General features: G+C 63.2%; 51 protein-coding genes and 1 pseudogene (2 of these 52 cut by a window edge). 29 read left to right on the top strand and 23 right to left on the bottom strand.

Annotated elements, in window-relative coordinates; genetic code table 11:
- Positions 1–1,242, top strand: partial view of an NAD(P)/FAD-dependent oxidoreductase gene (locus tag ACU688_RS17535; RefSeq protein WP_448185757.1) — the 3' portion only. 51 nt of this gene lie to the left of the window's left edge; the window shows 1,242 of its 1,293 coding nt (coding positions 52–1,293); its start codon lies off the left edge, out of view; the stop codon is at positions 1,240–1,242.
- Here the strand turns inward: ACU688_RS17535 and ACU688_RS17530 are convergent, their stop codons facing one another.
- Complete coding sequence (locus ACU688_RS17530; protein WP_448186026.1) at positions 1,243–1,467, bottom strand: DUF1127 domain-containing protein; 225 nt, start codon at positions 1,465–1,467, stop codon at positions 1,243–1,245.
- Positions 1,468–1,633: 166 nt separating this feature from the next.
- Here ACU688_RS17530 and ACU688_RS17525 point away from each other — a divergent pair, with 166 nt between their 5' ends.
- Entirely contained in the window at positions 1,634–3,058 is a 1,425-nt protein-coding gene (locus ACU688_RS17525) for an aminotransferase-like domain-containing protein (protein WP_448185756.1), read from the top strand.
- A 62-nt stretch (positions 3,059–3,120) separates the two neighbouring features.
- Entirely contained in the window at positions 3,121–4,680 is a 1,560-nt protein-coding gene (locus ACU688_RS17520; protein ID WP_448185755.1) for a phospholipase D family protein, read from the top strand.
- Between the two features lie 140 nt (positions 4,681–4,820).
- Here ACU688_RS17520 and ACU688_RS17515 read toward each other — a convergent pair whose 3' ends face one another.
- Both ACU688_RS17515 and ACU688_RS17510 read right to left on the bottom strand, forming a co-directional pair.
- Positions 4,821–5,963: an MFS transporter gene (locus tag ACU688_RS17515; protein WP_448185754.1), complete on the bottom strand. Its 1,143-nt coding sequence runs from the start codon at positions 5,961–5,963 to the stop codon at positions 4,821–4,823.
- Between the two features lie 180 nt (positions 5,964–6,143).
- A complete protein-coding gene (locus ACU688_RS17510) occupies positions 6,144–7,637 on the bottom strand; it encodes an aldehyde dehydrogenase (RefSeq protein WP_124526911.1) in 1,494 nt (497 codons plus the stop codon).
- Positions 7,638–7,867: 230 nt separating this feature from the next.
- Here ACU688_RS17510 and ACU688_RS17505 point away from each other — a divergent pair, with 230 nt between their 5' ends.
- The gene (locus tag ACU688_RS17505; protein WP_448185753.1) at positions 7,868–8,230 is read left to right on the top strand and encodes a cupin domain-containing protein; all 363 of its coding nucleotides are present in this window, start codon (positions 7,868–7,870) and stop codon (positions 8,228–8,230) included.
- A gap of 125 nt (positions 8,231–8,355) precedes the next feature.
- Here the strand turns inward: ACU688_RS17505 and rpmG are convergent, their stop codons facing one another.
- Positions 8,356–8,511: a 50S ribosomal protein L33 gene (gene rpmG / locus ACU688_RS17500; protein ID WP_003176906.1), complete on the bottom strand. Its 156-nt coding sequence runs from the start codon at positions 8,509–8,511 to the stop codon at positions 8,356–8,358.
- Positions 8,512–8,522: 11 nt separating this feature from the next.
- Positions 8,523–8,756 (bottom strand): 50S ribosomal protein L28, encoded by a 234-nt coding sequence (rpmB, locus tag ACU688_RS17495; RefSeq protein ID WP_019410280.1) that lies wholly within the window; start codon positions 8,754–8,756, stop codon positions 8,523–8,525.
- A 458-nt stretch (positions 8,757–9,214) separates the two neighbouring features.
- Between rpmB and ACU688_RS17490 the strand changes: the two genes are divergently transcribed.
- On the top strand, positions 9,215–10,807 hold the full coding sequence (locus ACU688_RS17490; RefSeq protein ID WP_448185752.1) for an ABC transporter substrate-binding protein: 1,593 nt from the start codon (positions 9,215–9,217) through the stop codon (positions 10,805–10,807).
- A 57-nt stretch (positions 10,808–10,864) separates the two neighbouring features.
- On the opposite strand, the gene radC is transcribed toward ACU688_RS17490, so the two are convergent.
- The gene (gene radC, locus ACU688_RS17485; protein WP_448185751.1) at positions 10,865–11,539 is read right to left on the bottom strand and encodes a RadC family protein; all 675 of its coding nucleotides are present in this window, start codon (positions 11,537–11,539) and stop codon (positions 10,865–10,867) included.
- Between the two features lie 145 nt (positions 11,540–11,684).
- Between radC and coaBC the strand changes: the two genes are divergently transcribed.
- From coaBC to argB, 4 genes and pseudogenes are all read left to right on the top strand, one after another.
- Positions 11,685–12,893 (top strand): bifunctional phosphopantothenoylcysteine decarboxylase/phosphopantothenate--cysteine ligase CoaBC, encoded by a 1,209-nt coding sequence (gene coaBC / locus ACU688_RS17480; protein WP_448185750.1) that lies wholly within the window; start codon positions 11,685–11,687, stop codon positions 12,891–12,893.
- Positions 12,894–12,898: 5 nt separating this feature from the next.
- Positions 12,899–13,354, top strand: coding sequence for a dUTP diphosphatase (gene dut / locus ACU688_RS17475; RefSeq protein WP_124526915.1), 456 nt, complete (start codon positions 12,899–12,901; stop codon positions 13,352–13,354).
- Between the two features lie 240 nt (positions 13,355–13,594).
- Positions 13,595–15,016, top strand: a pseudogene (locus tag ACU688_RS17470) (phosphomannomutase/phosphoglucomutase); the annotation flags it as partial.
- A 22-nt stretch (positions 15,017–15,038) separates the two neighbouring features.
- Positions 15,039–15,944, top strand: coding sequence for an acetylglutamate kinase (gene argB / locus ACU688_RS17465; RefSeq protein ID WP_017735763.1), 906 nt, complete (start codon positions 15,039–15,041; stop codon positions 15,942–15,944).
- A 178-nt stretch (positions 15,945–16,122) separates the two neighbouring features.
- Here the strand turns inward: argB and pyrE are convergent, their stop codons facing one another.
- Complete coding sequence (gene pyrE, locus ACU688_RS17460) at positions 16,123–16,770, bottom strand: orotate phosphoribosyltransferase (protein WP_017735762.1); 648 nt, start codon at positions 16,768–16,770, stop codon at positions 16,123–16,125.
- Positions 16,771–16,852: 82 nt separating this feature from the next.
- On the opposite strand from pyrE, the gene crc reads away from it, so the two are divergent.
- On the top strand, positions 16,853–17,632 hold the full coding sequence (gene crc, locus ACU688_RS17455) for a catabolite repression control protein Crc (RefSeq protein ID WP_003195493.1): 780 nt from the start codon (positions 16,853–16,855) through the stop codon (positions 17,630–17,632).
- A gap of 58 nt (positions 17,633–17,690) precedes the next feature.
- On the opposite strand, the gene ACU688_RS17450 is transcribed toward crc, so the two are convergent.
- Positions 17,691–18,059, bottom strand: coding sequence for a DUF4870 domain-containing protein (locus ACU688_RS17450; protein ID WP_448185749.1), 369 nt, complete (start codon positions 18,057–18,059; stop codon positions 17,691–17,693).
- 23 nt (positions 18,060–18,082) lie between these two features.
- Positions 18,083–18,805: a ribonuclease PH gene (rph, locus tag ACU688_RS17445; RefSeq protein WP_017735760.1), complete on the bottom strand. Its 723-nt coding sequence runs from the start codon at positions 18,803–18,805 to the stop codon at positions 18,083–18,085.
- Positions 18,806–18,981: 176 nt separating this feature from the next.
- On the opposite strand from rph, the gene ACU688_RS17440 reads away from it, so the two are divergent.
- The 6 genes from ACU688_RS17440 (at position 18,982) to ACU688_RS17415 (ending at position 24,295) form a co-directional block, all read left to right on the top strand.
- Positions 18,982–19,845, top strand: a complete 864-nt coding sequence (locus ACU688_RS17440) for a YicC/YloC family endoribonuclease (protein ID WP_448185748.1) — start codon at positions 18,982–18,984, stop codon at positions 19,843–19,845.
- A gap of 10 nt (positions 19,846–19,855) precedes the next feature.
- A complete protein-coding gene (gmk, locus tag ACU688_RS17435; RefSeq protein WP_092355860.1) occupies positions 19,856–20,476 on the top strand; it encodes a guanylate kinase in 621 nt (206 codons plus the stop codon).
- 167 nt (positions 20,477–20,643) lie between these two features.
- The gene (gene rpoZ / locus ACU688_RS17430; RefSeq protein ID WP_017735757.1) at positions 20,644–20,907 is read left to right on the top strand and encodes a DNA-directed RNA polymerase subunit omega; all 264 of its coding nucleotides are present in this window, start codon (positions 20,644–20,646) and stop codon (positions 20,905–20,907) included.
- Between the two features lie 60 nt (positions 20,908–20,967).
- The gene (gene spoT / locus ACU688_RS17425; RefSeq protein WP_017735756.1) at positions 20,968–23,073 is read left to right on the top strand and encodes a bifunctional GTP diphosphokinase/guanosine-3',5'-bis pyrophosphate 3'-pyrophosphohydrolase; all 2,106 of its coding nucleotides are present in this window, start codon (positions 20,968–20,970) and stop codon (positions 23,071–23,073) included.
- A gap of 39 nt (positions 23,074–23,112) precedes the next feature.
- Positions 23,113–23,493, top strand: a complete 381-nt coding sequence (locus ACU688_RS17420) for a RidA family protein (RefSeq protein ID WP_003176922.1) — start codon at positions 23,113–23,115, stop codon at positions 23,491–23,493.
- A gap of 58 nt (positions 23,494–23,551) precedes the next feature.
- Positions 23,552–24,295, top strand: coding sequence for a hypothetical protein (locus ACU688_RS17415; protein ID WP_448185747.1), 744 nt, complete (start codon positions 23,552–23,554; stop codon positions 24,293–24,295).
- 139 nt (positions 24,296–24,434) lie between these two features.
- Here ACU688_RS17415 and ACU688_RS17410 read toward each other — a convergent pair whose 3' ends face one another.
- Positions 24,435–25,286: an SDR family oxidoreductase gene (locus ACU688_RS17410; protein WP_448185746.1), complete on the bottom strand. Its 852-nt coding sequence runs from the start codon at positions 25,284–25,286 to the stop codon at positions 24,435–24,437.
- Positions 25,287–25,474: 188 nt separating this feature from the next.
- On the opposite strand from ACU688_RS17410, the gene exbB reads away from it, so the two are divergent.
- From exbB to ACU688_RS17380, 6 genes are all read left to right on the top strand, one after another.
- A complete protein-coding gene (gene exbB / locus ACU688_RS17405) occupies positions 25,475–26,446 on the top strand; it encodes a tonB-system energizer ExbB (RefSeq protein ID WP_448185745.1) in 972 nt (323 codons plus the stop codon).
- 6 nt (positions 26,447–26,452) lie between these two features.
- On the top strand, positions 26,453–26,878 hold the full coding sequence (exbD, locus tag ACU688_RS17400; RefSeq protein ID WP_017735752.1) for a TonB system transport protein ExbD: 426 nt from the start codon (positions 26,453–26,455) through the stop codon (positions 26,876–26,878).
- On the top strand, positions 26,875–27,621 hold the full coding sequence (locus ACU688_RS17395) for a TonB family protein (RefSeq protein WP_448185744.1): 747 nt from the start codon (positions 26,875–26,877) through the stop codon (positions 27,619–27,621). The genes exbD and ACU688_RS17395 overlap by 4 nt, the downstream gene beginning before the upstream one ends.
- Positions 27,622–27,791: 170 nt before the next feature.
- Complete coding sequence (locus tag ACU688_RS17390; RefSeq protein ID WP_448185743.1) at positions 27,792–28,712, top strand: hydrogen peroxide-inducible genes activator; 921 nt, start codon at positions 27,792–27,794, stop codon at positions 28,710–28,712.
- An 8-nt stretch (positions 28,713–28,720) separates the two neighbouring features.
- The gene (gene recG, locus ACU688_RS17385; RefSeq protein ID WP_448185742.1) at positions 28,721–30,796 is read left to right on the top strand and encodes an ATP-dependent DNA helicase RecG; all 2,076 of its coding nucleotides are present in this window, start codon (positions 28,721–28,723) and stop codon (positions 30,794–30,796) included.
- Between the two features lie 77 nt (positions 30,797–30,873).
- Positions 30,874–32,274, top strand: coding sequence for an aminoacyl-tRNA deacylase and HDOD domain-containing protein (locus ACU688_RS17380; RefSeq protein ID WP_448185741.1), 1,401 nt, complete (start codon positions 30,874–30,876; stop codon positions 32,272–32,274).
- Positions 32,275–32,388: 114 nt separating this feature from the next.
- Here ACU688_RS17380 and ACU688_RS17375 read toward each other — a convergent pair whose 3' ends face one another.
- The 13 genes from ACU688_RS17375 to tagH all read right to left on the bottom strand — a co-directional run bounded on the left by ACU688_RS17375 (position 32,389) and on the right by tagH (position 49,775).
- Entirely contained in the window at positions 32,389–32,763 is a 375-nt protein-coding gene (locus ACU688_RS17375; RefSeq protein ID WP_017735747.1) for a hypothetical protein, read from the bottom strand.
- 123 nt (positions 32,764–32,886) lie between these two features.
- Positions 32,887–33,822, bottom strand: a complete 936-nt coding sequence (tagQ, locus tag ACU688_RS17370; RefSeq protein WP_448185740.1) for a type VI secretion system-associated lipoprotein TagQ — start codon at positions 33,820–33,822, stop codon at positions 32,887–32,889.
- A gap of 84 nt (positions 33,823–33,906) precedes the next feature.
- Positions 33,907–35,616 (bottom strand): formylglycine-generating enzyme family protein, encoded by a 1,710-nt coding sequence (locus ACU688_RS17365; protein ID WP_448185739.1) that lies wholly within the window; start codon positions 35,614–35,616, stop codon positions 33,907–33,909.
- Positions 35,609–36,787 (bottom strand): ABC transporter permease, encoded by a 1,179-nt coding sequence (locus ACU688_RS17360; protein ID WP_448185738.1) that lies wholly within the window; start codon positions 36,785–36,787, stop codon positions 35,609–35,611. Before ACU688_RS17360 ends, ACU688_RS17365 begins: the two co-directional genes overlap by 8 nt.
- A complete protein-coding gene (locus ACU688_RS17355) occupies positions 36,787–37,491 on the bottom strand; it encodes an ABC transporter ATP-binding protein (protein WP_448186025.1) in 705 nt (234 codons plus the stop codon). The genes ACU688_RS17360 and ACU688_RS17355 overlap by 1 nt, the downstream gene beginning before the upstream one ends.
- Positions 37,491–40,433: a serine/threonine-protein kinase gene (locus ACU688_RS17350; RefSeq protein WP_448185737.1), complete on the bottom strand. Its 2,943-nt coding sequence runs from the start codon at positions 40,431–40,433 to the stop codon at positions 37,491–37,493. Before ACU688_RS17350 ends, ACU688_RS17355 begins: the two co-directional genes overlap by 1 nt.
- Complete coding sequence (locus ACU688_RS17345; RefSeq protein ID WP_448185736.1) at positions 40,430–41,149, bottom strand: PP2C family protein-serine/threonine phosphatase; 720 nt, start codon at positions 41,147–41,149, stop codon at positions 40,430–40,432. Before ACU688_RS17345 ends, ACU688_RS17350 begins: the two co-directional genes overlap by 4 nt.
- Positions 41,150–41,803 carry a type VI secretion system-associated protein TagF gene (tagF, locus tag ACU688_RS17340; protein ID WP_448185735.1) on the bottom strand — a complete coding sequence of 218 codons (654 nt, stop codon included), beginning with the start codon at positions 41,801–41,803 and terminating at the stop codon, positions 41,150–41,152.
- Positions 41,800–45,300, bottom strand: coding sequence for a type VI secretion system membrane subunit TssM (gene tssM, locus ACU688_RS17335; protein WP_448185734.1), 3,501 nt, complete (start codon positions 45,298–45,300; stop codon positions 41,800–41,802). Before tssM ends, tagF begins: the two co-directional genes overlap by 4 nt.
- The gene (locus tag ACU688_RS17330) at positions 45,297–46,586 is read right to left on the bottom strand and encodes a DotU family type VI secretion system protein (RefSeq protein WP_448185733.1); all 1,290 of its coding nucleotides are present in this window, start codon (positions 46,584–46,586) and stop codon (positions 45,297–45,299) included. The genes tssM and ACU688_RS17330 overlap by 4 nt, the downstream gene beginning before the upstream one ends.
- Before the next feature lie 6 nt (positions 46,587–46,592).
- Positions 46,593–47,927, bottom strand: a complete 1,335-nt coding sequence (tssK, locus tag ACU688_RS17325; protein WP_448185732.1) for a type VI secretion system baseplate subunit TssK — start codon at positions 47,925–47,927, stop codon at positions 46,593–46,595.
- 18 nt (positions 47,928–47,945) lie between these two features.
- Positions 47,946–48,455 (bottom strand): type VI secretion system lipoprotein TssJ, encoded by a 510-nt coding sequence (tssJ, locus tag ACU688_RS17320; protein WP_448185731.1) that lies wholly within the window; start codon positions 48,453–48,455, stop codon positions 47,946–47,948.
- Between the two features lie 54 nt (positions 48,456–48,509).
- Positions 48,510–49,775 carry a type VI secretion system-associated FHA domain protein TagH gene (gene tagH, locus ACU688_RS17315; protein ID WP_448185730.1) on the bottom strand — a complete coding sequence of 422 codons (1,266 nt, stop codon included), beginning with the start codon at positions 49,773–49,775 and terminating at the stop codon, positions 48,510–48,512.
- 394 nt (positions 49,776–50,169) lie between these two features.
- On the opposite strand from tagH, the gene tssA reads away from it, so the two are divergent.
- The 7 genes from tssA to tssG all read left to right on the top strand — a co-directional run.
- Positions 50,170–51,180 (top strand): type VI secretion system protein TssA, encoded by a 1,011-nt coding sequence (gene tssA, locus ACU688_RS17310; protein WP_448185729.1) that lies wholly within the window; start codon positions 50,170–50,172, stop codon positions 51,178–51,180.
- Between the two features lie 54 nt (positions 51,181–51,234).
- Complete coding sequence (tssB, locus tag ACU688_RS17305) at positions 51,235–51,741, top strand: type VI secretion system contractile sheath small subunit (RefSeq protein ID WP_003195557.1); 507 nt, start codon at positions 51,235–51,237, stop codon at positions 51,739–51,741.
- Between the two features lie 2 nt (positions 51,742–51,743).
- Entirely contained in the window at positions 51,744–53,240 is a 1,497-nt protein-coding gene (gene tssC / locus ACU688_RS17300) for a type VI secretion system contractile sheath large subunit (RefSeq protein ID WP_448185728.1), read from the top strand.
- 172 nt (positions 53,241–53,412) lie between these two features.
- Positions 53,413–53,901 carry an Hcp family type VI secretion system effector gene (locus tag ACU688_RS17295; protein ID WP_017735732.1) on the top strand — a complete coding sequence of 163 codons (489 nt, stop codon included), beginning with the start codon at positions 53,413–53,415 and terminating at the stop codon, positions 53,899–53,901.
- Between the two features lie 78 nt (positions 53,902–53,979).
- The gene (tssE, locus tag ACU688_RS17290) at positions 53,980–54,495 is read left to right on the top strand and encodes a type VI secretion system baseplate subunit TssE (RefSeq protein WP_005792513.1); all 516 of its coding nucleotides are present in this window, start codon (positions 53,980–53,982) and stop codon (positions 54,493–54,495) included.
- Complete coding sequence (gene tssF, locus ACU688_RS17285; protein ID WP_448185727.1) at positions 54,492–56,351, top strand: type VI secretion system baseplate subunit TssF; 1,860 nt, start codon at positions 54,492–54,494, stop codon at positions 56,349–56,351. The genes tssE and tssF overlap by 4 nt, the downstream gene beginning before the upstream one ends.
- Positions 56,315–56,988, top strand: the 5' portion of a protein-coding gene (gene tssG, locus ACU688_RS17280) for a type VI secretion system baseplate subunit TssG (RefSeq protein ID WP_207040526.1). It continues 370 nt past the right edge of the window; 674 of the gene's 1,044 nt are visible here — the first part of the coding sequence; it begins with the start codon at positions 56,315–56,317; its stop codon lies off the right edge, out of view. The genes tssF and tssG overlap by 37 nt, the downstream gene beginning before the upstream one ends.

Genomic DNA, 56,988 nt, shown 5'->3' with positions numbered 1-56,988 from the left:
CCGCAACCCGATTACCCGGTGTTGGCCGGCGAAATCACGGCCGATGTATGCGTGGTCGGCGGTGGGTTTTCCGGGTTGAACACCGCCCTGGAACTGGCCGAACGGGGCTTCCGCGTGGTGCTGCTGGAAGCACGCAAGATCGCCTGGGGCGCCAGCGGGCGCAACGGTGGGCAGTTGATCCGTGGCGTCGGCCATGGCTTGGACCAGTTCGCCAACGTGATCGGCACAGACGGCGTGCGCCAGATGAAGCTGATGGGCCTGGAAGCCGTGGAAATCGTGCGCGAGCGCGTCGAGCGCTTCCAGATCCCCTGCGATTTGACCTGGGGCTACTGCGACCTCGCCAACAAACCCCGCGACCTGCACGGCCTGGCCGAAGACGCCGAAGAGTTGCGCAGCCTGGGCTATCGCCACGAACTACGCCTGCTACAGGCCAGCGAGATGAGCAGCGTGATCGGCTCAGACCGTTACGTGGGCGGCATGATCGACATGGGCTCCGGCCACCTGCACCCGCTGAACCTGGCGCTGGGTGAAGCCGCCGCCGCGCAGCAACTGGGTGTGCAGCTGTTCGAGCAATCCGCCGTCAGCCGTATCGACTACGGCCCCGAGGTCAACGTGCACACCGCCCAGGGCAACGTGCGCGCCAAGACCCTGGTGCTGGCCTGCAACGCCTACCTGAATGGCCTGAACCCGCAACTCAGTGGAAAAGTGCTGCCGGCTGGCAGCTACATCATCGCCACCGAACCGCTGAGCGAAACCCAGGCCGCGCAACTGTTGCCACAAAACATGGCCGTGTGCGACCAGCGGGTGACAGTGGACTACTTCCGCCTGTCCGCCGACCGACGTCTGCTGTTCGGCGGTGCCTGTCACTATTCCGGTCGCGATCCGCAGGACATCGGCGCCTACATGCGTCCGAAAATGCTCAAAGTGTTCCCGCAACTGGCCGACGTGAAGATCGATTACCAGTGGGGCGGCATGATCGGCATCGGCGCCAATCGCCTGCCGCAGATCGGCCGGCTGCCCGACCAACCCAACGTGTATTACGCCCAGGCCTACGCCGGCCACGGCCTCAATGCCACGCACCTGGCGGGCAAACTGCTGGCCGAAGCCATCAGCGGCCAGCAACAGGGGCGCTTCGACCTGTTCGCACAGGTGCCGCACATCACCTTCCCCGGCGGCAAGCATCTGCGCTCGCCGCTGCTGGCCTTGGGCATGCTCTGGCACCGGTTCAAAGAGCTGGTGTGATCAACCGCGCCAGAACGGTTTAACCCCTTCCTGGCGCGCTTGTTCTGCGCTGAGGCCAATGTCCTTGAGCTGCTCGGCGGTCATCTCCAGCAAGGCCTTGCGCGTGTGCCTGCGGTGCCAGAACAGATTCCAGCGGCTGCTGGCCGGCGCCGCCAGCGTGCGCCCCTGCCCTGCTTCCAATTCCTGACCGCGTAACGCCAACCGCACATCGCTCATGCCGCTCATCATGTTGCCCCTCATTTGCCTGTTGCCATGAGTGACTAGGATGGGCGCGCGGGCAAAACCATTACAGATTCAACCAATCTTTATTAAATCCATACAGAGACTGCCTATGGGGCGCTGAATCCTGTATTTTCGCTCCATCTGTACCGGTCTCCTGGGAGCGACCACCATGACCCTCTATGTGAACCTCGCCGAACTGCTGGGCACCCGTATCGAACAAGGCTTCTATCGCCCCGGCGATCGCTTGCCCTCGGTACGGGCCTTGAGCGTTGAACACGGGGTCAGCCTGAGCACCGTGCAACAGGCTTATCGTTTGCTGGAAGACAATGGCATGGCGATGCCCAAGCCGAAATCCGGCTACTTTGTGCCGGTCGGCCGCGAACTGCCGGCCCTGCCGGAGATCGGGCGTCCGGCCCAACGCCCGGTGGATATTTCCCAGTGGGACCAGGTGCTGGATCTGATTCGCGCCGTCCCGCGCAAAGACGTCATACAGATGGGCCGTGGCATGCCGGATGTATTGTCGCCGACCCTCAAACCATTGCTGCGCAGCCTGGCCCGTGTGAGCCGCCGTCAGGATCTGCCGGGCTTGTATTACGACAACATCATGGGCTGTATGGAATTGCGCGAGCAGATCGCTCGACTGTCATTGGATTCAGGCTGCCAACTGAACGCCGACGATATCGTGATCACCACCGGCTGCCATGAGGCACTGTCCGCCAGCATCCACGCCATTTGTGAGCCCGGGGATATCGTCGCGGTGGATTCGCCGAGCTTTCACGGCGCCATGCAAACCCTCAAGGGCCTGGGCATGAAAGCCCTGGAAATCCCCACCGACCCGATCACCGGCATCAGCCTCGAAGCCCTGGAACTGGCCCTGGAACAGTGGCCGATCAAGGTCATCCAACTCACCCCCAACTGCAACAACCCGCTGGGCTACATCATGCCTGAGGCACGCAAGCGCGCACTGCTGACCCTGGCCCAGCGCTTTGACGTGGCAATCATCGAAGACGACGTGTATGGCGAATTGGCCTACAGCTACCCGCGCCCGCGCACGATCAAGTCCTTCGACGAAGATGGCCGCGTGCTGCTGTGCAGCTCGTTCTCGAAAACCCTGGCCCCCGGCCTGCGCATTGGCTGGGTGGCGCCGGGGCGTTACTTGGAACGGGTGCTGCACATGAAATACATCAGCACCGGCTCCACCGCGACCCAACCGCAGATCGCCATTGCCGAGTTTCTCAAAAGCGGGCACTTCGAACCGCATTTGCGGCGGATGCGTACCCAATATCAGCGCAATCGCGACTTGATGCTCGATTGGGTCAGCCGTTACTTCCCTGCGGGTACGCGGGCCAGCCGCCCCCAGGGCAGCTTTATGTTGTGGATCGAGCTGCCAGACGGCTTCGATACGCTGAAGCTCAACCGGGTGCTGATGGAACAAGGCGTACAGGTGGCCGTGGGCAGTATCTTTTCGGCTTCCGGCAAGTACCGGAACTGCCTGCGCATGAACTACGCTGCCAAGCCAACCCCGCAGATTGAAGAAGCCGTGCGCAAGGTCGGCGCTGCCGCGATCAAGCTGCTGGCCGACACGATGGACTGACCTTTCGCGGGAAATAGCCGTCATATGCCTACAACCGCCCTGACCCGGAAGCGACTCCCTTGATGATTCGACGGCTACTCCCGCTTCTCCTGCTGGGTGCCCTGGGCGGCTGCGCCACGGTGACCACACCGCGCATCCCCAGCGACGCCCTGCCCGCCGCGCAATCGTCATTCGGCCGCTCGATCCAGGCCCAGGCCGCGCCCTACCAGGGCCGCTCCGGGTTTCGCCTGCTACCCAACAGCAGCGAAGCCTTCATGGCCCGCGCGGAATTGATCCGCAACGCCCAGACCAGCCTCGATTTGCAGTATTACATCGTCCACGACGGCATCAGCACGCGCATGCTCGTGGATGAACTGCTCAAGGCCGCCGACCGTGGCGTACGCATCCGCATCCTGCTGGACGACACCACCAGCGACGGCCTCGACCAGATCATCGCCACCCTCGCCGCCCACCCCAAGATCGAGATTCGCCTGTTCAACCCGCTGCACCTGGGGCGCAGCACCGGCGTGACGCGGGCGATGGGGCGCCTGTTCAACCTGTCGCTGCAACACCGGCGCATGCACAACAAGCTGTGGCTGGCCGACAACAGTGTCGCCATCGTCGGCGGGCGCAATTTGGGCGACGAGTATTTCGACGCCGAACCCAATCTGAATTTCACCGACATCGACATGCTCAGCGTGGGCCCGGTGGCCGAGCAGCTCGGGCACAGCTTCGACCAGTACTGGAACAGCGCCCTGAGCAAACCTATTGACGACTTCGTCTCCAACGCGCCGTCCAAAGGCGACCTGGCCGCCGCGCGCGTGCGCCTGGAAGCGTCCCTGGCCGAATCACGCCAGCAGAACCACGCGCTGTACAACCGCCTGCGCACCTACCAGACCCAGCCACGCATGGACATCTGGCGGCGCGAGCTGATCTGGGCCTGGAACCAGGCGCTGTGGGATGCACCGAGCAAAGTGCTGGCCACCGCCGAGCCCGACCCACGCTTGCTGCTGACCACCCAACTGGCGCCGGAACTGGAAGGGGTCAGCCACGAGTTGATGATGATCTCAGCGTACTTTGTGCCGGGCGAACCTGGGTTGGTGTACCTGACCGGTCGCGCGGATGCGGGGGTGTCGGTGAGCCTGCTGACCAACGCCCTGGAAGCCACCGACGTGCCGGCGGTACACGGCGGCTATGCGCCGTATCGCAAGGCGTTGCTGGAACATGGGGTGAAACTCTACGAGTTGCGCCGCCAACCGGGTGATGGCGGCGGCAGCGGGCCACACTTGTTTCGGCGTGGCACATATCGGGGCTCGGATTCGAGCCTGCACAGCAAGGCGATGATCTTTGATCGGGAGAAATCGTTTATCGGCTCGTTCAATTTCGACCCGCGTTCGGTGCTGTGGAACACCGAGGTGGGTGTGCTGGTGGACAGCCCTGAGTTGGCAGAGCACGTTCGCAACCTGGCCTTGCAGGGCATGGCGCCGGCGTTGAGTTATGAGGCGAAGTTGCAGGATGGCCAGGTGGTATGGGTGACCGAGGATAACGGCCAACTGCATACGCTGACCCGCGAACCGGGCAGTTGGTGGCGGCGGTTCAATGCGTGGTTCGCCACATCCGTCGGCCTGGAACGCATGCTCTAGGAACACCACCGGTCCACTGTGGGAGCTGGCTTGTCGGGTCGCCGCATCGCTGCGATGGCGGCGGGTCAGTCACCAGATGCTTCGCCTGACACACCCTCATCGCAGGCAAGCCAGCTCCCACAGTGGATCGCATTGCAAGGTCAGGCTGGTTGCGCTGCGCCGAACGCGCCTTGGCGCAGCAGCAACACCACCAAACCCAACGCACCCGCCGCCATCAACCACGGCAACGCATGCCCACTGATCCACTGGCTCCCCGCCCCCGCCACCAACGGCCCGATCAGGCAACCGATGCCCCACAACTGCGCCACATGGGCATTCGCCCGCACCAGCGCATCATCGCGGTAACGCTCGCCGATCAGGATCAGCGACAAGGTGAACAAGCCGCCAGCACTGGCACCGAACACCACCCACACCGGCCAGATCAGCGGCGTGTGCAGCACCACCGGAATGGCTAGGCTCGACACCAGCAACAGCACCGCACACGCCAGGAACAGCGAGCGTCGCGGCAGGTAGTCAGCCAGTGCGCCGATGGGCAATTGCAGCAACGCATCCCCCACCACCACGGTACTGACCATCGCCAGGGCCATCTCGGCAGTGAAGCCCTGTTGCAGGCAATACACCGGTAACAACGTCAGAATCATCGCCTCGAACGCGGCGAACAATGCCACCGCCCAGGCAATCGCCGGCAGGCTCCGGCAGAAGCGCCAAAGGTCGGCAAAGGTCACGCTGAACGACTCGGCGGTCGGTGCGCCAGAGCGCCCCAGCAACAGCACTGGCGCGACCACCAACAGACCAACGCCGACCCAGAAACCGTAATCGTGGCCGGTGCCGATTACGCCCAACAGCAATGGCCCGGACAACTGGCTCAGGGCATAGCTGCAGCCATACAACGCCACCAGCCGGCCACGCCACTGCTCCACCACCAATTGGTTGATCCAGCTTTCGCCGAGGATAAACACGATGGTCAGGATCACCCCGATCATCAGCCGCAGCACCAGCCATACCGGGTAGCTGGGCAGGATTGCCAGCAAGCCGATGGACACCGCGCCGGCCCACAGGCACAGGCGCATCAGGTTGGCAGTGCCCAGCCAGGAGGCCATGCGGCTGGAGATCTTTGCGCCCAGCAATACGCCAAAGGCCGGCATCGCGGCCATCACACCGATGGCGAAGCTGCCGTAGCCCCAGCCTTCAAGGCGCAGGGACACCAACGGCATGCTGACACCCAGGGCCAGGCCGACGCTGAGTACCGAGGCCAGGACGGCGAAATAAGTCGCCCAACGCATTTCCACGCTCCTGTGGATAATTATCAAGATCACACAAAACACTGTGGGAGCGGGCTTGTGTGGGAGCCGGGCTTGCCCGCGATGCAGGCACCTCGGTGTGTCAGCCACACCTCGGTGATGCTATCGCAGGCAAGCCAGCTCCCACACAAACCGGCTCCCACATTTGCTCTGCGGTGTTGCTTAGAGCTTGATCCAGGTCGATTTCAGCTCGGTGTATTTGTCGAACGCATGCAGCGACTTGTCGCGGCCATTACCCGACTGTTTGAAGCCACCAAACGGTGCGGTCATGTCGCCGCCGTCGTATTGGTTGACCCACACGCTACCGGCGCGCAGGGCCTTGGCCGTCAGGTGCGCCTTGGAAATATCCGCCGTCCACACCGCTGCGGCCAGGCCGTAGATAGTGTCGTTGGCGATGGCGATGGCCTCTTCGGCGCTGTCGAAAGTGATCACCGACAGGACTGGCCCGAAGATCTCTTCCTTGGCGATCTTCATGGCATTGGTCACGCCGTCGAAGATCGTCGGCTCGACGTAGGTGCCGCCGGTTTCTTCCAGGGTACGCTTGCCGCCCGCGACCAATTTGGCGCCGTCAGCGTGGCCGGCTTCGATGTAGGACAGCACGGTATTCATCTGCTGGGTGTCCACCAGCGCGCCGACATTGGTGGCCGGGTCCAGCGGGTTGCCTGGCTTCCAGCCCTTGAGGGCTTCGATCACCAGGGGCAGGAATTTGTCCTTGATGGAGCGCTCGACGAGCAGGCGCGAACCGGCGGTGCAGACTTCGCCCTGGTTGAAGGCGATGGCGCCGGCGGCGGATTCGGCGGCGGCTTGCAGGTCCGGGGCGTCGGCGAACACGATGTTCGGGCTCTTGCCGCCGGCTTCCAGCCACACGCGCTTCATGTTCGATTCGCCGGAGCGGATCAACAGTTGCTTGGCGATCTTGGTGGAGCCGGTGAACACCAGCGTATCGACGTCCATGTGCAGCGCCAGCGCGTTGCCCACGGTGTGGCCGTAGCCCGGCAGCACGTTGAATACGCCTTTTGGAATACCCGCTTCAACGGCCAGGGCGGCGATGCGGATGGCGGTCAGTGGGGATTTTTCGGACGGCTTGAGGATCACCGAGTTACCGGTGGACAGCGCCGGGCCGAGCTTCCAGCAGGCCATCATCAGGGGGAAGTTCCACGGCACGATGGCGGCAACAACGCCGACTGGCTCGCGGGTCACCAGGCCCAACTGATCGTGAGGGGTGGCTGCGACTTCATCGTAGATTTTGTCGATGGCCTCGCCGCTCCAGCTCAGCGCGTTGGCGGCGCCGGGCACGTCGATGTTCAGGGAGTCGCTGATCGGTTTACCCATGTCCAGGGTTTCCAGCAGCGCCAGCTCTTCGGCATTGGCCTTGAGCAGCGCGGCGAAACGGATCATGGTGGCTTTGCGCTTGGCCGGCGCGAGGCGCGACCAGACACCGGAATTGAAAGTGGCGCGGGCATTTTCCACGGCGCGCTGGGCGTCAGTGGCGTCACAGCTGGCAACAGTGGCCAGCAAGCGGCCATCGACCGGGCTGATGCATTCGAAGGTGTCGCCGGAAACGGCGTTGGTGTACTCGCCATTGAGGTAGGCGCGGCCTTCGATCTTCAGGTCCTTGGCGCGTTGTTCCCAGTCGGCACGGGTCAGGGTGGTCATGCGAGTGTCCTCCTCTTATTGAATACAAGGGCCAGGCGATGTCCCCCGGCAGCCTCAAAGAATTCTTGCCCGGCCAGCCTGCTGTTCGGCTCAAGGCAGCTGCCACCCTAAACCAGCGGCTGGGGATGTTTCAATATATTTGACATAACGCCAGTAAACGCCCTTGCGATGTTCATTTTAATAAACATAGACTTTGGGCTCCCCAACCGCAGGCCAGACGGGACACGCACATGAACATCCAGGACATCGTCGACTTCAGCCAAGCCAAGACCCCCGCCGACCGTTACCGCCCCGCCGCCGAGAAAATCCTCAAGGGCGACCCCGAGCAAACGATCTACAACCACTACAACAGCCCGTGCGGCCAGATGAGCGCGGGCGTCTGGGAAGGTGAAGTCGGGCAGTGGAAGGTCAACTACACCGAGCACGAATACTGCGAGATTGTGCAGGGTGTTTCAGTGCTGCGCGACGGGGACGGCAACGCCAAGACCTTGCGCAGTGGCGACCGCTTCGTGATCCCGGCCGGTTTCAGCGGCACTTGGGAAGTGCTGGAGCCGTGCCGCAAGATCTACGTGGTGTTTGAACAGAAGGCCTGATCAAGACGACGGGACGCGGAGCGTCCGAAGCGGCGTTCCCACGCAGAGCGTGGGAACGATCATCCCAGGCAAAAAAAAGCCCGCATCGTGAGATACGGGCTTTTTTTCACAAGGAAGAAAATCAATTACTTGATTTTGCCTTCTTTGTAGATCACGTGCTTGCGAACGCGCGGGTCGAACATTTTCTTTTCGAGCTTGTCCGGGGTAGTACGCTTGTTCTTGTCGGTAGTGTAGAAGTGACCAGTACCGGCGCTAGAGATCATTCGAATCAATTCACGCATGATAGAGCTCCTTAGATCTTGCCAGCGCGGCGGATTTCGGCCAGCACGACAGTGATGCCACGCTTGTCGATGATGCGCATGCCTTTAGCAGATACGCGCAGACGAACAAAACGTTTCTCTTCTTCAACCCAGAAGCGGTGATGCTGCAGGTTTGGCAGGAAACGACGACGGGTTTTGTTATTTGCGTGGGAAATGTTATTCCCAGTCACCGGACCCTTACCGGTAACTTGACATACTCTCGACATGCCTCAGCCCTCTAAAACCACATGCCCAACCCGGCATGGGTTGGCCGCTTAATCTCTCAGTCATTTGGCGCCAGGCGCCGCGTTTCTTTAGGGTCTTACCGGCTACACCTACAAGCGAAGGAACCGGGCCCCTAGAAAAGAGCGCTGCTTTATACCAGAAAGACCCTAGTGCAACAACAGCCCGTGTGTTTTTACCGGCGTAAATCTAGGCAAAACACACCTGAACCGTTGCCAGGAGGGGCCGCTGTCACAGCCGACCGCTCGTCGCACCGAATGATTTACAGCGCCCACGCGCACGGCAAAGTGCGCAGCGGAACGCGCTGAGGCGTCATGAAAACAGCATTTGAAGCAAAAGCACAGGCAAAAATGGGCTAGTCATTTATCAATCAGACCTCTACGGTAGGACTTTTCCAGACTGCACTCGCAGATGGGCCTTCGATCTGCAAAGGAAACCGAACATGCGCCTCGCTGCCCTACCGCTATTGCTAGCCCCTCTCTTTATCGCCCCGCTGGCCTCTGCCGCCAGCAACCTGAGCGTCTGCACCGAGGCCAGCCCCGAAGGGTTCGATGTGGTGCAATACAACTCGCTGACCACCACCAACGCCTCGGCCGACGTGTTGATGAACCGCCTGGTGGACTACGACGCAGCCAGCGGCAAGCTGGTGCCGAGCCTGGCGGACAGCTGGGAGGTGTCGCCAGATGGCCTGACCTACACCTTCAAGCTGCACCCAGACGTGAAATTCCACCGCACCGAGTACTTCAGCCCAAGCCGCACCCTGACCGCCGAAGACGTGCGCTTCAGCTTCGAACGCATGCTCGACCCGGCCAACCCATGGCACAAGATCGCCCAGAGCGGCTTCCCCCACGCGCAGTCGCTGCAACTGCCGACGCTGGTGAAGAAGATCGACGCCCTCGACCCACTGACCGTGCGCTTCACCCTGGACCACGCCGACTCCACTTTCCTCGCCGCCCTGAGCATGGGTTTTGCCTCGATCTACCCGGCCGAATACGCCGACAAACTGCTCAAGGCCGGCACACCGGAGAAGCTCAACAGCCAGCCAATCGGCACCGGGCCGTTCATCTTCAGCCGCTTCCAGAAAGACGCCGTGGTGCGCTACAAGGCCAACCCGGATTACTTCGCCGGCAAACCGTCTGTGGACAACTTGATCTTCGCCATCACCCCGGACGCCAACGTACGCCTGCAGAAACTGCGCCGCGACGAATGCCAGATCGCCCTGTCGCCCAAGCCGCTGGATGTGGGCGAGGCCGAAAAGGACCCGGCGCTCAAAGTCGAGAAAACCCCGGCCTTCATGACCGCCTTCGTCGCCATCAACAGCCAGCACCCGCCGCTGGACAAGCCCGAAGTACGCCAGGCGATCAACCTGGCCTTCGACAAGGCCAGCTACCTCAAGGCCGTATTTGAAGGCACCGCCGAAGCCGCCAACGGCCCATACCCGCCCAACACCTGGGGCTATGCCAAGGATCTGCCGGGTTATCCACAGGACCTCGCGAAAGCCAAGGCCCTGCTGGACCGGGTCGGGCTCAAGGACGGCTTCAAGACCACCATCTGGACGCGCCCGACCGGCAGCCTGCTGAACCCCAACCCCAACCTCGGCGCGCAATTGTTGCAAGCTGACCTGGCCAAGGTCGGCATCCAGGCCGAGATACGCGTGATCGAATGGGGCGAACTGATTCGCCGCGCCAAGGCCGGTGAGCACGACCTGCTGTTCATGGGCTGGGCCGGCGACAATGGTGACCCGGATAACTTCCTGACCCCACAGTTCTCCTGCGCGGCGGTGAAATCCGGCACCAACTTCGCCCGCTACTGCGACCCAGCCCTGGACAAGCTGATCAGCGCCGGCAAGACCACCAACGAGCAAGGGGTGCGCAGCAAGCTGTACCAGCAGGCCCAGGCGCAGATCCAGCAGCAGGCGCTGTGGTTGCCGCTGGCGCACCCAACCGCGTTTGCCCTCGCGCGCAAAACGGTCAAGGGCTACCAGGTGAGCCCGTTCGGCCGCCAGGATTTTTCGAAGGCCAGCGTCAAGCCCTGAGCTGCAAGCTGCAAGCCCACTTGAGGCTTGCAGCTTCAACCTTGCAGTTGCCCCCCCCTACATCCACCCATATTCCGCCATCGACAACGGGTCTCCATCCCCGACGATGATGTGATCCAGCACCCGCACATCCACCACTTCCAAGGCCTTTTGCAGCAGCTTGGTCAATTTTCGATCAGCTGCGCTGGGTTCCAGGCTCCCGGAAGGATGGTTGTGGCACAGGATCAGCGCCGCCGCGTTATACGCCAAGGCACGCTTGACCACTTGCCGCGGGTAAACCACGGCGGTATCGATAGTGCCTTGGGACAACGCCTCGAACCCCAACACCCGGTGCTTCGAATCGAGAAACAGGCAGCCGAAAACCTCATGGGGCTCATGACGCAAGAGCGCCTTGAGGTAATCACGTACGGCTACCGGGCTTTCCAGCACCGATTCACTGCGCAAGCGTTCTGCCATATGCCGTCGGGCCATCTCCAACACCGCCTGCAACTGCGCAAACTTCGCCGGCCCCAAGCCCAAATGCTGGCTGAATAACGCCTGGCCGGCCTCCAACAGCGGGCGCAAGCCGCCAAACTGCGCCAACAGATGCCGCGCCAGATCCACTGCGCTTCTGCCGGAGACGCCAGTACGCAGGAAGATCGCTAACAACTCGGCGTCAGACAGGCTTGCCGCGCCACATTCCAACAGTTTCTCCCGTGGCCGTTCCGCCACAGGCCAGTCCCGAATACTCATCCCACCTCCCTCTCCACATGTGCGCCGCTGTTGCCTGGCGGGCGCTGTGTTATCGTAAGCCCTCTTTTTTGCATGTGATTTCCCCTGGGGAGGGGGCATCACAGGCGTCACTGAACTGGCATCACTGAACTGGAAAGGCAAACCAATGCAGCGTCTGTATCGGAAACGCATCGTTCTCGGCGTCGGCGGCGGCATTGCCGCCTACAAGAGCGCAGAACTGGTTCGCAGGCTCCTGGACCAGGGCGCCGAAGTGCGCGTGGTCATGACACGCGGCGGCAGTGAGTTCATCACCCCGCTGACCATGCAGGCGCTGTCCGGGCACCCGGTTCACCTCGACCTGCTGGACCCGGCAGCCGAAGCCGCCATGGGCCATATCGAGCTGGCCAAATGGGCCGACCTGGTGCTGATCGCCCCGGCCACCGCCGATCTGATCGCCCGCCTGGCCCAAGGCATAGCCGATGACCTGCTGACCACCCTGGTACTGGCCACCGATGCCACCGTCGCCATCGCCCCGGCCATGAACCAGGCCATGTGGCGCGACCCGGCTACCCAAGCCAACACTCAACTCCTGCAAAGCCGCGGGCTCAAGGTGTTCGGCCCTGCGTCCGGCAGCCAGGCCTGTGGCGACGTCGGCATGGGCCGCATGCTCGAAGCCACCGACCTCGCGCTGTGTGCGGTGGAGTGCTTCCAGCACCTGGCCCTGACCGGCAAGCACGTGCTGATCACCGCCGGCCCAACCCAGGAAAACATCGACCCGGTGCGCTACATCACCAACCATAGCTCAGGAAAAATGGGCTTTGCCTTGGCAGAAGCCGCGGTCGAGGCAGGCGCACGCGTCACCCTGATCACCGGTCCGGTGCATTTGCCCACCCCTGATCGGGTCACGCGAATCGACGTAGTCAGCGCCCGCGACATGCTTGCGGCCTGTGAAGCCGCCATTCCCTGCGACCTGTTTATCGCCTCGGCAGCGGTCGCGGACTACCGCCCAGAAGTTGTCGCCCCGCAAAAGCTCAAGAAAGACCCTACGAGCGGTGACGGCCTACTCCTGCAAATGGTGCGCAACCCGGACATCCTGGCCACCATCGCCACGCGTCCCGACCGCCCGTTCAGTGTCGGCTTCGCCGCCGAGACCGAGCACCTGCTGGACTACGCCGCACGCAAATTGAAAGACAAGAACCTCGATCTGATCGTTGCCAACGATGTCGCCAACCCGAGCATCGGCTTCAACAGCGAGGAAAACGCCTGCAGCGTGATCGACCGCGAGCTGCACGCCACCCTTTTCGCCCAGACCAGCAAGGGCAAGATTGCCCGCCAACTGATCTCTTTTATCGCCCAACGGCTGAACCAGGTTTAATTTCCATGCACGCTTTGCAAGCCAAGATCCTCGACCCCCGCATCGGCACCGACTTCCCACTGCCGGCCTACGCCACCCCAGGCTCCGCCGGCCTGGACCTGCGCGCCATGCTCAAGGAAGACACCGTCCTTGAGCCGGGCCAGACCATCCTGATTCCGACTGGCCTGTCGATCTACGTCGGCGACCCTGGCCTGGCGGCGCTGATCCTGCCGCGCTCGGGCCTGGGCCATAAGCACGGCATCGTGCTGGGCAACCTGGTCGGCCTGATCGACTCGGACTACCAGGGCGAGCTGATGGTGTCGTGCTGGAACCGTGGCCAGACCGCCTTCAACATCGTGGTTGGCGAGCGCATCGCTCAATTGGTGCTGGTGCCTGTGGTGCAGGCGCACTTCGAACTGGTCGAGGAATTTGCTGAAACACAACGCGGCGCAGGCGGCTTTGGCCATTCCGGCAGCCACTGACTAAGCTGAATCAGGCCGGGCACCCCCGCCCGGCCCGACGCCACCGCATGGCTTTTCAGGATGAAGAATGCGCGGTACTAATCAGCGAGATTTCCCCAGCGAAATCAATGCATTACGCAGAGAAAAGCACGGAGCCACTGCGCCGATGGCACTTTTGCACCACGAACTCTGCGCCAAAAAAACCGTCATACCCTTCAGTTTGAGCCTGCCGGTCAGCCGCTTTACGGCCAGCCTTGCCCCCTTCAGATGGAGTTTCCCCCCGCGATGAGTACCGCAGCCCGCGTAGCCCCGACATTCCCCGACAGCATTTTTCGCGCCTATGACATCCGTGGCGTAGTGCCCAAGACCCTGACCGCCGAAACCGCCTACTGGATCGGCCGCGCCATCGGCGCCCAGAGCCTGGCCCAGGATGAGCCGAACGTCTCGGTGGGCCGTGACGGCCGCCTGTCCGGGCCTGAACTGGTCGAACAGTTGATCCAGGGCCTGGCCGACAGCGGCTGCCATGTCAGCGACGTCGGCCTGGTGCCAACGCCTGCGCTGTACTACGCCGCCAACGTACTGGCAGGCAAGTCCGGGGTGATGCTCACCGGCAGCCATAACCCATCGGACTACAACGGCTTCAAGATCGTCATCGCCGGCGATACCCTCGCCAACGAGCAGATCCAGGCCCTGCACACCCGCCTGAAGACCAACGACCTGACCAGCGGCAAGGGCAGCATCACCAAGGTCGACATCCTGCAGCGCTACTCTGATGAAATCACCCGCGACGTCAAACTCGCACGCCGCCTGAAAGTGGTGGTGGACTGTGGCAACGGCGCGGCCGGCGTGATCGCCCCGCAACTGCTCGAAGCCCTGAACTGCGAAGTGATCCCGCTGTTCTGCGAAGTGGACGGCAACTTCCCCAACCACCACCCGGACCCGGGCAAGCCAGAGAACCTGGTGGACCTGATCGCCAAGGTCAAGGAAACCGGGGCTGATGTCGGCCTGGCCTTCGACGGCGACGGCGACCGCGTGGGCGTGGTGACCGAAACCGGCGAGATCGTCTTCCCCGACCGCCTGCTGATGCTGTTTGCCCGTGACGTAGTGGCGCGCAACCCCAACGCCGAGATCATCTTCGACGTGAAGTGCACACGTCGCCTCACCCCGCTGATCAAGGAATATGGCGGCCGCCCGCTAATGTGGAAGACCGGTCACTCGTTGATCAAAAAGAAAATGAAGGAAACCGGCGCCCTGTTGGCCGGCGAGATGAGCGGCCACGTGTTCTTCAAGGAGCGCTGGTTCGGCTTTGACGACGGCATTTACAGCGCCGCTCGTCTGCTGGAGATCCTCAGCAAGGAAAAATCCACCGCCGAAGAGCTGTTTCAGACCTTCCCGAATGATATTTCTACGCCAGAGATCAATATCCATGTGACCGAGGAGAGCAAATTCAGCATCATTGACGCACTGCACGATGCGCAATGGGGCGAAGGCGCCAACCTGACCACCATTGATGGTGTGCGAGTCGATTACGCCCAAGGCTGGGGCCTGGTTCGCGCGTCCAACACCACACCGGTGCTGGTCCTGCGTTTCGAGGCGGATACCGAGGCCGAGTTGCAGCGCATCAAGGACGTGTTCCACGCCCAGTTGAAACGTGTTGCCCCTGATCTCCAATTACCGTTCTGATTTTTTTGCACCGGAGCCCTGAATGACCCTCGAACGCGAAGCCGCTGCCAACACCGCCAAGGTCCTTTCCGAAGCGTTGCCTTACATTCGACGCTATGTCGGCAAGACACTGGTGATCAAGTACGGCGGCAATGCCATGGAAAGCGAAGAGCTGAAAACCGGCTTTGCCCGCGACATCGTGTTGATGAAAGCCGTGGGGATCAACCCGGTGGTCGTGCACGGTGGCGGCCCGCAGATCGGTGACTTGCTCAAGCGCTTGTCGATCGAGAGTCACTTCATCGATGGCATGCGCGTGACTGACGCGCAGACCATGGACGTGGTGGAGATGGTCCTCGGTGGCCAGGTGAACAAGGACATCGTCAACCTGATCAACCGTCACGGTGGCAGCGCCATCGGCCTGACCGGCAAGGACGCGGAGCTGATCCGCGCGAAAAAACTGACGGTCACCCGCCAGACGCCGGAAATGACCCAGCCGGAAATCATCGACATCGGCCAGGTGGGCGAAGTGATCGGCATCAACACCGACCTGCTGAACCTGCTGGTCAAGGGTGACTTCATCCCGGTGATCGCGCCTATCGGCGTGGGCGCCAACGGCGAGTCCTACAACATCAACGCCGACCTGGTAGCAGGCAAGGTGGCGGAAGCGCTGAAGGCTGAAAAGCTGATGCTGCTGACCAACATCGCCGGCCTGATGGACAAGGAAGGCAAGGTGCTGACCGGCTTGACCACGCAACAAGTGGACGAGCTGATCGCCGACGGCACCATCTACGGCGGCATGCTGCCGAAGATCCGTTGCGCGCTGGAAGCAGTGCAAGGCGGCGTGGGCAGCTCGCTGATCCTCGACGGCCGGGTACCGAATGCAATCCTGCTGGAAATCTTCACCGATACCGGTGTGGGCACGCTGATCAGTAACCGCAAGCGTCCTTAACTGCCGCACACAAAAAAGCCCCGCTCAATCAAATTGAGCGGGGCTTTTTTGTTTGTGCTCGGTCCAAATGTGGGAGCTGGCTTGCCTGCGATGACGGCGGCACATTCAACAACAATGTCGCCTGATAAACCGCTATCGCGGGCAAGCCCGCTCCCACACAAGCCCGGCTCCCACAGTGTTACTGAACGCCGAACTGCTCGCGGTACGCCTTGACCGCCGGCAAATGCTGCTTGAGCTGCGGATCATCTTCCAGGAACTGCAACACCTGGTTCAACGACACGATGCTCACCACCGGAATGCCGAAATCGCGTTCCACTTCCTGGATCGCCGACAATTCACCGTTGCCGCGCTCCTGGCGGTTCAACGCGATCAGCACGCCAGCAGCCTTGGCGCCGTCCTGGGAAGCGATGATCTGCATCACCTCACGGATGGCGGTACCGGCGGTGATCACGTCGTCGATGATCAGCACATCACCGGTGAGCGGCGCGCCCACCAGGCTACCGCCTTCGCCATGGGCCTTGGCTTCCTTGCGGTTGAAGCACCACGGCAGATCCTGCCCATGATGTTCCGCCAACGCCACGGCGGTGGCGGCGGCCAGGGGAATGCCCTTGTAGGCCGGGCCGAACAGCACGTCGAAGGAAATACCGCTTTCAACGATGGCCGCCGCGTAGAAACGACCCAGCTGAGCCAGGGCCGAACCCGAGTTGAACAAGCCTGCATTGAAGAAGTACGGGCTGGTGCGCCCGGACTTGAGAGTGAACTCACCGAAGCGCAAAACGCCGCGATCGATGGCAAAACGAATGAAATCGCGTTGATACGCCTGCATGAAAAAAGCCTCAGATACCACGGATTTAGCTAATTAGTTAGACGGCGTGTATCATACACGCACGCGATTTTTGGGGCCATTTATGCGGATCATCAGTGTGAACGTTAATGGTATTCAGGCTGCAGTCGAGCGTGGTTTGCTCAGTTGGCTGCAAGCCCAGAATGCCGACGTCATCTGCCTGCAGGATACCCGCGCCTCCGCCTTTGAACTGGACGACCCAGCCTTCCAACTGGATGGCTACTTCCTTTATGCCTGCGATGCCGAAGTGCCCACCCAAGGTGGCGTGGCTTTGTATTCGCGGTTGCAACCCAAGGCGGTCATCAGCGGCCTCGGCTTCGAGACAGCCGACCGCTACGGGCGCTACCTGCAAGCCGATTTCGATAAGGTCAGCATCGCGACCTTGCTGCTTCCTTCGGGGCAGAACGGCGATGAAGACTTGAACCAGAAGTTCAAGCTAATGGACGACTTCGCCCGTTACCTGGATAAACAGCGACGCAAACGTCGCGAGTACATTTATTGTGGCTCGCTGTACGTGGCGCAACAGAAGCTGGATATCAAGAACTGGCGCGACAGCCAGCAATCCCCGGGCTTCCTGGCGCCGGAACGGGCCTGGATGGACGAGATTGTCGGCAACATGGGTTATGTCGATGCCCTGCGCGAAGTCAGCCGCGAAGGCGACCAGTACAGCTGGTGGCCGGACAACGAACAGGCTGAGATGCTCAACCTGGGCTGGCGTTTCGACTACCAGCTGCTGACCCCGGGTCTGCGCCGGTTCGTGCGCAGCGCACGCTTGCCGCGCCAGCCGCGCTTCTCGCAGCACGCGCCGCTGATCGTGGACTACGACTGGACACTGACCATCTGAGGTCTTTTTCCAGGTACAAAAAAACCGACATCGCTGTCGGTTTTTTTGTGGGCGCTCATTATTTGATCAGTCGCCAGGTCAAGGGGTAGCGATAGGCGATCCCCTTGTTGGCCTTGATCGCACCGATGATCGTCAACGCCACACCCGCGATGGCCAGCGCCGTCATCAGGAAGAACCCAACGACCGCGAAGGCCAGCACGATGCACACGATCCAGGCGATGGCCACGGTGATCTGGAAGTTCAGCGCTTCCTTGCCCTGATCATCAATGAACGGGTCCAGTTCTTTCTTCATCTGCCACAGGATCAGCGGCCCGACAACGCTGCCGAAGGGGAACACAAACCCCAGAAACGCCGCGAGATGGCACAACATCGCGCCCTGGCGCACTTCGTAGGAAGGCGTAGGCACCGGCATTTGGCTGTCATTCATGGCGCGTCTCCTTGAGGCAGGTGTCAGTCAGCCAGTGCGGCGTTCTGAAGTTCGAAGATTTCGGTCATGCCTTTCTGGGCCAGGGCCAGCATGGCGTTCAGCTCGGCCGGCTGGAATGGCGCGCCTTCGGCGGTGCCCTGCACTTCGATGAAACCACCGGTGCTGGTCATTACAACGTTCAGGTCCGTCTCGGCGGCCGAGTCTTCCAGGTAGTCCAGGTCCAGCACAGGCTCGCCCTGGTACATGCCCACCGACACAGCGGCGATCATTTGCTTGAGCGGGTCACCGCCCTTCAGGCCGCCACGCTTCTTGATCACTTTCAGCGCATCGACCAGGGCCACCATGGCGCCGGTGATGGATGCGGTGCGGGTGCCGCCATCTGCCTGGATCACATCGCAATCGACGTACAGGGTCACGTCGCCCAGCTTGGACATGTCCAGGGCTGCGCGCAGGGAACGGCCGATCAGGCGCTGGATTTCCAGGGTGCGCCCGCCTTGCTTGCCACGGCTGGCTTCACGCTGGTTACGCTCGCCGGTGGCGCGCGGCAGCATGCCGTACTCGGCGGTCAGCCAACCCTGGCCCTGGCCTTTAAGGAAACGCGGCACGCCGTTTTCGACGCTGACGGTGCAGATCACCTTGGTATCGCCAAACTCGACCAGTACAGATCCCTCGGCGTGTTTGGTGTAGTTGCGGGTGATGCGGATCGAGCGGAGCTGATCGGCAACGCGACCACTGGGACGTTTCATAGGGGATACCTGTACGGAGGACGAAAAACTGCCGAGCATTATAGAGCCGTGGGCCGATTCGGGGCACTTCTAAAAATTCGGTTACGAATGGTCGCGCTGTCGCCCATTGTTTGGGCGTGCTCGCCCCACTGCGCTACAATCCTGCGCCTTCTTAACCTGCAACGCGAGGTACCTCCATGGTGCACAGCATGACCGCCTTCGCCCGCGTCGAAAAAGCCGGCGTCCAAGGCACCCTGAGCTGGGAACTGCGCTCGGTCAACAGCCGCTACCTGGAACCGCACCTGCGCCTGCCGGAATCGTTCCGCGACCTCGAAGGCGCCGTCCGTGAAGCACTGCGCCAGAGCATCTCCCGTGGCAAGCTGGAATGCACCCTGCGCTTTACCGAGGAAACCACCGGCAAAGCCTTGCAGATCGACCGCGACCGCGCCGCGCAGCTGGTCGCCGCCGCCGAAACCATCGCTGGTCTGATCAAGCAGCCTGCGGCCCTCAACCCGCTGGAAGTGCTGGCCTGGCCCGGCGTGCTGGTGGCCGATGCCACCGACCCGCAAGCCCTCAACGCCGAAGCCCTCGCCCTGTTCAACCAAGGTTTGAAGGAGCTCAAGGCCGGCCGTGAGCGCGAAGGCGCCGAACTGGCACGCCTGATCAACGAGCGCCTGACCTCTATCGAAGAAGACGTGGTGACCCTGCGCGAATTGGTGCCGCAGATGCTCGCGACCCAGCGCCAGAAGGTCCTCGACCGCTTCGCCGACATGAAGGCCGACCTCGATCCGACACGCCTGGAGCAGGAAATGGTCCTGCTGGCGCAAAAGAGCGACGTCGCCGAAGAACTCGACCGCCTGAGCACCCACATCCTTGAAGTACGCCGCGTACTCAAGTCCGCCGGTGCCGCCGGTCGGCGCCTGGACTTCCTGATGCAGGAACTCAACCGCGAAGCCAATACACTGGGTTCCAAGGCGTTTGACCCGCGCAGCACTACGGCTGCGGTCAACCTCAAAGTGTTGATCGAGCAGATGCGCGAACAAGTACAGAATATTGAGTAAGGCAACCTCCATGACCCACAGCACCGGCACCCTTTACATCATTTCCGCCCCTTCGGGCGCGGGCAAGAGCAGCCTGGTCAAGGCCCTGACCGACGCCGACGAGCAGATCCGCATCTCGGTGTCCCACACCACCCGCGCCATGCGTCCGGGTGAAGTGAACGGCGTGCACTACCACTTCGTCGAGCGCACCGAGTTCGTCAAGATGATCGAACACGGCGACTTCCTGGAGCGCGCCGAAGTCTTCGGCAACCTCTACGGCACCTCGCAAAGCCACCTGCAGCAGACCCTGGACGAAGGCCACGACCTGATCCTGGAAATCGACTGGCAGGGCGCCGAGCAAGTTCGCAAGCTGATGCCCCAGGCGCGCTCGATCTTCATCCTGCCGCCGTCTCTCGAAGCCTTGCACCAGCGCCTGACCAACCGTGGCCAGGACAGCGACGAGATTATCGAAGGCCGCATGCGTGAAGCCGTCAGCGAAATGAGCCACTACGTCGACTACGACTACCTGATCATCAACGACGATTTTTCCCACGCACTGGATGATTTGAAGGCGATTTTCCGCACCAATCAGCTCCAGCAAAAGCGCCAACAGCAGCGTTTCGGCAAATTGCTGGCTGAACTGCTCGGCTGATTGGCTCTTCCCAAAACCGCTGCAAGGGCTTTACATTGGCACTTGCAGCGGTTTTACCCAGGCTTGCGAAAAATCAGCGCTTCCCTAAACGCTGGTGATTTTTTAAACTGTTCAGTCCGCTCGCCCAACCGGGCAGCGCGCATCTTGCATCCGCTCCGAGGAATATCATGGCCCGCGTAACCGTTGAAGACTGCCTAGACCACGTGGCAAACCGCTTTGAGCTGGTCATGCTCTCTACCAAGCGTGCCCGTCAACTGGCCACTGGCGGCAAAGAGCCCCTGGTTCAGTGGGAAAACGACAAGCCTACCGTTGTGGCCCTGCGTGAAATCGCTGAAGGCCTGATGAGCTACGAGTTCATCGCCAACGCCGAAATCGTTGAAGACGAACCGCTGTTTGCAGCGTTCGAGGACGAGTCCAACGAGGCCGTCTAAGCCTATGCCTGGTCGACGTAGCACGGCGCGGGGTCAACGCATGCGGCAGGAGTCATTCCTATGCCGAGCATAGACGCCCTCGCCGATCGCTTATCGACCTACCTCGGCCCAGACCAGGTCAACCTGGTCCGCCGAGCGTATTTCTACGCCGAACAAGCCCATGACGGCCAACGCCGCCGCAGTGGCGAGGCGTATGTCACCCATCCTCTTGCGGTGGCAAATATTCTTGCCGACATGCACATGGACCATCAGAGCCTGATGGCCGCGATGCTGCATGACGTGATCGAAGACACCGGCATCGCCAAGGAAGCGCTCAGCGCGCAATTTGGCGAAACCGTGGCCGAACTGGTCGATGGGGTCAGCAAACTGACCCAGATGAACTTCGAGACCAAGGCCGAAGCCCAGGCGGAAAACTTCCAGAAGATGGCCATGGCCATGGCCCGCGATATCCGGGTGATCCTGGTCAAGCTGGCCGACCGGCTGCACAACATGCGCACGCTGGAAGTGCTGTCCGGCGAAAAACGCCGACGCATCGCCAAGGAAACCCTGGAAATCTACGCGCCCATCGCCAACCGGCTGGGCATGCATGCCATTCGTATCGAATTCGAAGACCTCGGCTTCAAGGCCATGCACCCGATGCGTTCGGCGCGCATCTACCAGGCGGTCAAGCGCGCCCGGGGCAACCGCAAGGAAATCGTCAACAAGATCGAAGAGTCCCTGAGCCATTGCCTGGCGATCGACGAGATCGAAGGCGAGGTCAGCGGCCGGCAGAAGCACATCTACGGCATCTACAAGAAGATGCGCGGCAAGCGCCGGGCCTTCAACGAGATCATGGACGTGTACGCGTTCCGGATCATCGTCGACAAGGTGGACACCTGCTACCGCGTGCTGGGCGCTGTACATAATTTGTACAAACCCCTGCCGGGCCGCTTCAAGGACTACATCGCGATTCCCAAGGCCAACGGCTATCAATCGCTGCATACCACGCTGTTCGGTATGCACGGCGTGCCGATCGAGATCCAGATCCGCACCCGCGAAATGGAAGAGATGGCCAACAACGGCATCGCCGCTCATTGGCTGTACAAGTCCAGCGGCGACGAGCAGCCAAAAGGCACCCACGCCCGCGCGCGCCAGTGGGTCAAAGGCGTGCTGGAAATGCAGCAACGTGCCGGCAACTCCCTGGAATTCATCGAAAGCGTGAAGATCGACCTGTTCCCGGACGAGGTCTACGTGTTCACGCCCAAAGGCCGGATCATGGAGCTGCCCAAAGGCTCCACAGCGGTCGATTTCGCCTACGCCGTGCACACCGACGTCGGCAACAGCTGCATTGCCTGCCGCATCAACCGGCGCCTGGCCCCGCTGTCGGAACCGCTGCAAAGCGGCTCCACGGTGGAGATCGTCAGTGCACCGGGCGCACGCCCGAACCCGGCGTGGCTCAACTTCGTGGTCACCGGCAAGGCGCGTACACATATCCGCCATGCCCTGAAACTGCAGCGCCGCTCCGAGTCCATCAGCCTGGGCGAACGCCTGCTGAACAAGGTGCTCAACGGTTTCGACAGCGCCCTCGACAAGATCCCGGCCGAGCGCGTGCAAGCGATGCTCCACGAGTACCGCCAGGAAACCATCGAAGACCTGCTGGAAGATATCGGCCTGGGCAATCGCATGGCCTACGTGGTCGCCCGCCGCCTGCTGGGCGAAGGCGAGCAACTGCCGAGCCCCGAAGGCCCGCTGGCGATTCGCGGCACCGAAGGCCTGGTGCTCAGCTACGCCAAGTGCTGCACGCCGATCCCGGGGGACCCGATTGTCGGCCACCTCTCGGCGGGCAAAGGCATGGTGGTGCACCTGGACAACTGCCGCAACATCACCGAGATCCGCCACAACCCGGAAAAATGCATCCAGCTCTCGTGGGCCAAGGATGTCACCGGCGAATTCAACGTCGAGCTGCGCGTCGAGCTGGAACACCAGCGCGGCCTGATCGCCCTGCTGGCCAGCAGCGTCAATGCGGCCGACGGCAATATCGAAAAGATCAGCATGGACGAACGCGATGGCCGCATCAGCGTGGTCCAACTGGTGGTCAGCGTGCACGACCGCGTGCACCTGGCCCGCGTGATCAAGAAGCTGCGTGCCCTGACCGGTGTGATTCGTATCACCCGTATGCGGGCGTAGCTCTTCAAATAAGCCGTTGTCTCTTACAAGGAGTCATAAATGACCAAGACTGTTATCACCAGCGACAAGGCCCCGGCCGCCATCGGCACCTACTCCCAGGCGATCAAGGCAGGCAACACCGTCTACATGTCCGGCCAGATCCCACTGGACCCAAAGACCATGGAACTGGTTGAAGGCTTCGAAGCACAGACCGTGCAAGTCTTCGAAAACCTCAAGTCCGTTGCCGAAGCTGCTGGCGGTTCGTTCAAGGACATCGTCAAGCTGAACATCTTCCTCACCGACCTGAGCCACTTCGCCAAGGTCAACGAGATCATGGGCAAGTACTTCGAACAACCTTACCCAGCCCGCGCCGCCATCGGCGTAGCCGCTCTGCCAAAGGGCGCGCAGGTTGAGATGGACGCGATTCTGGTCATCGAGTAAAACACCCGGCGCAGCCTTCCCACCGGCTGCGCCGACTCTGTTTCAGAAGGATTTCGTAATGCGCAAAGCGCTTGTAGCCTCATCGTTGCTCACCCTGCTGCTCGGCGGCTGCGCCAGCAACCCCGCCGACCTGGACGTGAGCGGCACCTGGATCAACCAGGTCGCCATCGATGCGGCAGCCAAGGGCGGCCCTTTGCGCGAAGCCCTGCAAAGCTTTGGCCCGAACCTCGAATGGCAGGTCAACACCAAGGCGGCGCAGGCGCGCTACTACAACGGTTTTGAAGTAGCGGAAGGCAAGTTGCTCGGCGAGCAATCCGGCGCCTGGAGCGTGGATTTCTACGGCAGCTCCGCCACCGAACTCAAGCGCAAAGGCAAACAACTGCTGCAAACGGCCAACGACAATGAGCCTGAACAGCTGTTCGCCCGCGCCAAAGACCCCGCCCCGGAAGGCGCACCACTGGGCGCCAACTTCGAACGGGCGCTGTATGCGGCCTACCTGGGCGGCGACTGGAAGATCACCGACGGCTTCGGCAACGGCGCCATCGTGCAGTTCCAGGCCAACGGCAAGGTCGTCGGCCTGCCGAACGCTGACCAGTACTCACTGTGCCTGGCGGGTGATTGCGCCTCCATGAGCGGCGGCTACGACAGCATCTGGCTGCAACTGAATGGCCAGGGCAATCCGTGGATTTTTGTGCGTAAGGGCGGGCAGCTGGAAATCTTCCAGGCGGTGAATACTGCGCAGGCGGATGAAGTGCCTCAGTTCACGCCCGGCCCGCGCCAATGGCTGCTGGAAAAACAATAACCAGCCTCGCGCTGATCTAAATGTGGGAGCGGGCTTGCCCGCGATAGCGGAGTACCAGTCACTGCATGTGTTTCTGATACACCGCTATCGCAGCGATGCGGCGGCCCGACAAGCCAGCTCCCACATTTTTGACCGCATTTCAGCCCTTGAGGATGGCCGCATAACCTTCCCGATAGCTCGGGTAAGTTGGCTTCCAGCCCAAGGCTTTAGCTCGCGCATTACTGCACTGCTTGCTCCCCGCACGCCGCACGCTGGCGTCATCCGCCCACTCCGTCACACCCAGATACTCACGCAACCAATCCACCACTTCGGCCAACGGCGCGGGCGCATCGTCAACGCCGATGTAGACCTTGTCCAACTGACCGCCCTGCTCCACATGCCGCAGCAAAAAGGCGAGCAAGCCCGCCGCGTCGTCCGCATGAATGCGGTTGCCATATAAAGGTGGGTCGATTGCCACGCGGTAGCCTTGGCGTACCTGGGTCAGCAACCATTCACGGCCCGGGCCGTAGATGCCGGTCAAGCGCACGATGCTCGCCGGAATGCCGCTATCGAGCGCCACTTGCTCGGCCTCCAGCATCACTTGCCCGGAATAGCCCTGTGCCTGGGTGTCGGACGATTCATCAACCCACTCACCATTCTGTTGCCCATACACGCTGCTGCTGGACACAAACAGCAGGTGTTTCGGCGCCTGGCCGTAGTCGTCCAGCCACTCCAGCACATGCTTCAAGCCCTGCACGTAAGCCGCGCGATACCCGGCTTCGTCGTGGTCCGTCGCGGCGGCGCAATACACCAGGTAATCCACCCCGCCAATCGGCCAGGTGTCCGGGCAATCCTTGTTGAACAGGTCACCGGCAATGCCGATCACCCCGTCGGGCAGGCGCGAAACATCGCGTCGCAGGCCATGAACCTCCCATTCCGAGGCCAGCAATTGGCTAGCCAGCCGACTACCCACATCGCCGCAACCGGCAATCACAACAGAAGGCGCAGACATCACAAAACTCCGTTCTCAAAGGTCTAGATTAGCCCTCACAGCTGACCGGCGGCCAGAAAAAGGACAAATAAAGTTACTGTATTACTTCTGTTAACAAGAATTACTTGCAATAATAAACACCCATTTGTCCTCGGCCCCCTGGGTCTTGATGGACGATCACCCATTTTTTCTTCTCAGGTCCGGCCAGCATGACACGTAATACAACCCCCGCTTCGCCAACCACGTCCCGCGCCTGGCGCGCGATTGCCGCGCTGTTGTTCAGCGTCCTGCTGGCTCCGACCGCAGCCTTCGCCGACGCCACCGCCCCGGCTGCTCCAGCCGCTGCTGAACACAGCACTGCCGCGCCAGCCGCTGCTCCGGCAGTTGCACCGGCCGCCACCGATCCAGCCCTGGCCGCAGATCCGGCAGCCACTGACGAAACCGGCGTCGTCCTGGAAGAAGACAACACCCTGGGCATGGCCCATGACCTGTCGCCTTGGGGCATGTACCAGAATGCTGACGTGGTCGTGAAGGCCGTGATGATCGGCCTGGCCATCGCCTCGATCATTACCTGGACCATCTGGATCGCCAAGGGCTTCGAGCTGCTGGGCGCCAAGCGTCGCCTGCGCACTGAAATCGTCCACCTGAAAAAAGCCACCACCCTCAAGGAAGCCAGCGAAAGCGCGACCAAGAAGGGCACCCTGGCCAATACCCTGGTGCACGACGCACTGGAAGAAATGCGCCTGTCGGCCAACACCCGCGAAAAAGAAGGCATCAAGGAGCGTGTGGCTTTCCGTCTTGAGCGCCTGGTGGCAGCCTGCGGCCGCAACATGAGCAGCGGCACCGGCGTGCTGGCAACCATCGGTTCCACCGCACCGTTCGTCGGCCTGTTCGGCACCGTGTGGGGCATCATGAACAGCTTCATCGGCATCGCCAAAACCCAGACCACCAACCTCGCCGTCGTTGCCCCAGGCATCGCCGAAGCCCTGCTGGCAACCGCCCTGGGCCTGGTTGCTGCGATTCCTGCGGTAGTGATCTACAACGTCTTCGCCCGTTCGATTGCCGGCTACAAAGCCCAGGTATCGGACGCGTCGGCAGAAGTCCTGCTGCTGGTCAGCCGCGACCTCGATCACCTGCCTACCGAGCGCAGCTCGCAACCGCACATGGTGAAAGTGGGGTAATCGGCCATGGGCCTGCATTTAAATCAAGGCGACGACGAACTCGTCGAGAACCACGAAATCAACGTCACGCCGTTTATCGACGTGATGCTCGTGCTGCTGATCATCTTCATGGTGGCCGCACCACTGGCAACCGTGGATATCAAGGTCGACCTGCCCGCCTCCAGCGCCAAGCCGGCGCCGCGGCCAGAGAAACCGGTGTTCCTCAGCGTCAAGGCGGACCAGCGTCTGTTCCTGGGCGAAGAAGAAGTCAAATCCGAAACCCTCGGCCAGGTGCTCGACGCCAAGACCCAGGGCAAGAAAGACACGACGATCTTCTTCCAGGCCGACAAGGGCGTGGACTACGGCGACCTGATGAGCGTGATGGATGCCCTGCGGGCAGCCGGCTACCTCAAGGTAGGCCTGGTCGGACTTGAGACGGCAGCCAAGAAATGATCACGACGCGCCACAAACTGACGCGTTATGGCACAAGCCTCGCTGTCGTGCTGGGCGTGCATGCCGTCGCGATTATCATCGCGCTTCAATGGTCCGCGCCGCACACGGTGCAGTTGCCGCCGGCTGCCATGGTCATCGACCTGGCACCGATGCCCGCGCCGCCACCTCCGGCCCCGCCGAAGGTGATCACGCCGCCGCAACCGCCAGCGCCGGTAGAAGAACTGCCATTGCCGAAACTGGCCGAAGCACCCAAGCCGACGATCCAGGTGCCCAAGCCGGTCAAGCCTAAACCGAAACCGCAGCCGCCCAAGCCGGTGGAGAAAAAGATCGAGCCACCCAAGGAGAAACCTTCCGAAGAGCCGCCGAGCGACGCTCCACCGACCAACGCACCTGCGGAGAAATCGGCCCAGCCCGTACCTGGCCCGTCGCCCCAACAGGTGGCGGCCAAGGCGTCCTGGGAAGGCACGCTGCTGGCGCACTTGCAGAAGTACAAGAAGTACCCGCCCGGCGCTCAGGCCCGTGGCAAGGAAGGCCTGAACCGCCTGCGCTTCGTGGTCGATGCTGAAGGCAACGTGCTGTCCTACGAGTTGGTGGGCCGCTCCGGCAACGCCGACCTGGACCGTGCGACCCTGGACATGATCCGTCGTGCCCAGCCACTGCCCAAGCCGCCGGCCGACATGCTCAAGGGTGGCAGCATCGAGATCGTTGCACCGTTCGTGTACAACATCGAGAAACGCCGCTAAGACAATGTGGGAGGGGGCAAACCCCTCCCACATTTGATTTCATCGCCGCATAAAGTCCCTTTCCCACAAAATCCCCGGCATTCCCCGCTCAATCCCCAACAAACTTCTGATAACGTGCGTCTATCGATTGCAGCCGTTATGCTTGGCCCGCAACCTCATGGACGCTCGCTATGACTCTTACAGAATTACGCTACATCGTGACCCTCGCCCAAGAGCAGCACTTCGGCCACGCGGCCGAGCGTTGCCATGTCAGCCAGCCGACGCTGTCGGTGGGTGTGAAAAAACTTGAAGACGAACTCGGTGTGCTGATTTTCGAGCGCAGCAAAAGCGCCGTGCGCCTCACTCCCGTGGGCGAAGGCATTGTTGCCCAGGCGCAGAAGGTGCTGGAGCAAGCGCAAAGCATTCGCGAGCTGGCCCAGGCCGGCAAGAACCAGCTGACCGCCCCACTGAAAGTCGGCGCCATCTACACCGTCGGCCCGTACCTGTTCCCGCACCTGATCCCGCAACTGCACCGCGTCGCGCCGCAGATGCCACTGTATATCGAAGAAAACTTCACCCACGTGCTGCGCGACAAACTGCGCAACGGCGAGCTGGACGCGATCATCATCGCCCTGCCGTTCCACGAGGCTGACGTGCTGACCCTGCAGCTCTACGACGAGCCGTTCCAGGTGCTGATGCCGGCCAACCACCCGTGGACGCAAAAAGCCTCCATCGACGCCGCTCTGCTCAACGACAAGAGCCTGTTGCTGCTCGGCGAAGGCCACTGCTTCCGCGACCAGGTACTGGAAGCCTGCCCGACCCTGACCAAGGGCAACGACGGCGCCAAGCACACCACCGTGGAATCCAGCTCCCTGGAAACCATCCGCCATATGGTCGCCTCCGGCCTGGGTATCTCGATCCTGCCGTTGTCGGCCGTGGACAGCCATCACTACGCCCCCGGCGTGATCGAAGTGCGCCCGCTGACGCCACCAGTGCCGTTCCGCACCGTAGCCATCGCCTGGCGCGCCAGCTTCCCACGGCCCAAAGCCATTGAGATCCTCGCCGACTCGATCCGCCTGTGCTCGGTGGCCAAGCCGCCCGTTGCGAGCTAAGCCCGCGTATGACTGAGCTGTCGCAGGTATCGGTGACGGCACTCAAGGGTGTCGGTGAAGCCATGGCCGAGAAATTGGCCAAGGTCGGCCTGGAGAACCTCCAGGACGTGCTGTTCCACCTGCCCCTGCGTTATCAGGACCGCACCCGCGTAGTGCCCATCGGCCATTTGCGCCCTGGGCAGGATGCGGTGGTCGAAGGCACCGTCAGCGGTGCCGACGTGGTGATGGGCAAGCGCCGCAGCCTGGTGGTGCGCCTGCAAGACGGCACCGGCGGCCTGAGCCTGCGCTTCTACCATTTCAGCAACGCGCAGAAGGAAGGCCTCAAGCGCGGCACCCGCGTGCGCTGCTACGGCGAAGCGCGCCCCGGTGCATCGGGCCTGGAGATCTACCACCCGGAATACCGCGCCATCACCGGCGACGAACCGCCGCCGGTGGACACCACCCTCACCCCGATCTACCCGCTCACCGAAGGCCTGACCCAGCAGCGCCTGCGCCAATTGTGCACGCAGACCCTGACCATGCTCGGCCCGAAAAGCCTGCCCGACTGGCTGCCGCTGGAGCTGGCCCGCGACTACCAACTGGCGCCGCTGGACGATGCGATCCGCTACCTGCATCACCCGCCGGCCGACGCCGATGTGGACGAGCTAGCCCTCGGTCATCACTGGGCCCAGCATCGCCTGGCCTTTGAAGAACTGCTGACGCACCAACTGTCCCAGCAACGCCTGCGCGAAAGCATGCGTTCCCTGCGCGCGCCCGCAATGCCCAAGGCCACAAAGCTGCCTGCGCAATACCTGGCCAACCTCGGCTTTGCGCCGACTGGTGCGCAGCAGCGCGTCGGCAATGAAATCGCCTACGACCTCAGCCAAAAAGAACCCATGCTGCGCCTGATCCAGGGCGACGTGGGCGCCGGCAAGACCGTAGTCGCCGCCCTCGCCGCCCTGCAAGCGCTGGAAGCCGGCTACCAAGTCGCCTTGATGGCACCCACCGAGATTCTCGCCGAGCAGCACTTCATCACCTTCAAGCGCTGGCTCGAACCCCTGGGCCTGGAAGTCGCGTGGCTGGCCGGCAAGCTCAAGGGCAAGAACCGCGTAGCCGCGCTGGAGCAGATCGCCGGCGGCGCACCGATGGTGGTGGGCACCCACGCGCTGTTCCAGGACGAAGTAAAGTTCAAGAACCTGGCCCTGGTGATCATCGACGAACAGCACCGCTTCGGCGTACAACAGCGCCTGGCCCTGCGCCAGAAAGGCGTGGGCGGACGCATGAACCCGCACCAGCTGATCATGACCGCCACGCCGATCCCACGCACCTTGGCGATGAGCGCCTACGCCGACCTCGACACCTCGATCCTCGACGAACTGCCCCCCGGCCGGACGCCAGTCAACACCGTATTGGTCACCGACACCCGCCGCGTCGAAGTGATCGAACGCGTGCGCGGCGCCTGTGCCGAAGGCCGCCAGGCGTACTGGGTGTGCACGCTGATCGAAGAGTCCGAAGAGCTGACCTGCCAGGCCGCCGAAACCACCTATGAAGACCTCACCAGCGCCCTTGGCGAGCTCAAGGTCGGGCTGATCCACGGCCGCATGAAGCCTGCGGAAAAAGCCGCGGTGATGGCCGAATTCAAGGCCGGCAACCTGCAACTGCTGGTGGCCACCACCGTGATCGAAGTCGGCGTGGACGTGCCCAACGCCAGCCTGATGATCATCGAAAACCCCGAGCGCCTGGGCCTCGCCCAACTGCACCAATTGCGCGGCCGTGTTGGCCGAGGCAGCGCCGCCAGCCATTGCGTGCTGCTGTATCACCCGCCGCTGTCACAAATCGGTCGCCAGCGCCTGGGCATCATGCGCGAAACCAACGATGGTTTTGTCATCGCCGAAAAAGACCTCGAACTGCGCGGCCCCGGCGAAATGCTCGGCACGCGCCAGACCGGCCTGCTGCAATTCAAGGTCGCCGACCTGATGCGCGACGCCGACCTGTTGCCCGCCGTGCGCGACGCCGCGCAAGCCTTGCTGGAACGCTGGCCGGAACATGTCAGCCCACTGCTGGACCGCTGGCTCCGACATGGGCAGCAATACGGCCAAGTGTGACGCCTGACTCACTTATACGACCAACAGCTGTACCAAGCTGGTTATACTCCGTTGACTGTAAGAAATTGGATCAGGCCATGTCAGAAGTTGCCCTCGCCACAGCCCCGCTGACCGCCCCGCCGGTCATTCAGGCTCTGCTCGCAAAGCTCGCCATCCCCTACACGGAAGTCGCCGAACACCCGGGTTTGAACCCTGCACGAAAGGTTCAAGCGGTGTTGCTGGAAGATGCGGTGGGCGCTCTGATGGTGCTGTTCCCGCAGAACCAACTGCTCGACCTCAACCGCCTCGCCGAGCTCACCGGGCGCCGCCTGACCGCCGTGTCGCCGGAGCGCGTCGAACGCATGCTGGGCAAGCACGACCTGGCCCTGCTGCCCGGCTTGCCGGCGCTGACCAGCTCGCCGTGCCTGTACGAAGGTAGCCTGCTCAACGAACCGAGCCTGCTGGTGCATTCGGGTGAAGCCGGGTTGCTGCTGGAGATCGCCAGCGAGCACTTCAAAAGCATGCTCACCAAGGCCAGCGCCGCCCAGTTCGGCGAGCCCCTGAGCAACATCCGCCCGAACCTCGACCGCCCCAATGATGACCGTGAGGAAATCACCCAGGCGATGCAGGCCTTCACCGCCCGCCGCATCCAGCAGCGCCTGGAAGCGACCATCGAAATTCCGCCGCTGGCCGACACCGCGCAAAAGATCATCAAGCTGCGCGTCGACCCCAACGCCACCATCGATGACATCACCGGCGTGGTGGAAACCGACCCCGCCCTGGCCGCCCAAGTAGTGAGCTGGGCCGCGTCGCCGTACTACGCCTCGCCGGGCAAAATTCGTTCAGTGGAAGACGCCATCGTCCGCGTGCTGGGCTTCGACCTGGTGATCAACCTCGCGCTGGGCCTGGCCCTGGGCAAGACCCTGAGCCTGCCCAAGGACCACCCGCACCAGTCCACGCCGTACTGGCACCAGTCGATCTACACCGCCGCCGTGATCGAAGGCCTGACCCGTGCCATGCCCCGCGCCCAGCGCCCGGAAGCCGGCCTGACCTACCTCGCCGGCCTGCTGCACAACTTTGGCTACCTGCTGCTGGCCCACGTGTTCCCGCCGCACTTCTCGCTGATCTGCCGCCACCTGGAGGTCAACCCGCACCTGTGCCACAGCTACGTGGAACAGCACCTGTTGGGCATCAGCCGTGAGCAGATCGGCGCCTGGCTGATGCGCTACTGGGACATGCCGGACGAGTTGTCCACGGCCCTGCGCTTCCAGCACGACCCGACTTACGACGGCCAATACGCTGAGTACCCGAACCTGGTGTGCCTGGCGGTGCGCTTGTTGCGCAGCCATGGCATTGGCTCCGGGCCGGACGAAGCCATTCCCGATGCACTGCTTGAGCGCCTGGGCCTGACCCGGGACAAGGCAGAGGAAGTGGTGGGCAAGGTGCTGGACGCCGAAGTGCTGTTGCGCGAACTGGCCTCGCAGTTCAGCCAAGCCTAAACACTGTGGCGAGGGAGCTTGCTCCCGCTGGAGTGCGCAGCGCTCCCAAGATTTTGGGGCCGCTACGCAGCCCAGCGGGAGCAAGCTCCCTCGCCACAAAAGCTGGCCTCGGCCCTACTTCTTTTTCTTCGGCTTCAAATACTTGGTCAACCCCTGGAACCAGATCACCAGCGCCGGGTTGCCCTTGATCTGGATCGACTTGTCCTGAATCCCCGTCATGAACGCCAGTTGCTTGTTCTTCGCCTGCATCGTGGCGAAGCCGTAGGCGGCGTCCTTGAACGCAATCGCAAACGCCGGCGCCGGGTGAACACCCGAGCGGCTGGTGATGCGTTGGTCTTTGACGATGAAGTGACGGGCAACCTTGCCGTCGAGGGTCTGCAACTGGAAGGCCAGGTCTTTATCGCCCAGCTGTTGCTGGAAGGCAGGATTGCTGCGGCTGGCTTTGCCCATCATCAGGCCCAGCACCCACAGGAGAAGACGAAATTTCATGCACACGGCCTCGGGTAATTATTGAGTGGCCGCAGCAGTTTAACGATTTGCAAAAAGAACGCCACCGATCTAGCGCTTTAACGGAAGATCGGCTGGCGTTTGACGCTTATAGCAGCATGTTACTTAAACGTTAGGGCAAGGTACCGGCGCCCAGTCGGTCAGGTTCGGATCGCGGCAAGTGCCTTCGATCTGCGCTTTACCGGCGCTGGCGACCTTCTTGCTTTCAGCCTGGCTGACTTTCACGGTCTGGAAGCTTTTCTCGGTATCGACGGCTTCACGCGGCACCACTGGCAGTGGTGGCTTTTTCGGTGGCTTGACGACTTTGTTGCCTTTGTTGGCTTTGCCCGCCGGTGGGGCCACCGCTGCGGTGTCGGCCGTGGCCACGGTGACCACGTCAGCACGCTGCACGCTCACCTGTTGCAGGTCTTTTTCGTACGCCTGGTTGTAGTTGTTCAGGTCCTCGGCGGCCTTGCCGTTGACCGCAACGATCAGGTCGTTGGACTCCTTCAGTCCCGCGACGATTTCCGCCAGGCGCTTGCGGCCTTCGGTGTCGTTGACGGTCTTGGCCTTGCGGTCATTGACCAGCTTGGTGAACGCGCTCTGGTAGCACTGCTGCGACGCCTTGGCGTAGGCGGTGCTGCGGTCGATGTCGGACGCGCTTTTGTTGACGTCGGTGGCGTAGGACGCAATGCGCTGGTTGTCATCGCTGATCTGCTTCTGACGCTCGGTGTAGTAACCCGCCGCGCCACCCGCCAGGGCGCCGCCCGCTGCGCCGATGGCAGCGTTGCGGCCGCGCTTGTCGGAGTCGCCGGTCAGGGCGCCCAGCAGTGCACCACCGGCCGCGCCGAGGGCGGCACCGGTGACGACCGACTTGGTCATGTCCGAATCGGTGCTGCGCAGGTGCTGCACCGGCTCGTAGCAGTTCGGGTAGTACTCGACCTTGGTGCTCGACGCGACCTTGGACGCCGGCGACGTGGCGCAACCGGTCAGCACGGTGCTGAAGCCGGCCGCGATCAACAACAAGTGACGCTTGGAAACCGCCTTACGGGAAAAACGCATAGGTGTGTTCTCTTTTAAGTTTGACTTGCCCAGCACGGCCCACCGCCGCCTGAGTCCCTTCCAAGCTCGCCATACAGCCAGCGCTCATCGCTGACCGCTCGCTGCGAGCAATTCCTTCAAGATCGTCGCCGGGTCGGCCCGCTGTTGCTTGCGGTAGTTGCCGACATGGCGGACGAACAGTGTCGCGCGCGTCACCAGGCTCTTGCCGAGCACCGGCTTGCGATCCAACTCTTCCTTGATCCGTTGAAACTGCGCCTGGATCACCGCATCGGTGTAGCGCGTGCCGGTGGCCAGGTTGTCGATATAGATCGCCACCGCGCCGTCGAGGGCGCTGCGGCCGTTGACGATGGCCATCGCAAACAGCTGCGCGCTGGCCTCATCCTTGTTGTCCACGGCCTGCTGGCGACTCTTCTGCAAATTGGCCAGGCGGATGTTGTAGTTGCCGATGGTTTCGGCCACCAACGCCGCCGACTGGATCAGGTTGCCCGCCGCTTCTTCGCGTTGCTGGGCGATCAGCGAGACGTTGCGCTTGAGCTCTTCGTTGACCAGCCCCAGCTCCGCTTGCAGCTTGGGATCGGCGCTGGCAGCGATGATGCTGTCCAGGCGTTTGGTCGGGTCCTGGGCGTCGTCGATGGCGTCGGTCAGGGCGGCCAGGCGGCCTTCTTTCTGCCACTGCGCAAACAGTTCCTTGTAGCGCGAACGCGGCGCCGACAGCGCGCCAATCGCCACGCGAAAACCGGTGGTCTCGTTGCTTTGCTCGGTGCCGTCGGCGCCAAACAACGGGTACTCGCGGCGCATGCCGGTAAACAGCGTGCCCTCACCTTCCAGGTAGTTGCCGCCCTTGACCACAAAGCCGCCGTAGGTGCCCTGGCGACGTCCAGCGTGCACCAGCTGGAAGGATTCCTGGACCATCTCGGCGGCGTTGCCGATCACGTCGAACATCCCGATGGGGTTGGGCAGTTTGGTGCCGATGGGCATCAGGCGCGCGGCCTGGCCAGTGCCGCCCGCGACTTGGTTGAACACCGCGTAGTCGCCCAGCGGGCCGTCGCTGTCGCTGCCTTCGGCGCGGCGCGGGAACAGGCGCCCTTCCAGGTCCTGACGGCTCACCGCCTGGCCGCCACGCGCGGCGAATTCCCATTCGACTTCGGTGGGCAAACGCACAAACCCGACGCCGCCATCCTCCGCCGACGAACCGCGCCCGCTCACCGGCAGCAGGTCGCGGTGGTATTTCAGCAGCCACGCGCTGTACACCGCCGAGAAGCGCTCCGCTTCAAAGCGCGACAGCTTCACCTTGGGCAATCGCCCGGCCATGCCGCTGGGCGCATCGCAGGCCGGTGCCGGCTCGCCGCTCGCCAAGGATTGCGCCTGGGCCATGACCTGGGCGTACTGGCGGGCGGTCACTTCGTACTTGCCGATGAAGTACAGCATCGGCTTGAGCGGGGTCTTGGCGTCGGTCTTCGGCATCAAAGGCGTGATGACTTTGCTCCACGCCTTGGGCAGGTCCTTGAGGGTGAACTGGCCGTTGATAAAGTCGCGGCGGTAGCCGGAAATAAACGACTGTTGATAACCCGCCTCGCCCTCGGCAAAGGGGTAGCCGAGGCTGATCTCGCGGTCGTCCAAGGTGCCTTGGGCCAGCACGTAGGCGTAGCGGAACACCATGTTGCCGTCACACGGCAACGGCAGGCTGACGTCGCCTTCCAAGGGTTTTGGATTATCGAGTTTATCGCTCGCTTCATCCGCCCAGGCCATCGAGGCCAAGCTCAGCGCCACGGCGGCGCCCAGTAACTTATACATCTCTGATTCCTTCAGAAGCCTGGATCCGCGCCACTCGCCAACCACCACACAGCGCCGCCACGGCGCTGACGCCCATGACTGCAACCAGGGCCAGGCCGTAATGACGCGCCAACAGGTGGCTGGCGTACTCGCCCGGCACCTGCACGAAAAGTTGATTCAAACCCGCCTCGGCCAGGCCATACAGCCCGGCACTGAGCACGGCGGCAACACCTGCGCTGTACAGCGCTTGCAACACCACAAACAGCAACAGCCCGCCGGTGGAAAAGCCCAACAGGCGCAGCACCGATAATTCCCGGCGCTTGCGCACCACGGCCGCCAGCGCCCCGGCGAAGATCGCCGCAAACGCCCCCGCCAACGCCAAGCCGCAGATCACCCAGAACACGATCGACAGGTTGCGGCTCAACGACTGCACCTGGGCGATGGTCTGCGCCTGGGTCGACACCAACAGGTTCTGCCCGGCAAAAAACACCCGCAATGTTTCAACATCGGTGAGGCTGCGGGCATACAAGCGAAACGCCGGATAGATCCGCTGCTCACTCACCGCCTCACCCGTCCAACCCAACGCCGGCACCGCTCGGCCGTCGCGATAATCTTCCGCCGCTTCCAACAGCCGCAGATCGGCAAACAAACCGTCACGGGCAAAAGCCTCCAGCGGCAACACCGCCAGCACCTGCACGCGCGTGCGCTGCGCCTCGGTGCGCCCCGCCACTTGCCGCGCAAACAGCGTTTCCAGCCAATCCCCGGGCCGCGCCGCGAGCTTTTCGGCGGCGGTGTGGCTGAGCACGATCTGATCGAGGCCCTGGGGCATCGGCAGACCGCTCAATAGCGGATCACCCGGCGCCGTCGGCAGCATCTCCAAGGTCAACGCGCCTACCTGCGCCGTCGCCGCAATCTGCCGCGTACGCGGGACCGCGAAGGCCACATCACTGCGCTCCGCCAACTGCTCGATAAATGCGCTGCTGAATCGACCACCGCCCAGCGGAATAATTTCACGGGTAGCGGGGTCGTTTTCCAAACGTTCGGTCAAACTGCTAACCAGTCCAAATTTCAGGCCGAACAACACCAGCAACGGCGCGATCACCGCCACCAGTGCCAGCACGGAACACGCCGACAGCCACGCGTCATTGCGGTAGTCCTGCCAGGCCAGGGACGCCACCAAAGCGATGCGCATCAGCACGCCTCCCCAAGGGTGGCGGTGACGCCGCCGTCGGCATCGCGGCGGCAACTGATACGCCGCACCTGCAAGCCACTGGCGCGGGCCAGCGGTTCGTCATGGGTGGCGATCACACAGGCGGCGCGATGTTCGCGGGCCTGGGCCAACAGTGCATGCATCACGCGTTCGGCATTCAACGGGTCAAGGGACGCCGTGGGTTCATCCGCCAGCAGCAGTTGCGGCGCGTGGGCCAAGGCGCGCGCACAACTCACGCGCTGGCGCTGGCCCACCGACAATGCGGCGGGTTTCTTGGCCAACTGGTCGCTGATTTCCAGCTGCTCAGCCAAGCGCGCCACGCTGCCGTCATCCGGCAAACCCAGCAGTTTCCGGGACAACGCGATATTCCCGCGCACATCCAAAAAGCCCAGCAGGCCACCGGTTTGCAGCACATACCCAAGATGCCGGCTGCGCAGCGCCGCCAAGGCCGATTGCTGATCCGCACGCCATAGCCCGGCAATGTCCTGCTGATGGAATGCAAACCGCCCCACCTGATCCGGCGCCAATACCAGCGCGAGCACATCCAGCAAGGTGCTCTTGCCGCAGCCGCTCGGCCCGACAATCGCCACTTGCTCACCCGCACGCAAATGCAGCGCCGGAATCACCAGGCTATAGCGCTGGCTACCGACGCCCCGGCTCTTGTGCACCGCGCTCAGGTCCAGCATCACGGCAACGTCGACAACGGCACGCGGTACAACGCGTCGCCCGGCTCGGCGTCGCCGAAACGCACCCAGTTGGCCAGGTCGTTGTGGAAGGTTTCGTAAAGGCGGATTTTCGAATCCAGCTCGTCGATAAAGTCTTCCTGCTCGGCCACGCTCAACGACAGCCACAAATCCTGGCTCATGTTCAGCGACTTGCTGCGGTACGGCAGGCCTTCCAGGTACTCGCCAAGCAGGCCGCCATCCGCCAGGTTGCCGCCCTTGCGCAAGGCTTGCGGGTCGCGGCTCATATAGGCGGAGGCGCTGGCGATTTCCTGGAAGAAATCCTTCGGCGAGCTCTGGGTTTTGCGCGCCGCATCGACAATCAGTTTCAGCGACTGCTGCAAGTCGTTGAGCTGCAACTTGGTCAGCATCACGCACACCTGGAACGCCGGCAGCGCCGGGTTGGTGAGGTCGCGGTCGGCGGTCCAGGCGCTGACCAGTTGCGGCGCCTGGCTCGCGGTTTTGTGCCCGAGGAAATCCATGTGCATGGCATAGCCGACCGCTGCGGATTTGTCCGCCAGGCTCGGCGCGCTGCCCAGCAACGGCGACGGCTGTGGCGTGTTGCTGCGCACTTGGTGCACGAGGTTGGCGAACACGGTGCCGATCTCATCCACACGCTGGCCCAACTTGCGCACATCGCCGCCCGGCACCGCCGTGTAGAGGTCGCCGATCTGCGGGTTGGCGTCGGCGGTGAGGATGCGGTATTGGCTCTCGGCACCGGCGTGGGTAGCCTTGCCGGCGTCGGTGCGCAGGTGCAGGGCGTAGATCTTGATCTGCTTGCCCAGCGCCGCCTGGCGCACTTCGGCCTCGTTCATCTGGGTGGCGGCGAACGGGTCGTTCTTACGCAGCGCACCGGCGTCGGTGACCAGCAGGATGATGCGCCCGCCGTAGCCCGACCAATCCATGCCATCCACGGCCTGCATCACGCCGGCAAACGCGTCTTCGTTGAACGAATGGCTGGAGACGGTGGACGCCTTGACCTGCCGCGCCATGTCGAGGAAGCGCTGCGGGTCGCGGCCTTGATCCAGGGTGATCAGGGTCTTGGACACGTAGTCCAGGCCCGGCGTCTTTTTCACGCTGCTGCGGAAACCGACCATGCCAAAGCTCACGCTGTCCAACTCGCCACGCTCGGCGATGCGGGTTTGCAGTTCGTGCACCACGTCGCGGACCTGGTCGATATAGGGCTGCATCGACACGGTGGTATCGACCACCAACACCACGGCAGTGCGGAACGCATCGGCATTCGCCACAGGCTTGGCGGCGCGGGTGCCCGGGTCGATGGACGCGACATTGAGCAACTGCACCGGCTGGCCGTTTTCGTCAAAGCTCTCCTTGGAGTCGAAGATCGGCAACAGGTAGAACTGGTTCTGCGGCACGGCGCTGGCGGTCGGTTCCAGGGCCAGGACCTGGCTGTTGTCGTCGCTGTTTTTCTGCGCCTTGGCCAAGGCGCCCTTGGCAGCGGCGGGATCGGCCAAGAGTTTTTCCACCTCAGCCGATTGGCGCAGAAACATCACCGGCGCGCGGCCAGAGCGCTCGGTGAACTTGAGCACCAGGCTCTGCTTCCAGTCACTGACCTGGGCCGCCGGCAACCAGCCGTCGCTGCGCCCATCGGTGGCGGCGCCGACACGCACCCACGGGCTGCCGTCGACGTCCTTGCGCTGGTACACGTAGAGCACGGAGAACGCCGGCAAGGCCTTGCCCGGCGCACTGCCGGCGTCAGCGGAAAGCTTGGCGCCGGGTTTGCTCAGCACACGTTGGAACAGGGTTTTCTTGCCCGCCATCAACAACGGGCGCTGGCCGCCGTCCACTTCGGCAACGGGCGGCGGGGTCACGGTAGGCACGGCCGCAACCGGCGGTTTGGCAACCTGTGCATCACTGCCGCTCAACCACCAATAACTGGCACCGCCAATCGCCAACGCCACTGCCACGGCAACCGCCGCCAGCGCCAACACCGGGCCACGGCGCTGCTCGCTGTGCTGGGTCGGCGGCACCACCGGTTGGCGCAGCGGCTGGGGTTTGTCGGTGGGGATCTCGATGGACTCCGGCGTGATCCCCGCCAAATCAAAACTCATCGGAATCGGCAGCGGCCGCACCAAGGTGGCCTCCGGCGCATCCATCGGCAATTGATCCAGCGCCAGCAACAACGCTGCCGCATCCGGGAAACGCTCCGCCGGGTCCTTGGCCAACAGCTTGCGCAGCACGTTCTGATAACGGCCGTGGTGCACCGGCAATTCCGGCAACGGCTCGGTCAGGTGCGCCAGCGCCGTCGACAGCGCGTCGGTGCCGCTGTAGGGCAGCTTGCCGACGAGGATTTCATACAGCACCACGCCCAGCGCATACAGGTCGGCGCGGCCATCGATCTCCTGGCCCCGCGCCTGTTCCGGGCTCATATAGCTTGGCGTGCCCACGGCAAAACCGGCCTGGGTGAACTGGGTGCGGTCGTCCAGGGACTTGGCGATGCCGAAGTCCGACAGCACCGCCGTACCGTCCGCGCGGAACAGGATGTTCGCCGGCTTGACGTCACGGTGCACCAAGCCTTGCGCGTGGGCATAACCCAGGGCCGATGCGATCTGGCGGATCAGCGTCACGCCCTGCTCCGGGGTCATGCCAGCGGCGATGCGCTCCTTGAGCGTGCCGTTGGGCAGGTATTCCATGGCCATGTAATACAGCTCACCGACGTTGCCGATGTCATGGATGGTCACCGTGTGCGGGTGCGACAGGCGCGCCAGGGTCTTGCCCTCGCGCAGGAAGCGCTCGCAGAACTGCGGGTCCGCCGCCAGCGCCGCCGCCATCACCTTCAACGCCACCTTGCGCTCCAGCGAGCGCTGGGTCGCCAGGTACACGCTGGCCATGGCGCCTTCGCCGATCTCGCCATGGATGTCGTAGCCGGGGATCAGGATATTCATGCCGAGACCTTCACGACGATCGTGGTGATGTTGTCCGGCGCGCCCCGGTTAAGCCCCAGGTGCACCAGGCTGCGCACGATTTCGTCCGGTGCGTCGTGGCTGAGCACCTCGCGGATTTCGTGGTCTTCGACGGTCTTGTTGAGGCCGTCGCTGCACAGCAGGTAGCTGTCGCCGGGGGCGATCAGCAGGTCGATCACTGCCAGCTCCAGCTGCGCTTCGACGCCAATGGCGCGGGTGACGATGTTGGCGCGCGGGTGCACGCGGGCATCGGCTTCGCTGAGCAGGCCGCTGTCTTGCAGGTCTTGCACGTAGCTGTGGTCGCGGGAGATGCGCTCCAGCACACCGTCGCGCAGGCGGTACAGGCGGCTGTCGCCGGCCCACACGCACACGCCGCGCAAGCCGCGTGCAGCCAGCAGCACCACGGTGCTGCCCATCAAGGTCACGCCACGGTTGGCGGTTTCCTCGCGCACGGCGGCGTTGATGCGGATCAGGTCGTTGCGCAATGCCGCCGAGTACTCCTCAAGGGAGCGGCCCAGCGGCACCATGCGCAGGCTATCGACGATCAGGCTGCTGACGTAATCCCCCGCCGCATGCCCACCCATCCCGTCGGCGACCACCCACAGGCGGTTTTCCGGCAGGTCCAGACAGGCGTCTTCGTTGACCTGGCGCACCATGCCCACATGGCTTTTGCTCGCGGATTTGTACGTCGCGCCCATCTACACCACACCTTCTTGTCCGAGCAAAAACTGCGCAAAATCGTCGGTGGCAGGCAAGCCCTGGCACCGCAATAAACCTGGAGCAATCCGTTCAGAACCGCGCCCCCACCACAGGCTGGAACCTTCGCAGGCCTGTTCGGCGAGCGCGGTCATGCGCCCGTGGGGCAGCGTCGCGGGCACCCGTTGCAGGCCGGCGAAACGGCTGTCCACCGCACGCGGTTCGGTCAGCGGCACGCCGAGCGCATCGATGCCGGCGTTGAAGCCTTCAAAGGTCGCGCCGCTGTCGAGGGTGCTGAGCAGCAGCTCTTCGGCCTGCTCAAACCAGGTGTCCGGCCCACCGACGAGGGACGCCGGATTGGTGTCGTGGTCGAGCAACGTGACCACCGCCAACGGGAAATAGCGCCCGACCCGATCAATGCTCGGCATCACCACGCCCGTCGCCGCATCCGGCCCGCACACGCCCGGCGCCAGCACAAAGCGCCACAGCGGGCTGACCAGGTACACGTTGAGCCAGTCGCCGCCCAGGCGCTGTTGGCTGGCGAGCAAACCCGCCGCCAGCCAGCTGTCCCACGGGCCGACAAAACTCTGGGGCAAGGCGCGGCTGACAAAGTCGCCACGGCTGGCCAACTTGCCGTAGAAACCCACCGTCGTCATAACCGCTCCGGCAGGCTGAAGCCGCTGAGCACGCGGCTCTTGAACGGGTTGAACGCGCTGTTGGCGCGCAACTCGTAGGCGATGCTTGCGCCATCCACGCGCAGGCGCAGGTTGAAGCGGTCCGGCGAGTTGCCGGCGCTGAGGTCCGATTGCTCCAGCAGGCGGAACCACGCCCACGGGCCATCCAGGGTCACGCCCGAACGGCCACTGGCGGCCGGCGGCATGATCGACAGGCGCACCACACCGATGCTGCCGGGGTTCGGCCATTGCATGGCGACCGGGCGGCTGGGGCCGTGGTCGTAGCTCAGTTGCTGGCCGTCGAGGTCGAGCAGGAACTGGGTGATGGTCGGGTCCATCGACACCGGCTTGAGTTCGAAACGCACGATGGGTTGGGTGCCGCCCGCGCGGAAGAACGCATCACGAATCGTCGCGGCACGCTGGAAGGTTTGCAGCACACCCGGTGCAATCCCGAGCTTCTGCGCCGCGCCCGGCTGCCAGCGCCAGGTCTGCGCGGACGTGTCCACGTAGGGCTGCAAGTACTTGCGGAAGTAGTTGTCCATCACCCCGCCGACGCCAAAGAACATGCCGAAATCATCCAGCGTCGCGTCCCGCGCACTGCCCGGCGACATCGGGTAACGACCCGCCAGCGACTGGCGATACACGTTGACCACTTCGCTCATCCACGCCGCGTTCAACTGGTTGCGCACGCCGCCCATCATGCTGTTGGTGGTGGAATTGACCACCGACTTGACCATGCCCTGCACCAGCGGCGGCTGGCGTTCGGCATTCAGGCTGACCCGCGTGGCCGCAGCCGCCGCCTGGTTCTTCGCCTCGCCGAGCAATGCATCGCCGCTGGCGCCGACCATGGCGTTGACCTGCACATACAGCGCGTTCATATCGGCCAGCAGGCCATCGATGGCCGCCGGTTCGCCGTCGTTCTTGCTGACGATGCTGTTGAGTTCGGCAAAGTGCGCCGTCACCGGATCATCCGTTGCCGGCGCCGTATTGGCGCTCGGCTGCTCCTGGCCAAGCAGGTTGCCCAGGCGCTCCTTGAGCTTGTCCACGCCGCCTTCCACCGGCACGCCCTTGGCCGCCAACTGGCGTTCTTCGGCTTGCAGATCGGTTTCCTTGGCCACCGCCACCAGCAGTTTTTTCAGCGGCGAGGTCGGCCCGGAAATCACCCGCAGCACATCGGCGGCCTGGGCCACGCTGGTGATGGGCACGAAGTCGATGTCGGCGAGCAGCGCATCCCACTGGCGCTGATAGTCCTGGAAGTACAGGCGGCGCACATCCCCGGCGAGGCTGAGCACGTTCTGCTGATCGGCCTGCTCATGGCCCAGCACCCATTGCTCTTCGGCGAGGGTGCCGGTCTGGTTCAGGCTGCTCAGCAGGAACGCCTGGCGATAACCCTTGGCGGTGAAGAAGCCACTCAGCGGCTCGCCCAACGGCTTGCCACTTTTACGGCTGAACACCAGCGCCGCATCGCGACCCGCCGCTTCGTTGAGACGGAAATCGGGGATGCCTTCGGGCAGCTTCTGGCGTTTGACCCGGTCGTACACGCGCTGGGCCACCGGCAGTTGTTGCAGTTGGCGGCGCAGGTCATCGATCAAGCGCGGATCAAGCCGCGCAGTCGGCGGATGACGCTCGAACAGCGCCTGCAAGTGCCCGGCCAGAGCCTGGCGCTGATCCGCCGGCAAGTCGCGGGGCAGGTTGCGGTCCCAGTCGAGGGCGATCCAGGCCTTGATGAAGTCCGGGTCGTAATGCTCGCTGTCGGCGAGCATCAGGTAGGCCTTGAGGCCCTCGTAGAGGAAGTCGGAATTGCCGCCGCCGTGCAGTTGCTCTTCGATCCGCGTCACCAAACGCGGCGCGAACACGGCGATCAACAGCTTGCGGTAGACGCTGGCCGACTCGGCTTCCAGCATGTCGCCCTGATACAAACCCAGGCCTTCGGAAAAGCTTGGTGAATCTCCCGCAAGGTTCTTCACCGCATTGAGCAATGGCAATACAGCAAGGATGTCGCGTTGCGCCGGGCTCAGGTTCTGCACGGCCTGGCCCAACGGCGCGACCTTCTGATCGACCTGGGCGATATACGCCTGGTTGGCGCGGTAGCTCACCCACCACAGGCCGCTGACCACCACGACCAACGCCACGGTCGCCGCGAGCACACCCCGGGCAATCCACTTGCGCCGCCGCTCGACCTTGGGGTTCACCCCCACCAGCCCGCGCTCGGCAAACGCCACGGCGGTGAACAGTTTTTCGATGAAGTAACTGCGCCCGGTGCCGCTCTGGCGTGCCAGGTGCTGGCGGTCGAGGTTCATGCTCTGCGCCATGGCACCGATCAGGCGGTCAATCGGGCTGCCTTCCTGGGTGCCACTGGTGAAGTACACCCCGCGCAGCAGCACGCGCTCTTCAAAGGCGTTGGGTTTGAACACGCCTTCGAGGAAGCTTTGCAGGCAATCTTTCAACGCGCCGAACTGCTGCGGGAAGCCGTAGATCAGGTCGCGCCGCGCCGGGTCGCGTTCCTGTTGCAGGCGCTCCACCAGGCGTTCGTTGAGGCGTTGTTCGAGCCCGGCGAATTCGCTTTGCAGGTGGGCCAGCGGGCTGTCGCTGTTCTTGCCGTCATCCAGGGCGAAGGTCATGCCCCACACCTGGGCGCGCTCTTCCTTGCTCAGGTTGTCGAAGTACTCCATGAAGCCCGGCACCAGGTCGAGCTTGGTGAGCATCAGGTAGATGGGGAAACGCACGCCCAACTGGGTGTACAGCTCCTGGATGCGCAGGCGGATGGCAGCAGCGTGGGCAGCGCGTTCGGCATCGGTGCCGAGCAGCAGGTCCGAGAGGCTGATGGCAATGAACGCACCGTCGATGGGCCGGCGCGAACGCTGCTTTTTCAGCAGGTCGAGAAAGCCCAGCCACGCGGCTTTATCCACCGTGGTGTTGCTGTCCTGGGTGGTGTAGCGGCCAGCGGTGTCGAGCAACACGGCCTGGTCGGTAAACCACCAGTCGCAGTTGCGCGTACCGCCGACGCCACGTACCGCGCCAGCGCCCAACTGCGCAGCCAGCGGGAAATGCAGGCCGGAATTGACCAGCGCGGTGGTCTTGCCCGAACCCGGTGGGCCGATGATCACGTACCACGGCAGTTCGTAGAGGTTGCGCCGCTCATCGCCGCCGAGCTTGGCTTTTTTCAGCAGGGCCAGGGCCTCGTCCATGCGCTGGCGCAGGGTGCTGAGTTCTTCGGCGGTGGCCACGCTGTTGGGGTCAGCCGGGGTTTCGGCCGCCAGGCTGCGCATCACTTCGGCAGCTTGTCGCTGCGCCTGGACGATGCGCCACACGCGGTAGGCCAGCCACACGCCGAACACCAGGATGATCAGCGCCCAGCGGCGCCCTTCGGGCACCAACACGTCGAGCAACGGCCCGACAAACCAGATGATCAGGCTCAGGGCGATCAGCCCGAGCAATGGGATCACCCAGCGAATCATGAAACTGAACAACGCCTTCACTCGACGCCCTCCGCCAATACGGTGATTTCAACCCGACGATTGCGGGCGCGGCCTTCGGCTGTGCTGTTGGTGGCGACAGGCTCGGTGTCGCTGCGCCCTTCGGCGCTGAAGCGCTCGCCCTGCCCGGTCTTGGCCGCCAAGATATCCAGCACCGACTTGGCCCGCGCCTCGGACAGCGCCCAATTGGACGGGAAGCGCAGCGTGGCAATCGGGCGGTTGTCGCTGTGCCCGGTGACGCGCACCTGGCCTTTCACTTTGCGGATGGCATCGGCGATGCGCAGCATCAGCGGCTGGTAGTCATCGACAATGCTGGCGCTGGCGGAGGCGAAGAGTTCATCACCGCGAATGGTCACCACGGAGCGGTCCACCGCATCTTCCACGGCCACCCGACCGGCCTTGATGTCGTCCACCAAAAAGCCCGCCAGGCGTGGCCGCTCGATGACTTTCGGCTGCGCCACGGGACGGTCGATGGCCTGCACCGGGATCTCGCCCAGGGCATGGATATTCTTGAACACCGGCTCCGCATCCGCCGCCAGCTTGAGGCGCAAGCCAAACAGCAGCGCCAGCAACAGCGCCACGCCGATGGCCACGGTGATCCACGGCGGCATGAATTGCGCCAGGCGATCGCGCGCCACCGTCACGCCGCGCCAATGCGGCGACAGCTCACGCTCGTGCTCGCCACGGGCGCTGCGAATCGCTGCCGCCGTGCGCTCGCGCAAGGCTTCCAACTGGCTGCGGCCGTCGCTCATCACGCGGTAACGACCTTCGAAACCCAGGCACAAACACAGGTACAACAGCTCCAGCAGGTACAGGCGTTCCCGTGGGCTTTGCAGGCAGTGGTCGAGCAACTGGAAGACTTTTTCGCCGCCCCAGGCTTCGTTGTGCACGGTGATCAACAGGCTCTGCTTGCCCCAATCACTGGTGCTGCCCCACGGCGTGCTCAGCACCGCTTCATCGAGGGCGGTGCACAGCGCGTAACGCGCCAGCAGCACTTCGTTGCGGGCAATACCTGAAGCTTCGGCGCGCTCTTCGAACTGGCGCAGGTACGCCAGCAATTGCGCGCGCAGGCTGGCCGGCGCCGGGTGGGCGATGGTGTTGCGCAGGCGTGTCAGCAGCGCCAGCAACGGGCCGGCGGCGCTTTCCAGGGGGTTGAGGCCTTGGCTTTTGCCGGTGAGCATCGGCGCGGCCGGCACCGACAAAGGCGCAGGTTCGGCACGCGCAGGTTCCGGCGCACGGCCACCGGGGCGCGGCATGAACTGGGTGCGGTCGTCATCGTTGGGGTGCATCGCGGATTATCCTCGGATCGCCCAGAAGGCCAGGTTCAAGCCCGGGAACTGCCCGGCGATATGGAAGGCGAAACCGCCGGAATTATTCAGTTGCTGCCAGTGCTCGCTGCCGCGATCCAGCTCGTAATAGGTGGAGCCGGCGTGATACGGGATCTGCCGTGGTGCCACCGGCAACGGCAGCAGGCTGATGCCCGGCAGTTGCAGGTTGACCATGTCGCGGATGTGCTCCACCGAGCCGACTTTGCTTTGCTGGCCGAAGCGTGCGCGCAGGGTTTCGGCGGGCACGTCGGCGCGCACCACGAGGATGAAACTGGCGCTGTCGAGCAGGGTTTTGTCGGCCAGCATCGCCACGTGAATGCCGTAGGCCTTCTCCACAATCGGGATCGGCGTGGCCTTGCTGTCGATCAGCATCGACAGCGCTTCACGCAACGCCAGCATCACCGGGGCGAAGCTCAGGGCCAGGTCGTCGTGTTGGTACTGCGGGTATTCCTGCGGGCGCCGACCCGCCGTGGAGAAGGTCGAGAACTCGCCGGCCAGGCTCACCAGTTCGCTGAAGAATCGCTCCGGGTGCAGCGGGCTCAACTGGTTGAAATGCTGGAGCAGCGGCTGCGCGCGGTTGACCAGTTGCAGCAGCATGAAGTCGGCAATCTCCGACGCGCCACCGGCGCCCGACGCGACCACGCGGCCCGCCAAGGCCTCGCCACGCTGGTGCAGCAGGCCCAGCAGTTCGCTGCGAAAGGCCGCCAGCGGTTTGCTTGCGGCCACGTTCAGGACTGGCGGGATGTACGTGTCGTCGAGCACCAGGGCGCGGTCGGCGCGTTTTTCCTTGATGCGCACCAGGCCAATGGCGGCGTAATCGCTGATGCCGTCTTGCGCGGTCAGCAGGCGCAAGGCGCGGGAGCCCACGGCCACCGGCGCGCGGTTTTCAAACGGCGCGTTATCGTCGCGCACTTCGCGCACCTGGCTCACGTAGCGCGCGGCCTCCAGGGCTTCGCCCTCGTCCACGGTGTCACGGGCGCCGGCGCGCTTGAGCGGCAAGGCCAGGTAGACCAGGCCGTCACGCAGGTTGTCGTCGATATTCAGCGGGCTCGGCGCCAGGTCATCCTGGGGGATATTGAACGGCGTGCCATCGGGCAACAGGCCGCGTGCCGAGACAATGGCCAGCTTGCCCTGGGCCAGCAGGCCCTGGTCGATCAGCAGCTCGGAGAAGCCCCAGCTGCCAGCGGACAACGGGCGGCTGCGGGCGTCGATCAGGTTTTCCAGGTAACGGTCATGCTGCTGGAAGTGCTGCGTTCCGATGAACATGCCTTCCGACCAGACCACGCGATTGTTCCAGGACATGGGGGCTCCGATTGCTTGTTATTGGGCTGGGCTGGATGGGGAGGCCACGACGTCGGCGCGCACGGCACGCACATCGAGGCTGATCTGGTATTCGGTGTATTGGCGCGCGGGCACGTTGATCACCGTGCGCCATTGCGCGCGGTCCAGTTCGCGGTAGCCCACCAGCAGGCCGATCTGGCGGGTGGAGGGGTCGAGGTCGCGCTGGATGCTCAATTGCTGGCCGGGTTGCACCACCACTTCGTCCTGGTCGAGCAGGTCCAGACCCAGGGTGGATTGGGCGCGGTCGGCCAGGGCGAAGTAATCGGAACGGGCGAAGGTGGCGGCGTTTTTCAGTTCGAAGATGCGCACCCGCACCGGCGCGGCCTGGCCGTTGGCGCCGGGGTTGAGCCCGCTGATGGCGTGGAAGTGCAACTCGATGGCCGCGGTGTCCGCTTCAACCTCCGGGGCCGCGGCGGGCACGACGGCGTCTTTGGCACACGCCGTCAGCAGCAGCACGGTGGCGACTGCGAGTAAAAACCTGGGAATCATCCTGCGTCCTCAATGACGTACTTAGCTATCCGTTAAATCCATGTCGTGCGGTTTTTAGCGACGCTGTCGTGCGCTGTGGTCTTCGTAGGCGCGGCTGAATTCGCGGCCGAACAGGTCCTGGAAATCGTCCTGGGCCTCGCGGGAAATATTGCTGTAGAGCTCGGTGAACTGCTGCCAGTACTGGGCCTGGCGCGAACCGTTGAACAGGCTCGACAAGCCGCCGGGCTTGCCCATGCGCTCTTCCAGTTGCGCCGGCTCAAAGCGCGTGAGCAGGTGCTTGATCGCCGCTTCCACCCCGGCCATCACTGCCAGTTGGTGGGCGCGCAGGTCGTTGAAACTGTCACGCACGGCGGCATCCGGCGCCATAAACGCCTGGTTGCCGTGGCGAAGCAGCAGCAGTAACGCTTCGTCGGCGTTGGGGGCGAATTTCAACGGATTGTTTTCGGCGGGCTGGATCATCGTCTGCTGCATGCGGAACTCGCCCTTGAGGCTGGCGCGGGCACGCAACACGTCGATCAGGCCTTCGACCATCAGGCGGTAGCTGCGGCCGATGCTTTCCATCTGGGCGGCGGCGTCGGCGGTGTCCAGGCGCAGTTGGTCAAGGCCGGCACCGCGCAGGAAGGCTTGCAGCAGGTCGGCTTGGGGCGGGGTTTCGACCACCGGTGGCGGCTGGATAACCGGCGCAGCGACGGGCGCGGGTGCGTCGGCCAACAGGTCCCAGTCATCCGGGATCACCGACGCCGAGGCCACGGGTTTTTCGACGGCAACGGGGGTCGGCGGGCGGAAGTCGTGCTGCTCGCTGGGCACATGATCGGCCACGGTCGGCGGCGGTACGGCGCTGGGGCTGAGGAAGTCGAACAGGTCCGGCAGGGTGTCCATCGACGAGGCGCTCTGGAACTGCGGCGCGATCACCGGCTTGTTCGCCACGGCGCCCATCAGCGCTTCAAAACTGTTCGCTGCATCGGCGGCAAAGGGCTGGCTGTCGCTGGCCTGCACGTTGAAGTCGATACGCGCCTGGATCTCGTAATCACCGATGCGGATCAACTCGCCATGTTGCAGGGGCTCGCTGTTGCCCCGGCGCAGGCGAATACCGGCGTTCACCAACTCCACACCGTTGGTGCTGTTATCGGTTAAATAATAACGGCCATCTTTGTATTGAATAACGCAATGTTGCGAGGAGACGAGGCGCTCAGGGTCAGGCAATACCCAGTCATTATCTAAACTGCGGCCAATAGCCATCACGCCCTGATCCATGGACTTTTCGGCACATTGACCTGGGGTGATCTTGTGATAACTAGTGATAGTCAAACACAGCGACATCTTGCCTCCTTGCTGATACTTCGCGCGCGCTCTACTTCCTGGACGTTAGTTCCAGAAAGTCTCTCCATAAGGTCGTGCAACCCACCGTAAAACCTTGCAACACCCGCACAATTGCTGATCTTAACCGGGCTCCATGACAAAAATCCTGTCCCGGTACGTCGTTAGACCCACCAGTCGCGCAGAGTTGTTAAGCACCGCACATCTGTCACAGAGGGCGAATAGCTTACCTTGACAAGGCATAAGTACTACACCAAAAATGCACAACTTCTCAGATAGGCGTGATGGCACACTAGTGGCATCTTGCATATATGACCGAGAAAACATGCAAAGTTCCTCGCGCAACTAATGCATGCATTGCCCGCCATCTAACGGGCTGATAAGGAGATCAAATTCAGTGGATGTGCCGTTGCTGCTCGCCGCCGTTTCCGCGAATTCGCCGTGTGGCGAAGACATGGAATATGACGCGGACTTTCTTCAACTAGAGCGTGCCGCCAAGGGCCAACCCGAGCGCAGCATGGGCGACTCGATCCTGCCCGCTGAGCCACCGCAATGGCGCGACATCCAGCAGCAAAGCCTCGACTTGCTGCAGCGCAGCAAAGACCTGCGCATCACCCATTTCCTGCTGCAAAGTGCCCTCGCCCTCCAGGGTGTAGCCGGGCTGGCGCAAGCCCTCTCGTTGATCAACGCACTGCTGCGTGACTACTGGGCCGAGCTGCACCCGCGCCTGGACGCCGACGACGATAACGACCCCACCGTACGCATCAACGCCCTCACCGGCCTGACGTGCGACACGAACATCCGCCTGCTGCGCGAAAGCATCCTCACGCGCTCGCGCACCTTCGGCCCGGTGAGCCTGCGCGCGGCGCTGAACGCCAGCGGCTTGCAGTCGTTTGCCGATGAACAACTCGGCGCCCAGCAGCTCAACGCCGCGTTCCTCGACAGCGACCCCGAGCAATTGCAAGCCACCCGCGATGCGTTGAGCGCCGCGCGTGCGGCCTGCGAAGCCATCGAGCAACAGGTCAACGAACAGGTCGGTTCCGCCCAGGGCGTGGACCTCAGCGCCTTGAAGCAACCGCTCAAGCAAGCGTTGCAAATACTCAATCAAGCCGTACCCGGCAGCAGCGTTCCCGAGGCCGTCAGTGAAGACAATGCCCCCTCGGTCGAATCCGCCGCCGCCCCCGCAGCACCGCGCCCACTGGGCGATATCGCCAACCGCGATGACGTGCTGCGCAGCCTCGACAAAATCCTTGCGTACTACACCCGGCACGAGCCTTCGAGCCCGCTGCCGGTGCTGTTGAACCGGGCGAAGAACCTGGTGCACGCCGACTTTGCGGCGATCGTGCGCAATCTGATTCCCGACGGCATGTCCCAATTTGAAAACCTGCGCGGCCCGGACGGCGAGTAAACCGCCCGGCCGTGCAGTAACAACACCGTCGCTCAAGCGACCAGGAGCAGCAACGTGGCGAAGCAAAGTTCTCAGAAATTCATCGCGCGCAACCGCGCGCCTCGGGTGCAGATCGAGTACGACGTCGAGCTCTACGGCGCCGAGAAAAAGGTCCAGCTGCCCTTCGTGATGGGCGTGATGGCCGACCTCGCCGGCAAGCCCGCCGAGCCTCTGGCGCCGGTGGCGGATCGCAAGTTCCTCGAAGTGGACGTGGACAATTTCGACTCGCGCCTCAAGGCCATGCAGCCGCGCGTGGCGTTCCACGTACCCAACGAGCTGACCGGCGAAGGCAACCTGAGCCTGGATATCACCTTCGAAAGCATGGACGACTTCAGCCCGGCCGCCGTGGCCCGCAAAGTCGATTCGCTGAACCAGCTGCTCGAAGCCCGCACCCAACTGGCCAACTTGCTGACCTACATGGACGGCAAGACCGGCGCTGAAGAAATCATCATGAAGGCGATCAAGGACCCGGCATTGCTGCAAGCACTTGCCAGCGCGCCCAAGCCTGCAGGGGAGCAGTAATCATGAGTGACAATACCGCCCGCGAAGGCGCGCCGATCCTGGGCGCCACCGAGGAAGCCAGCGAGTTCGCCAACCTGCTGCTGCAAGAGTTCAAGCCCAAGACCGAGCGTGCCCGCGAAGCCGTGGAAACCGCCGTGCGCACCCTGGCTGAACAGGCTTTGGCGCAGACCGACCTGGTGTCCAACGACGCGATCAAGTCGATTGAATCGATCATCGCCGCCATCGACGCCAAGCTCACCGCCCAGGTCAACCAGATCATCCACCACCCGGATTTCCAGCAGCTGGAAAGCGCCTGGCGTGGCCTGCACTACCTGGTCAACAACACCGAGAGCGATGAGCAACTCAAGATCCGCGTGCTCAACATCGCCAAGCCGGACCTGCACAAGACCCTGAAGAAATTCAAGGGCACCGCGTGGGACCAGAGCCCGATCTTCAAGAAGATGTACGAAGAAGAATACGGCCAGTTCGGCGGCGAACCTTACGGCTGCCTGGTGGGCGACTACTACTTCGACCAGTCGCCACCGGACGTGGAACTGCTGGGCGAGTTGTCGAAAGTCTGCGCCGCCATGCACGCGCCGTTCATCGCTGCGGCTTCGCCGACCGTGATGGGCATGGGCTCGTGGCAAGAGCTGTCGAACCCGCGCGACCTGACCAAGATCTTCACCACCCCGGAATACGCCGGCTGGCGCTCCCTGCGTGAATCGGAAGATGCGCGCTACATCGGCCTGACCATGCCGCGCTTCCTCGCGCGCCTGCCGTACGGCGCCAAGACCGACCCGGTGGAAGCCTTCGCCTTCGAAGAAAACACCGACGGCGCCGACAGCTCCAAGTACACCTGGGCCAACGCCGCGTACGCGATGGCGGTGAACATCAACCGTTCGTTCAAGCACTACGGCTGGTGCTCGCGCATCCGTGGCGTGGAGTCCGGCGGTGAAGTGGAAAACCTGCCAGCCCACACGTTCCCGACCGATGACGGTGGCGTGGACATGAAGTGCCCGACCGAAATCGCCATCAGCGACCGCCGTGAAGCGGAGCTGGCGAAGAACGGTTTCATGCCGCTGCTGCACAAGAAAAACACCGACTTCGCCGCGTTCATCGGCGCGCAGTCGTTGCAGAAACCGGCCGAATACGACGACCCGGACGCCACCGCCAACGCCAACCTGGCCGCGCGCCTGCCGTACCTGTTCGCCACCTGCCGCTTCGCCCACTACTTGAAGTGCATCGTGCGCGACAAGATCGGTTCCTTCAAAGAGAAGGACGAGATGCAGCGCTGGTTGCAGGACTGGATCCTCAACTACGTGGACGGTGATCCGGCCCACTCCACCGAAACCACCAAGGCCCAGCACCCGTTGGCAGCGGCCGAAGTGATCGTGGAAGAAGTGGAAGGCAACCCGGGGTACTACAACTCCAAGTTCTACCTGCGCCCGCACTATCAGCTGGAAGGGCTGACCGTGTCGCTGCGTCTGGTATCGAAGCTGCCTTCGGCGAAATCCGCCTAAACCACAGATGAGCTAGCTCTTCTGTGGGAGCCGGGCTTGCCCGCGATGCAGGCACCGAGGTGTGTCAGTCACACCTCGGTGAGGCTATCGCAGGCAAGCCAGCTCCCACAGAAAAGCAAAGCCCCATTGGGCTTAAACAAATTTCGTGGCCCACGCCACACAGGGAGAAAACATGGCTGTTGATATTTTCATCAAGATCGGCGACATCAAGGGCGAGTCCATGGACAAGGCCCACAAGGACGAAATCGACGTGTTGAACTGGAGCTGGGGCATGGCCCAGTCCGGCAACATGCACGTGGGCGGTGGCGGCGGTGCAGGCAAGGTGAACATCCAGGACCTGTCGCTGACCAAGTACGTCGACAAGGCTTCGCCGAACCTGATGATGCACTGCGCCAGCGGCAAGCATATCGACAAGGTCAAGCTCACCGTGCGCAAGGCCGGCGGTGAAAGCCAGGTCGAGTACATGGTGATCAACCTGGAAGAAGTGCTGGTCACGTCCCTGAGCACCGGCGGTTCGGGTTCCGATGACCGCCTGACCGAGAACGTCACCCTGAACTTCGCCCAGGTGATGGTCGACTACCAGCCGCAGAAAGCCGACGGCACCAAAGACGGCGGCGCGATCAAGTTTGGCTGGAATATCCGTTCCAACACCAAGCGCTGATAGCCCTTGTGGCCGTGGCCCAGCGCCACGGCCTCAGTTCAATTGTCCCTCTCACAACCCGTCCGTGGAGCTGCTTTGGTGGTCACTGAAATCGCTTCCCGCGACCGTCTGCAACCGTCCCTGCTGGACCGGTTGACCGATGACGATCCAACCAATCCCAAGGAAAGCGCCGACAAACGCGTGCTGTCCCTGACCCAATTAAAAGCCTCGGTTCTGCGCGACCTGGCGTGGCTGCTCAACACCACGTCGTTGCTGGATGCCGATGCCACGCTGCACACCCCGGCCGGGACTTCGGTGGTCAATTACGGCCTGCCGGCGCTGGCGGGCAACAGTGTGTCCAGCGTCGATATCAAGGCCCTGGAAGCGTTGATCTACCAGGCCATCGCCACCTTTGAACCGCGCATCCTGCGCCACACCTTGCGGGTCAAAGCCCGCGTCGGCCATGGCGAGATGAACCACAACGCGCTGAGTTTCGAGATCGAAGGTGACCTGTGGGCGCAGCCGGTGCCGTTGCGCCTGTTGCTGCAAACCGACCTCGACCTGGAATCCGGCCACGTGCGCGTGGTCAATGCCGACCAGCGGAGACGCCCATGAACCCGCGCCTGCTGGAGCTGTACAACCAGGAACTGCACCACGTGCGCGAAAGCGCCGCCGAGTTCGCCAAGGAATACCCGAAGATCGCCAGTCGGCTGACCCTGTCCGGGATGGACTGCGCCGACCCGTACGTCGAACGTTTGCTCGAAGGCTTTGCCTACCTGACGGCCCGCGTGCAGCTCAAGCTCGACGCCGAATACCCGACCTTCACCCATAACCTGCTGGAAATCGCCTACCCGCACTACCTCGCGCCAACGCCGTCGATGACCGTGGTGCAATTGCAGACCGACCCGGACGAAGGCTCGTTGGCCAGCGGTTTCCCCCTGCCCCGCGACACCGTCCTGCGTGCCGCGTTGGGCCGCGAAACCCAGACCTGCTGCGAGTACCGCACCGCGCACCCGGTGACGTTGTGGCCGCTGCAAGTGAGCAACGCCGAGTACTTTGGCAACCCCGCCGCCGTGCTCGGGCGCCTGGCAGCCAGCGAACCGAAAGCCAAGGCCGGCCTGCGCCTGACCCTGCGCACCGGCGCCGAACTGCCGTTCAACAGCCTCGACCTGGACACCCTGCCGCTGTACCTCAGCGGCGCCGATGAGCAACCGTTTCGCCTCTACGAGCAACTGCTGGGCAATGCCTGCGCGGTCTTCGCACGCAAACCCGGTGGTGATTGGGTCGAGCGCCTGCCGCAAGACGCGCTGCGTTCCCGTGGTTTTGACGACGCCGACGCCGCCATGCCGGTGGTGGCGCGGGCGTTCCAGGGCTATCGCCTGTTGCAGGAATACTTCGCCCTGCCCCACCGCTATCTGTTCGTCGAGTTCGCCGAGCTGAGCCGCGCGGTCAAACGCTGCGACGGCCAGGAGCTGGAACTGATCGTGCTGTTCGACCGCCACGAGCCGAGCCTGGAAGGCAGCGTGGGTGCGGCGCAGTTCCTGCCGTTCTGCACGCCGGCGATCAACCTGTTCCCGAAACGCGTGGACCGTATCCACCTGTCCGACCGGGTCAACGAACACCATGTGATCGCCGACCGCACGCGGCCGATGGATTTCGAGATTCATTCATTGAGCGGCCTCACCGGCCATGGCACCGGGCCCGAGCAGCCGTTTTTGCCGTTCTACGCCGTGCGCGATCCGTCGCGTTATGGCCGCGACCAAGCGTATTACACGGTACGCCGCGAGCCCCGCGTGTTGTCCAGCGACCAGCGCCGCAACGGCCCGCGCTCCACCTATGTGGGCAGCGAAACCTTTGTCAGCCTGGTGGACAGCCGCCAGGCGCCGTACGGCCACGACCTGCGCCAACTCGGCGTCACCGCGCTGTGCACCAACCGCGACCTGCCGCTGTTCATGAGCGTGGGCAATGGCAAGACCGACTTCACCCTGGCCGACAGCGCCCCGGTGTTGGCCGTGCGTTGCGTCGCCGGGCCGAGTCGCCCGCGCGCCAGCCACGCCCACGACGCCAAAGCCTGGCGCCTGATCAGCCAGCTGTCGCTCAACTATTTGTCCCTGAGCGAACAAGGCCAGGGCGCCGGCGCATTGCGTGAACTGCTGCGCCTTTACGGCGACAGCAACGACGCGGCGTTGCAATTGCAGATCGAAGGCCTGCGCGAAGTCAGTAGCAAAGCCGTGACCCGCCGCCTGCCGATGCCCGGCCCGATTGTGTTTGGTCGCGGTTTGGAGATCACCCTGGAGTTCGATGAAAACGCCTTTCGCGGCACCGGCGTGTTCCTCCTCGGCGCGGTGCTGGAACGCTTCTTGGCGCGCTACGTGTCGATCAACAGCTTTACCGAAACGGTGATCCGCACCACCGAACGCGGCGAGATCATGCGCTGGAAAGCCAAGCCCGGGCGGCGGCCAACCCTGTGAAGACCCTGGACGCGATGCATCAGGAGCCCTGGGAATACGATTTCTTCCAGGCGCTGCGGCGGATCGAGTGCGAATCACCGGACCTGCCGCGCCTGGGCCATTCCCTGCGCCTGGCAGACGATCCGTTGCGCCTCGGCCAGCAGGCCGATTGCACCTTCGCCCCGGCCACGCTGGCCTCGGTCGATCCCGGCGGCGACGGTAAACCTGCGCGCCTGGAGCAGTTCTTCTTCGGCCTCGGCGGCCCCAACGGCCCGTTGCCGCTGCACATCACCGAGTACGTGCGCGAGCGTCAGCGCAACAACGCCGACAGCACCAGCAAGCAGTTCCTCGACGTGTTCCACCATCGCCTGCTCAGCCTGTTTTACCGGGCCTGGGCCGAGGCGCGGCCGACCGTCAGCCATGACCGCCCGCACGATGATTACTGGTCCGCACGCCTCGCCGCTTTAAGTGGCCGCGGCATGCCGAGCCTGTTGAACCAGGGCTTGATCCCCGACACCGCCAAGCTGCATTACAGCGGCCACCTGTCGGCGCAAACCCGCTACCCGGACGGTTTGAAGGCGATCCTCGGCGAGTACTTCGGCCTGCCGGTAGCGATTGAAGAGTACGTCGGCCAATGGCTGGAGCTGCCCGAACGCAG

This window comes from Pseudomonas acericola (SeqCode), assembly GCF_053456465.1.
The sequence above is the reverse complement of the archived record's forward strand: the minus strand, read 5'-3'. Positions and strand labels throughout refer to the sequence as shown.

Excerpts from the sequence above, each read along its gene's own strand:
- tagQ (WP_448185740.1), bottom strand. The coding sequence starts at position 33,822 with ATGCGTTTTTCCCGTAAGGCGGTTTCCAAGCGTCACTTGTTGTTGATC.
- exbB (WP_448185745.1), top strand. The coding sequence starts at position 25,475 with ATGACACGTAATACAACCCCCGCTTCGCCAACCACGTCCCGCGCCTGG.
- ACU688_RS17505 (WP_448185753.1), top strand. The coding sequence starts at position 7,868 with ATGAACATCCAGGACATCGTCGACTTCAGCCAAGCCAAGACCCCCGCC.
- recG (WP_448185742.1), top strand. The coding sequence starts at position 28,721 with ATGACTGAGCTGTCGCAGGTATCGGTGACGGCACTCAAGGGTGTCGGT.
- ACU688_RS17440 (WP_448185748.1), top strand. The coding sequence starts at position 18,982 with ATGGTGCACAGCATGACCGCCTTCGCCCGCGTCGAAAAAGCCGGCGTC.
- ACU688_RS17365 (WP_448185739.1), bottom strand. The coding sequence starts at position 35,616 with ATGTATAAGTTACTGGGCGCCGCCGTGGCGCTGAGCTTGGCCTCGATG.
- rpmB (WP_019410280.1), bottom strand. The coding sequence starts at position 8,756 with ATGTCGAGAGTATGTCAAGTTACCGGTAAGGGTCCGGTGACTGGGAAT.
- radC (WP_448185751.1), bottom strand. The coding sequence starts at position 11,539 with ATGAGTATTCGGGACTGGCCTGTGGCGGAACGGCCACGGGAGAAACTG.
- rpoZ (WP_017735757.1), top strand. The coding sequence starts at position 20,644 with ATGGCCCGCGTAACCGTTGAAGACTGCCTAGACCACGTGGCAAACCGC.
- crc (WP_003195493.1), top strand. The coding sequence starts at position 16,853 with ATGCGGATCATCAGTGTGAACGTTAATGGTATTCAGGCTGCAGTCGAG.
- ACU688_RS17490 (WP_448185752.1), top strand. The coding sequence starts at position 9,215 with ATGCGCCTCGCTGCCCTACCGCTATTGCTAGCCCCTCTCTTTATCGCC.
- ACU688_RS17520 (WP_448185755.1), top strand. The coding sequence starts at position 3,121 with ATGATTCGACGGCTACTCCCGCTTCTCCTGCTGGGTGCCCTGGGCGGC.
- ACU688_RS17330 (WP_448185733.1), bottom strand. The coding sequence starts at position 46,586 with ATGCACCCCAACGATGACGACCGCACCCAGTTCATGCCGCGCCCCGGT.
- gmk (WP_092355860.1), top strand. The coding sequence starts at position 19,856 with ATGACCCACAGCACCGGCACCCTTTACATCATTTCCGCCCCTTCGGGC.
- tssJ (WP_448185731.1), bottom strand. The coding sequence starts at position 48,455 with ATGATTCCCAGGTTTTTACTCGCAGTCGCCACCGTGCTGCTGCTGACG.
- ACU688_RS17415 (WP_448185747.1), top strand. The coding sequence starts at position 23,552 with ATGCGCAAAGCGCTTGTAGCCTCATCGTTGCTCACCCTGCTGCTCGGC.
- argB (WP_017735763.1), top strand. The coding sequence starts at position 15,039 with ATGACCCTCGAACGCGAAGCCGCTGCCAACACCGCCAAGGTCCTTTCC.
- dut (WP_124526915.1), top strand. The coding sequence starts at position 12,899 with ATGCACGCTTTGCAAGCCAAGATCCTCGACCCCCGCATCGGCACCGAC.
- ACU688_RS17380 (WP_448185741.1), top strand. The coding sequence starts at position 30,874 with ATGTCAGAAGTTGCCCTCGCCACAGCCCCGCTGACCGCCCCGCCGGTC.
- ACU688_RS17360 (WP_448185738.1), bottom strand. The coding sequence starts at position 36,787 with ATGCGCATCGCTTTGGTGGCGTCCCTGGCCTGGCAGGACTACCGCAAT.
- ACU688_RS17420 (WP_003176922.1), top strand. The coding sequence starts at position 23,113 with ATGACCAAGACTGTTATCACCAGCGACAAGGCCCCGGCCGCCATCGGC.
- tagF (WP_448185735.1), bottom strand. The coding sequence starts at position 41,803 with ATGACGACGGTGGGTTTCTACGGCAAGTTGGCCAGCCGTGGCGACTTT.
- ACU688_RS17350 (WP_448185737.1), bottom strand. The coding sequence starts at position 40,433 with ATGAATATCCTGATCCCCGGCTACGACATCCATGGCGAGATCGGCGAA.
- tssK (WP_448185732.1), bottom strand. The coding sequence starts at position 47,927 with ATGTCCTGGAACAATCGCGTGGTCTGGTCGGAAGGCATGTTCATCGGA.
- rph (WP_017735760.1), bottom strand. The coding sequence starts at position 18,805 with ATGAAACGTCCCAGTGGTCGCGTTGCCGATCAGCTCCGCTCGATCCGC.
- ACU688_RS17525 (WP_448185756.1), top strand. The coding sequence starts at position 1,634 with ATGACCCTCTATGTGAACCTCGCCGAACTGCTGGGCACCCGTATCGAA.
- ACU688_RS17345 (WP_448185736.1), bottom strand. The coding sequence starts at position 41,149 with ATGGGCGCGACGTACAAATCCGCGAGCAAAAGCCATGTGGGCATGGTG.
- spoT (WP_017735756.1), top strand. The coding sequence starts at position 20,968 with ATGCCGAGCATAGACGCCCTCGCCGATCGCTTATCGACCTACCTCGGC.
- ACU688_RS17530 (WP_448186026.1), bottom strand. The coding sequence starts at position 1,467 with ATGAGCGGCATGAGCGATGTGCGGTTGGCGTTACGCGGTCAGGAATTG.
- tagH (WP_448185730.1), bottom strand. The coding sequence starts at position 49,775 with ATGTCGCTGTGTTTGACTATCACTAGTTATCACAAGATCACCCCAGGT.
- tssC (WP_448185728.1), top strand. The coding sequence starts at position 51,744 with ATGAGTGACAATACCGCCCGCGAAGGCGCGCCGATCCTGGGCGCCACC.
- rpmG (WP_003176906.1), bottom strand. The coding sequence starts at position 8,511 with ATGCGTGAATTGATTCGAATGATCTCTAGCGCCGGTACTGGTCACTTC.
- ACU688_RS17410 (WP_448185746.1), bottom strand. The coding sequence starts at position 25,286 with ATGTCTGCGCCTTCTGTTGTGATTGCCGGTTGCGGCGATGTGGGTAGT.
- coaBC (WP_448185750.1), top strand. The coding sequence starts at position 11,685 with ATGCAGCGTCTGTATCGGAAACGCATCGTTCTCGGCGTCGGCGGCGGC.
- ACU688_RS17355 (WP_448186025.1), bottom strand. The coding sequence starts at position 37,491 with ATGCTGGACCTGAGCGCGGTGCACAAGAGCCGGGGCGTCGGTAGCCAG.
- ACU688_RS17515 (WP_448185754.1), bottom strand. The coding sequence starts at position 5,963 with ATGCGTTGGGCGACTTATTTCGCCGTCCTGGCCTCGGTACTCAGCGTC.
- tssF (WP_448185727.1), top strand. The coding sequence starts at position 54,492 with ATGAACCCGCGCCTGCTGGAGCTGTACAACCAGGAACTGCACCACGTG.
- ACU688_RS17510 (WP_124526911.1), bottom strand. The coding sequence starts at position 7,637 with ATGACCACCCTGACCCGTGCCGACTGGGAACAACGCGCCAAGGACCTG.
- pyrE (WP_017735762.1), bottom strand. The coding sequence starts at position 16,770 with ATGCAGGCGTATCAACGCGATTTCATTCGTTTTGCCATCGATCGCGGC.
- ACU688_RS17395 (WP_448185744.1), top strand. The coding sequence starts at position 26,875 with ATGATCACGACGCGCCACAAACTGACGCGTTATGGCACAAGCCTCGCT.
- ACU688_RS17450 (WP_448185749.1), bottom strand. The coding sequence starts at position 18,059 with ATGAATGACAGCCAAATGCCGGTGCCTACGCCTTCCTACGAAGTGCGC.
- ACU688_RS17375 (WP_017735747.1), bottom strand. The coding sequence starts at position 32,763 with ATGAAATTTCGTCTTCTCCTGTGGGTGCTGGGCCTGATGATGGGCAAA.
- ACU688_RS17295 (WP_017735732.1), top strand. The coding sequence starts at position 53,413 with ATGGCTGTTGATATTTTCATCAAGATCGGCGACATCAAGGGCGAGTCC.
- exbD (WP_017735752.1), top strand. The coding sequence starts at position 26,453 with ATGGGCCTGCATTTAAATCAAGGCGACGACGAACTCGTCGAGAACCAC.
- ACU688_RS17390 (WP_448185743.1), top strand. The coding sequence starts at position 27,792 with ATGACTCTTACAGAATTACGCTACATCGTGACCCTCGCCCAAGAGCAG.